The sequence below is a fragment of the Paenibacillus sp. J22R56 genome (assembly GCF_056269375.1).
Map to the genome: position 1 here is coordinate 57,672 of NZ_JBWDNV010000007.1, position 57,671 is coordinate 115,342.

The following is a 57,671-nucleotide window of genomic DNA, read 5'->3' on the forward strand; positions in this document are numbered from 1 at the left end:
AAGATCGGAATGAAGATCAGCAGCACGAGCACGATGACGAAAAACCGCTTCTTCTTCCAGATCTTGAGCGTCTCGTTTTGTATGAGCGGGAGCAGTCTATTCAATGCTTTCACCCTCAGTCATCCGTAAAAATAACTGTTCCAGCGTGGGCGCGATGCTGTGCACCGACACGATGCCGATGCCGGCGCGCACCGCCTTCTCGACAAGAGCCGAGATCCGATCCGGGTTCATCGCCGTGATGAGCGCCTCCCTCATCCCAGCGAGCAAGCTCTCGTCGATCCGGTGCTCGTGCTCCAGCACGAGTTCGACGTCGCCCTCGCCTGCGAGCAAGCGACGCCCCGCCTCCGGCTGCTCGAATTGCCAGACAACGTAATTGTCCGCGCCATGGATCAGCTCGTCCACCGTACCGACGGCCAGCACCTTGCCGCGACTAATGATCGCGACGCGGTCGCACATCATCTGGATCTCGCTCAGCAGGTGGCTCGAGATGAACAAACTCATACCCTGATTCGCCAGCATGCGGACGAATTCCCGCAGTTCCTTGATGCCTTTCGGATCGAGCCCGTTCGTAGGTTCGTCCAGGATGAGCAGCTTCGGCCGGCCGAGCAGTGCCTGCGCGATGCCGAGCCGCTGACGCATGCCGAGCGAATAAGTTCTTACCTTATCGTGGATGCGCGCGTCGAGGCCAACGATGGCTGCGACTTCGCGAATGCGTGCATTATCGATGCCGCGCTGCATGCGCGCGAAATGCTCGAGATTTTCCCAGCCCGTTAGGTAGGAATAGGCTTCAGGATTTTCGACGATGCACCCGACGTGACGCAGCGCGGCTTCGGGATGGCGGCCGATGTCTTCGCCGCAGATCAGAATCTCGCCCGAAGACGGCTTAATCAGATCGACGAGCATACGAATCGTTGTCGTTTTTCCGGCGCCGTTCGGACCGAGAAACCCGAAGATTTCGCCGGCGCGGACCTCGAACGTGATGTCGTTGATGATCGTCTTGCCGCTGATTTGCTTCCTGATATTGCGCACGAACAGCACGACGTCCTGTTGGGCTGACTGCCCTGCCTCCTGTCTTTCGTATTGCATGCGCGTTCCCTCCTATTCCAAAGACTGCACGATACGGGCGGCGATTTGTGCGTACCCGTCGTGATTGGGATGAAAATGATCCGACGACAGGTACCGTCCGATCGCGTTCTCGAACAGATCGAACGTCGGGACCATCGTCATGTTGGGGTATTGGTGAAGCAGCTCGTACGCCCGTTCGTTCCACTGCTGGATCTGAAGCGAGCCGCTTCGATATTCCGGGATATCGTAGAACGGATTGTACAAGCCGACGTACACGACCTGCACATTGGGATTGATCGCATGCAGCCGCTTCAAGACATGCGCCAGCCGTTTTAGACCCTGTGGCAGCTCGGCCTTCAGCTTATTCAGGTTTAATTCGCCCGCTACCTTGACCGGACTCGTGCCCGAGGCGATCTGGAACAGATCATTTCCGCCGATGGTACAGACGATTACATTCGCCTGCCTGAGCGCGAAGCTGTAGCCCTTATCGGTTTCCAGCAGTTGCTCCAGCCGATCGGCTTTCAAGCCGTTGACGGCCAAATTGTTATTGAGCCGGACGGACGTGTCCGGATATTTCTGCTTCAGCAGCGCGACGACCTGCTTGACGTAACCCTCGCCAGACGCGTCGCCGGTTCCTTTCGTCAGCGAGTCGCCGATGGCCGTGATCGCAATGTCCTTGCCTTCACTCAGCTTTCCTCCCGCCGGCAGCGCCGGCACGTTCGCTCTCCCCGCGAACGCCTCGCCTTTCGGATAAAGCATGTCCTTGACTGCGAATCCAAACCCCGCGAGCAGCAGCAGGGTCGACAAAACGGCGAAAATGCCGATGATTTTCCATAAGTTTTCAGAGGATAACGGTCTCATCTGGGTGGTCTCTCCTCGATTGTTTGAAATCAATGGCTTTCACAAATGCTTAGTCTTTTTAAAGTAATGCTTTCTAAGTTAATTTGCAAATTTCACCCATCTATAGAAACGATAGGTATCGTCAACCGGCGAATAAAAATCCCCGTGAACGCCAGCGGCCGATCACCCGGGAATTCCGGGATACGGCCGAATCATGAATGCTCGTATAAAATCAAATGGTTAAAGGAAAGCTTGTTTTGTTATTTTTCTTTTCAATTAATGCTAGTAGCCTCTATTGTCATACATCTTCATAAAAAATAGAGCTCGGACAAAAAATGTCCAACGCTCTATATGTTCAAACTCTTCGATCTGAATTGCCAAACAATAAGATAACATCATTCCTTTAACCTTATCTTAGTCCACTAATCACCTTTCATTTACTATTAAGTCGCTGTTCAGTTATTTATTGCAAGTAATGTAAGGAAATGTTGATCTTCATAGAAGAATTATAAAGTAACATGCACCATCTCCATCAGTTCTCCTACCTTCTGAAACAGTGATGCATTATGCCCAATGGACATTGCACAATGATGCGTCGGAGCTTCGGCAAACCATTTACTCATGTATTCATCCGGATGCTGATTAAATTTGACTGGAGTCTGTGTATTTCCGATCCGCATAATTGGGCCATTCGTGGATTGGCCTTCGCTAATAATCAACTTTAGTCTCCCATCCCCAGTCTGTGTCAGGTTGAGAGCTGTAATTGGTCCAGTCCTAACCTTGGCTTCCACAGAAACACCTGTCCCTTGTTTACCATGGTACAGTCCCATTCCTCGCAATATTGGTTTTCCATCCGAGATCGCCACATGGAAAGGTCCATCATGACCAAGAAGGATCGTCTCATCAACATAATCTACAACTACGATTTCTGAGAAGCTGCCGCCAGTGCCCAGAATATCACATATTTTCATTGCAATATTCGTCTTGAGATCCCCTTCTCCAGCACACGGTATACCTTTAGCCGTTAAGAGGGAGTGACCAACGATAAAGCCTCCTTGCAGCTTCTCATACTCACCACCAGGTGCACCATGATAATAATAAGTGACTGCATCAAGATCATACTCTAGAACCAGTTTCTCCTGTGCTGCGGCTACTTTACATGACCATTCCAGCTGCTCTTTCGTCGGACGTTTTGCAATTGGATCGCTCGGTGAATCGCCGCTAATTTGAAACATATGATGGACTTCTTCTAATTTGGTCTTCACTTCCTCAGCTGTCACCGACCGTAACATCCTATCCAGATCACACATCTCCAATACTTCGAGATGAAGCCCCGTTTGAGCTTGAACCATGGTAAAGTCACTATACATATCCAACATGCCGCTGTACGTGTTGCCTAAGAAACCGAACCTGCCATGCTGCAGCGTACGCGGTACGGCTGCTGCACGAACCCACTCTTCAATTTCCTTCCAGGCACGCTGCGCTTCCTTACTTTCATTTGTCGTTTCGTTTGTCATTGAAATGGCTGGGGTATAATCGAGTCCGAGTAGACCATTGACCACACGAAAAGGAATAGACGCTCGGTTAAAAGCATTCGCAAACTCAGGAACCGGACATGCTCCACAATGAGCTAACCATTCTCCAGTCGTAGACTTCTCATAGTTAATTCGTTCCGTAGGCTGCAAATTCAAGAAGATGACAGGTGCTTTATTGATCTGGTGAACAGGCAGCACGGTCGAGCTAGTCGAATAGGTTGCGGCGTGACAAAAAACAAGATCCACCTGACGTTCGTTCAACCATTCGCCAGCCCGACGTCCTTCACCCTCTGAATCAACCAATCCAAAGTTGTATACCTCTCCCCAGGCTGACATCCGATTCTCTATAAATTGTCCGTATTCGATTAAACGTTCGCGAAGCCCAGGAAACTGATCCCAGTAGGCGCGAAGCCCTGTTGAATAAAGACCAATTCGTGGTTTCTTCGCCGATTTCAATGCCGGATATAAAGACATGTTTACCCCTCCCGTTACCTATGCAATAATAGAATATATTTGTATAGTAAGGGCTTTCAAACAATTATTCATCCAATAATGTTGGTTAATTATCATAGAATATTGGGAGGTTATTCAGCATGGGAATATATCAAGAAAGAGCTTCTTATGCATGGACAGAAGATTCTATTCGAATCATTAATACCCCATCGGATTTTGCAAAATCCTCTCTCTTCTATATACAGGAAGTTGGCCATTTCTTTACTCAATCCTCTTATTTCACCGAACGAGAGCATTTGGATTCTTTTCTAATCGTGTATACCCTATCAGGAAAGGGCACTCTCCATTATGCCTCCAAAACGTATACTCTTCTACCTGGACAACTTTTCTTCATCGACTGCAAGGTTTATCAATATTACGCCACTGAAATGGAGCAGAGTTGGGAGATATTGTGGGCTCACCTGAATGGTGTTTCTGTACGTGCTTATTATGAACAGTTTGCCGATCGGGCGAACCCTATTCATATTTGCTCTGAAGATTCCACTATCCCATCAATCATCCATGAATTGATTCAACTTCACCGTGTTAAAAGTGTCCGAAACGAAATTTGGGCTTCACAACGAATAGTTGAGCTATTAACCGAGTTGGTCCTATCTGATTCTGTATTCGAATCGGAAGATAAGGATATCCCCTTATACATTACGGAGATTCTCCAGCTCATTGAAAATCGTTACTTCGAGAAAATAACATTGGATGCGTTATCCAAACAATTCGCTGTCAACAAATATCATCTGATTAAAGTATTTAAGAAATATACAGGCTTCTCTCCTGGTGATTTCATGATTAATACACGTATAACCAAAGCAAAGGAACTGCTCAAATACTCCGATCATACGATTTTGGAAATCTCGCATCTGGTCGGTATTGATAACGTCAGCCATTTCATCAATTTGTTTAAAGATCGAACTGGACTTACTCCGCTTTCGTTTCGCAAAAGTTGGCAAGCGCCAAAATGATAGGCTTATGCATTAAAGTAATCTGTCCATTAGCTACCCCATCTTTGTGTTTCCCTATTCTTAATATTTGCTTAGGATTTTGGTTAATAGTTGCTACTGGAGAAATTAGGAAATATAATCTAACCTGAAGTCTTATTGAGGCTTACAAAAAAATCTCGGAGGTGGAGATGAATCTACGGTCGATCTTAACAGTTGTTGCCTTAATCGTTTTCCTTGCTGGCTGCAGCAATGAACCGGCAAAGAATATCCCGATAAACCAAAGTTCATCAAATTCAAATCAAAATAATGCAGCTTCAGCAACACTCTCCCCAACAAATGCAGATCAAGATGGACCCAACTCAGACACCCTAGCCCCAGCAGATACCGATCAGAACGAACCACAGACGTCCTTAACAGCGGAAGAACAATTAATGAAAGCTCCAGGAAAGTTTGCCGGTGCGAACTACAACGAACAGAACGTCGAGGCGGCTCTGGATCAATTGCCAAGCGATTTGACAGCTGATCAATATGCAGAAGAACTGCTGCTCCTTCTGGCTGAAGACTATCGCCCTTATGTGACCACGTTCATCAATTTTGAAACTGAAATTAGCGTTAATAATGAACGACCAAATGGCAATATGACATTACCCGAAAGCAAAAAGCTGCATATTTCAATCTTGCTTGATGCCAGCGGCAGCATGCAGGCAAAGATCAACGGAATTTCGAAAATGGATTCCGCAAAAGAAGCGATTCAGAGCTTTGCGGAAAAAATGCCTAATAATGCTGAAGTATCTTTGCGGGTTTACGGACAAAAAGGAACGGGAAGTCAGGAAGATAAAGAGGTATCATGCAACAGTACGGAAGAAATTTTCCATGGTCAAGGCGAGCGGGCGGATCAAATCGGCAAGGTTCTTGAACCAATACAACCAGCCGGATGGACGCCGATTGCTAATGCGCTGAAATCCGTCAAACAAGATATTAATCCGGAAACAACTAATTCTCTTGTCTATGTAGTAAGCGATGGAATTGAAACATGCGGGGGCGATCCGGCGCAAATTGCCAAAGAACTCAATCAAGCCAAAGTGAAGACCATCGTGAATATTATTGGTTTTGACGTGGATACCGAAGGCCAGAAACTGCTTAAGCAGGTTGCTGCAGCCGGCGGCGGAGAATTTACTTTCGTCGATAACGACGAATCACTCAAAAATTATCTAGATAAAGCCTATGATAAGTTACGCGGCGAGTGGATCAGATGGAAAGAACAAGGAGAAGGCCAGGCAAACATACAAAAGGAGCAGAAGCAAGGGGAAATCAATGTAGCCCAAGAAACGATGCAAGGTCTAATCGTTACAGAAAATACGAATCTGCTTGCAGCTTTGAGATATCTGGAGACCAAAAATGAAATAAACGTCCCCCATAGCGAGCTCTTACAAATGATTACCGAGCGTAAAAATTTCGCCATGAACTATGCTCGCGACACCGGAAAGCGCCTGTATAATGAAGTTACAAAAAACGGAAATAACGTATATGACGATATTAAGGATGAGGGAGATAAACAAATCGAAGACCTGACAACTAAGAAAACAAAATGAATGCCAGGAAGCATCCGCACTTAGAATTCTAAGTGTGTATGCTTCTTTTTTACTTATATAACGGGTAAGAGCTTGTGTTTACGATTTCCAAGCCCCTGCAAAAAAAAGCAACTACCCACCAGAAAGGTTGAGTAGCTGCTTACATTTTGCTTCATTTAGTTAACCGTTACACTATCCACCGTTAACGTCGCTTTATCTGCATACCATACTCTAAACTCAAGATTCTTGTTTTGATTATGGTCAAAGGACAAGCTGAAATCTTGGTATTGGTTCGCTGACGCGAACTGCTGCCTTGTAATCTTCGCTTGTTTCACAACGGTTTTAGAAGTCGGATCCCAAGCATCAATAACAGCCACTACGTCTTTGTCGGAAGTGTTGTTATCGATCTTCATTCGATAAGTAATTGTATGCTTCCCAATCGAAATATTCGCATCATCAGGGCTGATCAGCATATACCCCGTACCATCAAGCGATGGCGTTGCTTGCCAGCCGTCCCCGCTCGCACGTCCCTGTTCATGTCCTACGACGGAACCTTCGGCCTCATACTTGTCCGCCCTTTTTGTTACCGTCACATTATCAATACTGATTGTTGCTTTATCCAGGTAATTAGCCTTGAATTCCAGGCTGCTTCCGGAAGGATTGTTAATGGCCAAACTGAAGTTCTGATACGTATTGTTTGCCTTGAACTGATTGCGGTACACATCAACCGAAGCAAGGGTCTTCTTAGACACATGATCCCGAACGGAAAGCGTAACAACATTATCATTAGTACCTGTGTTGGAATCAATCTTCATCTTGAAAGTGACTGTATTGCTGCCAGCCGGAATGGTATTGACTAAATTGCCGGACAGCATGTTGCCCGCGTTGTTATCGTTTACGTTTGCCGACCAGTCACTGCCGCTTGCAGCACCTGTTTCATGCGAAAAATCCGTTTCCGCTTCATATTGCTGTACGACTGTAGACGGATCGATAGGCAGTTGATTATTTTCGCGCATTAATTGGAAATAAGTATCCGGTCTGACAAACACGATATCGCTGTTGCTGCTGAAGTTATTGACCGCATTTTCGATCATCTGATAGTTAACATCCCACGGATTAGATTGAATGCTCACAAAACGAGGAGCTGTTCCATCCCAGCCGGCAATCGCGTGATTGATTTCGGAAATAATCGTAGCTTCGGAGTAACAATACGTTGCGCTTAATCCCTGCGTTGGCAGCGAGTTGCCGTAGACTTTAATTGGGCTGCCGGCGTTTTGACCCGTTAAGCCTAATAAAGACGGCGCATATTGCGCAAAGCTTCCACCTACGTTTGGATTAATGCCGCCGGTAATGGTATTCCAGATCGTAGCAACCTTCAAGCCTGCACGATCCATATAATCATTCGATATAGATACGAATTTATCCAGATAGGCTTGATTCGCCCATGCATTCGGATAAGTATAACCAAACCCGGATGGCCCCGCAATAAGCGCGTCATTAGGCGTAGCGGTCTCATACAAATAATTCAATACACCAGGCATCGCATCAAGCATAGCCGGCGACACTGTCCAGCCAAGCGGTACTGTTCCGCGATTAGGCGAGTCCCAAATTTTCTTGAAGCGATGTTCCATATATTGCAGGTTATCGCCATCGCTCAAGATGAGCGAGACATAAATTTTGTTCTTAAGCGGCGGTTTATCCGGCACCGGCTTCACGTTAACCTCTCTTGAAGCACCGCCAAATACCGTCAAATTGGAAGACCAGTCGCTCGCGATCGTAGAAATCCCATATTCGGAAGCGGCTTGAACGCCGATCGCTTCATCCGGCCACCAGCCCATGTATACGCCGTTGCCGGCAGGCATATCGGAGAAGAAGCTTTGCAGCAGGGTTTTCTCTGCCGGGACAGAAGGATTCAGCCAGATGACTGCTGCGCCGGTTGCCGTAGCATAATCGCGAAGAGCGCCTTTAATTCCTGGACTTAATCCAATAATAAGATTATGGGAAAGCGAGGACCAATAATGATCATGCAAATATTGATACACTTCAAGCTTCGTGCTGAAATCCCCGCGCAAATCATCCAGAATCGGCAGATTGTACGGCGCGGAAGTCAGTTTGCTGACCAGACTTGGCGGTGCAACTACAGCACCGGATTGGGCAGCAATTGTTGTAGCCAGGTTGACCGTGTCCTGTAAGGCATCGTCATAAACGACAATCCCGTTAATCTCGCTGGCATATTTGGTAAGCAGCGACCAGTTGTCCGCCACATCCACATGTCCCAATCCCAGGTCATTCAACCATTTATCTTTGCCGTCTTCGTTTCTGACGTTATCATCATACGTGTAGATTCTTGGCTGCGTTTTGTTAACGAGCCCTTTGAGTGTAGTAAATAAAACATTTTCATCCGATTTGCCTTGCTGAATAGAGCCAACAGCGTCTATTTTGGTGTAAGCCCGTCCGTACCAGTAGACTCTGAATTCTAACTCATGACCGGTGGTCGGATTATTGTAATCAAGCGTAAATCGCTCGTAAGAGCCCACCTTCGTCCATTGCTTCCGGGTAATGTCGCGGCTTGCCAATACCTCCCCCGTCGTATTGTCTCGGACATCAACCGTAACAATGAGATCATTGTTAGCCGTATTATTGTCGGTGGTCAGATCAAAATACGCCTGATTTGCTCCTGCTGGGATATCCTTAGCATAAGGCCCGGTCACCATGTACTTATTTGGAGCATCGATCGATGTTTGCGCCAACCAGCCGTTACCTTCTAAACGTCCGGTTTCATGTGCGACCTGTTTTCCTTCGGCATCATAGCGATACTCTGCCACCAAATTCATAACGTCAAGCGTAGAAGCAGGCTCCGAGAATGTAGGCAGGATTTGCTCTGCCGGCCAGCTTACTCCGGCACCGGATGCCTCTGCTTTAGGAAGCCCTGCGAATGGAGAGGAAGCAGCAATTACAACTGCCCCAAGCAAGGCTGCACCTATTTTCTTATTCCATTTCATTTTAAATCTCCTTTTCTCTTATCATTTAAACAAACGCCCACATATCATGCCAAATAAGCCTGAAGATGTAAGCGCTTATTTCATTGAAGATTATATCGTTCATATTATATATATTCAATATATCTAATTTACTAATTTTTCCGTTTCTTTTCGACATGGCAGATTCGTGTTTAAATTTGAAAAGGCGCCGCTATTAGCGCATGTCATTAAGTTAAACAATGACATTGCTATAGCGGCGCCTTTTGTGTTTATTCCCTCTTAGGCTATTTCGATTTCTGGTACCATTCATTAACTTCCTTCGTAATATCTTCACCGGAGACTTTATTCCACTCGACAATGATTTATTGAATTCGTCAATCGGTTTCTACCATAGATTACAACCGTGATCCCTCGTCCAGATAATAATGTAAGTATAAAAAAAATGACCGTGCGTTTTCCTCGCAAGGTCATTTTCAAAATTGCACTTTCTGCTCACTTTTAGAGGACCATTACGGGTTCGTCGACCAAAGTCCGGCATGCTTCAATACAACTCGAGGATGAAGTTTCAACTGCAGGACGATTAAATCCGCCAAGTCTTCCGGCTGCATGACCTTCTCAGGGTTGCCGTCCGTCAGCTTGAGTTCCAATGCCATATCGGTTGCGACCGTGCTCGGAGTCAACGTGGTTACTCGAATGTTTTTCTTACGAACCTCAAGCATTAAGGACTCGCTTAAACCGATAACAGCGGCTTTGGATGCGGTATATGCACTCGTGAGGGGAGCACCTCTTTGACCAGCCGTGGACGCAATATTAATAATATCGCCCGCGTTGCGCTCCATCATTTCCGGCAATACCGCGCGGGTGGTGTAATACACGCCTTTAACGTTGACGTCGATAATATTCGTCCATTCTTCGGGCGTTAACTCCATAAAGCCGCCGAATTTGCTAATTCCGGCATTGTTGACGAGAATGTCAATTGCACCCAGTTCCCCCCGAATGGACTCGACCGCCGCTGTAATGGAAGCAAGATCCGCCACGTCGGCTGTTGAAATGGCTACCTTCACGTCATACGGCTTGAGTTCTTCCGCTACCTTCTGCAAGTTTTCAAGCGAACGTCCCACAAGACCAACGTGAATGCCCTCTTGAGCAAACGCAATGGCTGTTGCGCGCCCGATACCGCGTCCCGCTCCAGTAATTAATGCTACTTTCCCTACTACTGATTGCATAATTTTCCACTCCTTAATCTCGATGATATGTATAGCATGATACAACAATGTTTTAGCACAAACAAGAATCAGACTAGAATCGACCAATATAAACGGCAGCCGAATGGCTGCCGTTTCGCTAAAGTAGTCTTTCAGTTAACCATAAACCACCTAATAAGAAAGCTATCGCTGAACATATATTGACTACTCGAACTGAATATCTCCATTTCTGAATTAAGAGGAGAAGCGGCAACAAGATTGCAAGAATTCCCAGCTGAGCAATCTCAATTCCTAAATTGAAACTGAATATATTAAACGCTAAATAGTTTTTCGCCAAGTGCATCCCTTTTAATAAATCGGCAAATCCCATCCCGTGAATTAACCCGAATACAAAAGTAATCATCCAGCGCTTCTTCACGTTTTTTTTGAAAATATTCTCAATTGCAACATAGCAGATACTAAGGGCAATCGCGGGTTCGACGATAATAGCCGGTACGTTAATAATATCGAGCACTGTTAACGTCAAGGTTAAGCAGTGCGCGACGGTAAATGCGGTAATAACCGCCGCATATTGTTTAATCGTTTGCCTTGCAATTAACAAAGAGAAGATAAATAACAAATGATCATAGCCGGTTAATATATGCTCCATGCCTAGTCTTAAAAATGGAAAGAAAGATGAAATCACCTTATGAACCCTCCTGATGAGCCAATAATTTTTTGGAAAAGACAAAACTGGAGCTAGCATTAATGATCAAAACCGCAATAACAGAACCCCACATTAACCATTTGAATAGCGTTGTCAGCGGATCGGCATAAATTTCTATTAACGCGTTAATGCTTGTCTGCCTTCCGCTGTAAATCGTCAAGTAATAAGCCATGAACGAAGCGGCCGCCATATGCAAGACACTCATGCCAATATAAGCCACTCGGCCTGATTTCACAAAGAACGGGGCAAACAGTCTTGTAACGATCACGAAAAAGACAGCTAAGCCAAACAGCCAACAAAAAAACCGAATGTTCGTGTCCGGTTCTCTCGTGATAATCAAGGTTAACATAGGACCAAACGTAACGAGGGCAAGCAGCTGCAACGGCCTGGTAAGCTGCCTTGCATAGCTGTATAAATGAAAATACCGCCAAAATCGAAAAGAAATCAACGATACAACCACCGTTAGAGCATACAGAAGAGAACTAATAAAGGCATACAGCATGTTCCGCTGCTTAATAATCCCGCTTTTTTTCAACGCATTATTAAAATCTTCACCCGGTCCGTTCAACGCAATTGCCTGATCGACAGCCCGAATGGCCTTGCCGAAACGATGCTGCTTAAGGAGGATGTCAGCATACAACTGAAATGCTGAGGCCTTGTCCTCACTTGACATACTGGACTTGCCGAAGCTGTCCATGTATTTTTCCACATGTTCTTCCGCCTCCTGGTATTCGGCAGTTTCAAAATACTTGTTAGCCAAGTAGAGTTGCATGTCGGGCGCAATCTCTGAATCTCCATGCTGCGAAAGAATGGTCTCTACTTCTTCCAATCTTTCTTGCACGGTCCTATCGTCTTCTTCTAACTGAACGCTTCTAAAACTTCGCAATACCGGCCATTCGGAATGTCTATCCTGTAAATAAGCTATTCTGTCCCGAAAGTCATTTGAAAAGATTCCTTTGGGGAAGTGGTTGAGATACTTCTTATAGAAGATCATCGCCTTTTCGAAATCAAATAAGTAATCGTCGTAGATATGGGTCAACTGCTTGTACACCATTTCATTATTCAGATCCGGTTCCTTAGCTAGCAGCTCTTCCAGCGTCTTTGCCGCCTGCTCGTAATTTTTGGCAGCAAAAAATTGGTTCGCTTTATTGCTGTACTCCCGTGCGATGTCATCGGAGCTGCCTTGAGCCATGCCGGTGCCGGAAAATGTAAGGAAGGCCATGACGGTCATCAGAATTGAAGTAATTAGCACTCTTTTCTTCATGAGGTTCTCTCTTCCTGTTCTTAGAATGGTACAAGCTGCAAATTGAACATCCGGTCGACGAACCAAAGGAATCCAATAATAAAAATGGCTGCGGATGATACAACGGTTATTCTTCGAAGAGAGAATTTTTTCTTCATTACAAATAAAAGCGGGAGCGTGATTAACAGAATCAACAGCTGTCCAAATTCTACGCCTACATTAAATGAAACGACGGATCGAACAAGATTCGATTTGTCCGCGACATATTCCTGAAGAATGCTGGCAAATCCAAATCCATGCACCAACCCGAACATAAAGGTAACCAGCCATCGATAATTGATCTGCTTCATGAATAGGTTTTCCACCGCGATATAACAGATGGATAGAGCAATGACGCTCTCGACAAACCTGGAGTTGAGATTGACGATATGCAAGGCTGCCAGCAGCAAAGTAATGCTGTGCGCCACCGTAAACGCCGTAATAATTTTCAAGGCCTCTTTCGCAGATAGTCCGATCACAATCAAAGCAAGCAAGAATGCGATATGATCATATCCGGTTAAGATATGCTTGATTCCAAGCATGAAATAGGTAGAGATCTCAGACAAAAATGCGGCGGATTTGTCGGAGAATTCCCATACGGTATGGTTGGAATCGAATATATACTGCAAATCCGGCTGGGTCTTATCGAAGACCCCCTGAACCGAATCGTCATCCGCATCGGTATAATAGATATAGCTAATATTCACATGCATACCTTTGGTTTCTTCATTTAATAGATGGTACTTAATTTTTACGTTGTTATCTGTCCAATCAAAATGGACATCATTGATTCTCAGCCAAATAACCCAAAATGTTCCTTCTCTCTTTAAGTGGTCCACCTTTATCGGATATTCTCGGTCATTGATGGAAACAGATAGCTTCTCGTCGATATAAGGTTGAAGAATGTCGTTTGTTATAACGCGAAGCTGGTCATCGTTCAGATTCTCAAGGTCATATCCAAGCTCCTTAATCCCCTTCAATTGTTGGAATATAGCGGGGTCGAGCTCTATCGTGGACAAGATTCGATCCTTGCCAAAGGCCCATTTCGATGCTCCAAGGTACATGTCGTGAGCAAAAACGGGAGCACCTCCGACAAGTAATAAGGCGATTCCCAGGATCAATGCCGCTAGTTTTCTGAATCCTTTAGTAAACATCACGATGCACTCATTTCTTCATTATGTTAGGATGCGGCCCATAACCACTTGCCAATAGGCAAATCAGGCTAAAACCAATATCTTTGTACCTACTTATTAATACTATTAAATATATGTGTGCCGAACGTTAATTTCATATTAAGGTCTCGTAAATTCCTAAGGCAGCAAATTCAAAACATACAATGGCGGCGAAAGGATAGACACCCTAACGCCGCCAATTAGATTAATTATGCTTCTGGTTTAATTTTTCAGGCTGCCTTACTTCTGCAGCAGCAGATAGAGACGATAGATCATTTGCGCGGTTTCCGCCCGTGTTGCCTGACCGGTCGGATTGAGCGCCGAAGCGTTGCCCTGTACGATGCCCGCTTCCACCATATCGGCAGCCGCATCGAGCGCGTAAGGCGCAATCTTCGACTTGTCCTTGAAGCCGTTAAGCTCTGCCGACGTACCGTTTAATGTCAGCTTGCCGGTCACTTCCATCGCGCGGCTCATGAGAACCATCATATCCTGACGCGAGATGTATTCGCGCGGATTGAACTCGTTGTCTCCTGTTCCGTTCGCGATGCCGAGTGCCTTAACGACACCAAGCGCATGATAATAATAGTCGCTCGATTTCACGTCACTGAAGTTGGACGTCACGTCAGCCTTCAAGTCCAGCATGCGAACGAGCATTTCCATGAAGTCGGCTCGCGTAATTTGCTTGCCGGGAGCGAAGGTTGTGGACGTCGTGCCGTTAATAATGCCTTTATCGGCAAGCACTGCAATTGCGTCTTTCGCCCAATCGTAATGCGAGTCGACGTCTTTGAACGGGTTAGCCGGAATGACAGGAGTTCCGCTGCCGCCGTCTGGAGTTCCGCTGCCGCCGTCTGGAGTTCCACTGCCGCCGCCCGGAGTTCCGCTGCCGCCGCCCGGAGTTCCGCTGCCGCCGCCCGGAGTTCCGCTGCCGCCGCCTGGAGTTCCGCTGCCGCCGCCCGGAGTTCCGCCGCCGTCGCCCGTTCCCTCTGTTGTATAAACAACATAGAGATGTGCGACTTGATCCGCGTTGCTGCCTGCGCCTTCAAAAGACTCAGCGGTTCTTGTACCTTTACCGGTGAGAAGGAATGTCATGGCATTCCCTTCCTTCCAGTCATCCATATTTACGATTTGCTGAACCAAGGATGCCAGGTTAGGAGTTTGTTGATTTGGACCGGATTCATGCTCCACTGTCCACTGCGGGATATCCTTCCAGCTTACAAAATTGTCCGACTTCACACGCGATGAAATATTGCCAGGTTTATCCGAAAGCGAATTGGCAACTGCCTCCGCATAAATGTTCACGTCAAACGGATCGCTGTTTTTACCTGGCTCGTCAACGGAAAACTGAACATAGGCATCAGCAATCTTTGCCCCTTTAGGAAGATTCAGGCCGGCAAACCGAAGTCCGATCTGTTGCACGCTGTCTTCCACTACAATTTCCAAGTCGGAACTATCCATATCGAGCGTACCGTCTGCACGTTCTTCCATATCGTCATATGGGCTTTTGATTGACGATACGAGCAAATGGGAATCTCCATTCGGCAACGAACCGACAAGGATGGATACCTTATTACTATTAACGGTTTTTCCTTGCACGGTTACTTCCGCCTCAATCGATACGGACATAGCGCGAAGAGGTTTATTTTTCACCGTAACAATGCCGTCAGCAGAGATAGCTACGATATCATCGGCGCTGGAAGTGTATTTGACCTCGGCCGAAGAAAGATCCATGGCCGCTCCCAAATTGTCCTTCGCCGTTAAGCTCAGCTTAGCGGAAGAATTCGCGTCGCCAGTCAACGTATCATGATCCGATGCTAGCGTTACTTCAGCCAGCCCGTCCGGATTTTTGACATTGATCGTTACCGTATTGGATTTCACAATCTCGCCTGCGTTATAGATCTCAGCCCAAACCTGAACCGATTCATTAAACACAGGTTTCTTCTTAACGGTCACTGTTCCGTCTGAAGTAATGGAAACCAAATCCGGTTTATCCGTTTTGTAGCTCAGATTGGCATTTGACAGATCCACATTGGCATCATGGCTGTCAACAGCCGTCAGACCAAGCTTAACGCTGCTGTCCGAAACGTCCGTTTGCAGCGTATCTTTATCCGCGGTAAGCGTTGCCTTGGCAATATCCAGAGCTGCCTGCGGTGTGTTGTGAACCGTGATCGTCTCGATTTCCGTACCGTCAATCCGCTTGGAAGTCACTTTCATGGTATCCCCTTGAACATCGAACAAAGTCAAGAAGTACGACTTATCGGCCTTGACGATATTCGGCCAGCTTGGGTCTACATCGTACGATGGAGCGCCGCCGCCGCCGGAAGTAAGGTACTCGATCCCGTCAACCTCAGCGCGGGCATAGTTATGATTGTGTCCGTTAAGATACAACGGCACCCCGAACTTCTTCAAGATAGGGTGAATGTATTTTTGAACATCAGTATTGTTCTCGTGCGTACCGGCACCCCAGGCAGGCTGATGGCCCATTACGATTTTCCATGGCTTGTCCGTAGTGGCAAGATCGTTTTCCAGCCAGTTATACTGCGCCGAGCCTTCCTTAAAGTCCGCATATTCGTCGATTACCGAAACATGGACCGGACCATAATCGAAGGACCAATAGAAATCATTCACGTACGGATATGGGTAGTACTTCTCATAAATGGAACCAACGCCCTCATGATTACCCCTTGCCGCCATCATTGGCACCTCTGTTTGAAGAGCGTGCATTTGCGGATAGGCAGATTCAGGCACGAAATATTGAGCGGTCCAGTTGCTTTCGGAGTCGCTTGAAGCAATATCCCCGCTGTTCAAGAGAATGGATTGGTAGGCTGGGTCTTCGGCATACGCCTTCCGAGCCAGGTCGGCTACCTGATCCTGAAAAGCCGGTTGGGTACGGCTGTCGCCGTAAGAGAGAAACTTCACGGAAGTAGCGTCATCCGCGGGAGCGGCGACGAATGAGCCAGCTTGACCTTCCACCTCATAGTAATACTTCGTACCAGGCTGCAGCCCGGTGATGGTGTACTTGTGCTGGTTGTCCGTACCATAGGTTTCGACGGACTGTTCCCCTAATGAATAAGAGGTATCCGTCCCCCACTTGATCGTATTCGATTGATTATCGCTTGTCTGCCACATGACGCTCATCGAGCTGTTCTGTCCTTCAAACAGCAAATAAGGTCCCTTGATAATCGTGCTGTCAGCCGACACGTTGTAAGCACCTATAGTAAACACAACCGTACATACAAATAGAGCCAATGTTAAACCTTTCCACTTGGCTTTTAAATTAACCTTCACTTTGTCATCCCCTTCTCTGTCATTAGCAGTCAGAACGATGGAACCCTGCTCGGTTTCTTCCATGCTCAATCCAAAACCAATATTATCTTCCTCCTTACCCCGCTGACTTCCGACACACCACCAAATCTGTTGTTATGCTCACTCTCCTGTGTAACACGAAAGGATTGCGGAATTCACAGATAATCCTGTTGTCCAACTGCCAAAATCATTATACTAGTAAAGCATTATTTTTGAAGTTAAGAGAATGTAAATTTTTAAGAAACCCAATTTTAACCATTAATCTCATCGAGCCTGCATTAAAAACATAGCAATGACAAAAAAAACGCTACATATAATACTCCGATCCATGACTCTACATTTACAATTTCACAATATAGCATTAACATTCCTCTGATAAAACTTTTCTACAATAATCGACATCATCATCCCAATATGAAAGAGTTGAACAACCGATGAAATCCATGTTCACTGCAAGAGATTTGGCGGTTACGCAAGCGAGCGTAGCCGCGCTGCTTTTTTTATCGATCCCTTTGTTTAATATTATCGGGCTCAGCAACCACAAGCTCGAGGCCGTCCTGCACGGACTAGGCGCAACCGTCACCGTGATCATGAGCTGCCAAGCGCTTCACTTGACCTACCCCATGCTGCGGGGCAAGAAAGGGGCCGCGGCCAATCTGGAATGGGTGCTCTGGCTCACTAGCCTATTGGTTCTGGTAACCATCGCGCTTGGCAATTGGCTTTATATTCCTTACCGCGGACCGGACGGTCCCCAGCAGTGGCTGATGTACCATAGCCCCGAGGTGCATTTAATCGTGATGGAATACAAGGAATTCGTGTCGTTGTACCCGCTTCCCTTGGGAATCGCGGCGGCCTTTTTATTGCGCCGGTTCCGGCATAATCTAGAGGCAGGCTCGACGCTATCCGGAATCATTGCTTTGCTGGTCACGCTATTCTGGATATGTTTATTAATCGGATTTGCGTGCGGAATCGGCATGACCAAACTGAAAATGGTGTGATTTCAATATAGTCGTTAGGCGATAGGAGAGAAAAATGTGAAAGAATCAAAACAACGAAAAACAGGCGAAGTCGCCGCCATTCTGATGTCCGTATGGCTTGGCATCGTGGCGACAACGGTCACTCATTTATGGAGCTATTACAATCCGCTGCAGGCTAATCCTATTTTGCTGAAGATGGGTTCCTGGATCCCCTCTTGGTGGGCCATCGGTCCCTACACCGGAAAAGAAACGGCGGGGCTCGTCGTTTGGCTATGCACTTGGGCGATACTCCATTGGACGCTCGGACGGAAAGAGGTCAATCTGAAGCCTTGGACACTCGGATTTGTGATTGCCTTTATTGCCAATATGATCATTCTTTGGCCAACCGTTTACCACGCTATCATGTGGTGGCCCGCCCTGCCGAACACATTACCTGGAGGAGAGGGTTAGGCTTATGGCGTCCTTATATAAATTCAAGCTTTCATTATCGATTCTCGTGCTGATTGGGGTTCTGTTTTGCTCGTTCTATTGGACAAGGGTACCCATGGAGGGCTCCAAGTCAAGCGCCGCGGCCGCGGCATCGTTTCGGTTTGGCTATTTCAGCCAGCAGGAAGGAGAAATCGGGGATTGGGTTAAGCAATTCCGGGACGTTTCGTATTTTGCCGCATCCAACCAATTGCTGCAGCAGCATCCGGAAGAGCAGTCGTTCCGGCTTTACCCGATCTATGACGGTTCCGCAACGGAAAAGAGCTTTAACCAGTCTTACCCTCATGTACCCACCGAATCTCTTTCGGGCTATGGGAAATCGGTCTACTCGATTACGCAAGGAACCGCAAGACTCTTCTTCCTCAATGCCGATCGGCTGCAAGCTGCCGGAGACGGACAATTGGAATGGATCCGCAAGACGATTAATGGAAATAAGCAAACGTTTGCCCTCGCTTGGCTAAGCGAAGATCCGAAGCTTCCCGAGGTTTGGACCGCGCTCAGACAAGCCGGAATAAGCGCGGTATTCATCCGCAATTCCGTGTACGTGCTTGATTTGGGGGTTTCACAAGAGCCGTCCAAATATCAATCTACCGGATATGAGCACTGGAAAATATGGGACTTGTCCGAGCTTGATGAAAAGCCATTAATTACTGTACTGGAGGCGCACGGTAACGCGCTGACCATGATGGCCGAAAAGGAACCAGGGAAGGTCCTGGATCAATTGGAGCTTAATGCGGATAACCTTGCTTCGTGGGACTTGACCACATTGCGGGAAAAACAAGACATCTCCCTCGTGGGCATTCAATCCTTATGGCATTATCATCTGGGTGACGATTCTATTCAATCGACCATTCCGGAAGGGGTGGACCCGGTGGGAGAAGGTCCGATTATCGAAACCTCCCACACGGAGCCGGTTCCCCTGCCGTCATCCGATTGGCGCAGTCCGGAATACGATGATTCCGGCTGGAAGACCGGCAGATCTCCTTTGGGGTATACGTCCAGCAAAGAGCTGCAGAGTTATATTCAGACCAAATTGGAGTCCGGCTCGTCTCCAACCTATTATTTCCGCAGGACGTTTGACTTGAATGGCGATCCGAAGAAGTTGTCCGGTTTATTTTTGCATATCGCCTACGAGGACGGTTACGTTGTTTATTTGAACGGCCAGGAAGTCTCGAGAGACGCCATTATATCGGGGGTTTTAACCGACTCCTCGCTCGCGTTCCCGAACGAATTCACCTCCTATCGAAGAGTCGATCTAAAGGCCCATTTGAACAAGCTTGTCGAGGGAACGAATGTCATTGCCGTTGAAGTGCACCGCGGCCACCCCGGAGCGCCTAATTTATTGTTTGACCTCGGCCTGTCTGTCGAATCCAATGGGGAGGTGTCCAGATAATGCGGACCGTTCTGTACAGTTCTATCAGAAAGTCAACAAAGAGTAACGTTGCATTATGCTTGGCAATTGTTTCTCTTGTCTTGTTAATGACCGGATGCGTCTCCGCTCCAAAAAGCTCGATCCCGATTGCCGACATCGGTCTTACGAATAACAATCTGCTTATCCAAAACGAAACCGGATTCGTATGGTATAACGCGAAAATTACGATTGACCACAAATACACCTATGTAGCGGCCATGATGACTTCCGGCAAATCCAGCGTGCCGCTTTCAAAATTCATTGACGATCAAGGCAATAGCTACAAGCGCGGACGGTGGAGCATGCGCAATCTGACGATTGACGTTACCGACACGTTAGGCGTTAAAAGACATCTTAGTTGGTAAAATTAGAATATTTATAGATCCGGAGCCGCTTGGGGGCTACCGCAGCATGTATGAATCTTCCTCGGCACACCGGATGAGAATAATATATTGCTTCAAGCGCTCCGATTGATCCTGCCGTGAAACGATTACGAATAGACAGAAACAGCCCAGACAGCTTGTCTGGGCTGTTTCCTTATTGGTTTATGCTAGCTTTCATTAAGGTCCGCATTAACAGTACACTTTCATTCCATAATTGAATAGAATCTTCATGAAATAAAAGCAGGCATCCAAGCTGCATGGGGGATTGGCCCCTCCCATGACCGGACTTTAACCGGCTAGAAGATACGATACGTGCCTCTGGGCACGCCTTCAACAAAAAACGCCATCGAGGGAATCACTCCCGCCCCGATGACGTCTTTACTTATGGATACGAATCCGATCAAATTTTGGCCAAATACTCGATCGAGGTCACTTGATCATTTTCGATGACGAACCGCAATTGGGACTTGCCTTGGTCATAGACGTACAAATTCAAGTTGTTGGTGAACTTGTCGCCGTAGGCTTTGATCACGTCGCTTTTCTTGTTGAACAAGGTGACGCCTTCCTTGGTGGCCACCGTATCGTCGAACAGAATGACGGACGCGATATAATCGACGCCGTCCTTCTCGTAGGCATACACGTCGAAACTGCTGTATTGGTAAATTTTATTGAGTCCCGGGAAAGCGCAGGCTTGCGATTCGAAATAACTTTGCGGTTTTCCCAGCTGCTTCAAGATCGGCGCCGCTTCGGCATGCATCGGAATCGGGATGCCGCTTGCCTCAAACACGAAGCCGTCTCCGCTTGCTTGTTCAGGCGTCTCGGAAGCCGGGGTCGAAGCAGCCGGCGAAGTAGCGGCTCCTTCCGTCTGCGTCAATGCGCTAGGCGACGTGGATCCCTCCTCCGTCGGTCTGTTCCCACAACCGGATAGCACTAATAGGAGGGCGATCAGCCCTATACTTGCTTTTTTCAACGTAAACACTCCTTCATCCATTCGTTATCACGTTTCGGCTTTATAGCGTTTCAGGTATCCGTATTTCTCTAGCTCGTCCAATTGATCCTGCTTCATCCAATCGTAAAAGTCGATTTTCTTTTGCCAGATCCCACTCCAAGTTTCGTCGGTACGATGATCTTGCAGACGGTACGTATCCGCCAGGAATGCACCGAAGTACGTAGCCAGCTTTTCCGCTCCGTATACGTTCAAGTGCAGGCCTGCGTCATAGGTATCCGTCTGCAGGTGGATTCCGGCATCCTCCATGTGCTTGAGAAAATTGATGTAGGTTAAATCGTGGGCTGCGGCGTACTGCTCCATCTGGGTATCCCACTCGTCGTACCAATGCGGGTAGATCGTCGGCGCTTTGACCAATACGAGTTTGATTCCGTTTTCCTTGCACAATTCCGTCAATCGATCCAAGTAACTATAAGCGTTAGAACCGAAACGGTAATCGGGCAGCCTCGGCGCTCTCGGAACTCTCCCCGCCGGCTTCACGTCTACCCGCATATAATACCCATTGTGGAACAACTTCTCCTTGCCGAACAACAAGTTCGTGAAGTCGTCTTCGCTTAATTGATCCCATCTGGAATGAAAACGCAATAAGGGCGCAAGGTAATCGACGAGATGCTCGTTGTTCATCATGGACGCTTGAATGCTTTTCAGCTTAATTGCCGAGAGTTCCATCCCATCCAGCGTCATACGGTTATACTCTTCTTTTTGCGGTTCATTGTACTGCATGGCGAGAACGTTAAAGACGACGACTTTCGGCTTCTTGTATTTCAGCGTCTCTTCCAGCAAATAGTACGACTGCCAGATCAACTGTTGCGCGCTTCCGCGGATATAGCTCGTAATCCCGTATTTCTCCCACAGCGTAACCGGCGAGAAATTCTCGTACACTTCGCAGTCCCCGAGGAATATAACGTCGAAATCCTTGCGGTCTTCTTTGTAATATTCGCCGACGAGCGAACCCTCGACGATGCCGGATACGTATTTGGGCATCAGCAGGCGTTGCAGTACATACAACGAGCCGAGCAGCAAAACGATCGCGACCGCTCCGATTATAAGCTTCTTTCGTACCAATGTCCCATCTCCCTCCTTAGAAATCAGAACTGATTATAGATGAATTGCTTCGCGTCATAGCCGACGCCGTAAGCGCCGAAGACGAGGATCGAGAGGATCAGCATGCCGTAAAGCGAATACCTTACGCCGATCGGCTGCGCCGCTATCTTCTCCCTCACGCTTCCGCTTCTTTGAAGCAAGCTGACGATTCCGACGACCGTTAGGCTCGACAGGATCAAGACGTAGTGACTTAAAGAGATGCCCAGATGAAGCAACGAACCGTCGAATAAGACTTGATAATTGAAGGTCGTGAACATGGAACCGAACATCCTGAACGTCAGCGGTACGTCCATGTAACAGTCGAACAGCCGGATCGAGCTCATCAGCAGCAGCGTCCGCACGACTTGGAAAGCGCGGAATCCGAACATATGCTTCACTTTGAACTTCCCATGGAACCAATCGTAGAACGGTTCCAGTTCTTGCGAGATAAGAATGATGACGCCGTTGGCCAGTCCCCAAGCGATGAAGTTCCAACTAGAGCCGTGCCAGATGCCGGTGGCGAACCAGGTCGTTAAAGTCGCGAGATACACAGGCGCTCGTTTGCCGATCGCGTTGCCAAACCGCCGGCGGGAGAACTTCGACAGGGCAAGCATCGGCTTCGAGACGGACATCGGGAAGAAAACGTAATCCCGGAACCAAGCGCCCATCGAAATATGCCATCTGCGCCAGTAATCCGTGATCGACTTGGCGAAATACGGTCTGCGGAAATTTTCCTGAACCGTGACGCCGAGCACCTGGGCAATCCCGATCGTAATATCGATACCGCCGGAAAAGTCGGCCAACAGTTGAAACGCGTATAACAGCATGCCAACCAACACGTACGCACCGTTATAGTGATCGGGATCGTCGATAATCGTCCGAACGGCGACCATCAGTTGATCGGCGATGACCAGCTTTTTGAAAAATCCCCATGCGATTCGCTGCAAGCCGAACTTTACGTTGCGGCTGTCGAAGGCGTGCGGGCCGTACAACGTCTTGCCCAATTGATCGAATCGGCTAATCGGTCCTTGTATGACTTCGGGGAAAAAGGAAACAAACAACGCGAACTTGAACAAATTGCGCTCCGGCGGAAATTTGCCCCTGTAGACGTCGATCAGGTAAGCCGCGCTCTTGAACGTATAGAAGGAAATACCGAGCGGAACGGCGATCGTCCAGAAGGAAATGCCGCCTTCGCTTCCGAAAGCCCGGGCGATGAGATTGATGTTCGCGATAGCGAAATCGGCGTATTTGACGAAAGCAAGAATGCCCAAGGCCACGAACAAGGCGAGTAGCATCGGGATCCGTTTTCTTGCTTTCATCTTGGATTTGTATTCGTTGATCTGGGGCTTGGCCAGTTCGTGCTTATGTTCCAGCAAATACGCGGATTCGGTCTGCACCAAGTCGCCGATTCGGCGTCCGGCATAATAAACGCAAACCGTCGTCGCCGCGATATAAGCAAGAAATTGAAGCCCGGATAGCGCATAGAACAAATAGCTGGCGCCCAGAAGCAATACCCACTGGTATTTTCTCGGAATGATGTAATAAACGACGAACAAGGCAACGAGAAAGAGAATGAAACCGTATGAGGTGAAAAGCATGGTCTCCCCCTATAAATCGTCGGATAGTCTGATGATTAAGGCGTACAACGACTGGGCGGAATTGAAGTTATCTGGCGTGATTTCCTCCACGGGAATCGTCACGCCGAATTCGCCGTCGATCTCCGCAAGCAGCGTGACGATGTCGAAAGAATCCAACACTTTATCCTTGATTAACGTATCGCATTGACGAAAATCGACGTCAGGGTGCATATCTTCTAATATTTTCAATAACTCATCCATGTGCTTAACTCCCTTTCTTGACGCAAGCTTCTTTGAGGTAAACGCGATCGATTTTTCCGTTTGTCGTGAGCGGCATTGCGTCTAACGGCTCAATCCGATTGGGAATCATATACTTCGGCAGCAGCAGCTTCAGTTCCTTGACGATCGATCTGGCGTCCGTTTCGCCTACGAAGAATAAGACGATCTTCTCCGTGGTTTTGTCGTAAACGCAGCAAGCGCTCTTGATGCCTTCCAGCCGACTGACGTTCGCCTCGATTTCTCCGAGCTCGATGCGATACCCCATATGCTTGATCTGGTAATCTTTGCGCGAGACGAACATCAGCTCGCCGTGCTCGTTGTATTTGCCCAAATCCCCTGTCCGGTAGATCAGTTCGGGATACAGTGCGTTCAACGGATTTTGTACGAAGACTTCGTTCGTCTTGGCGAAATCCCCGTAATAACCTAGCGTCAGGCAAGTGCCCCGAATGCAAATTTCTCCGGCTTCCCCGGGAGAGGCTTCGCGATCGTCCGAACCAAGCAAGAGGATCTCGGTATTCCGAAACGGCCTGCCGATTGGTAAAATCTCGTGTTCCTCGAACGCCCGTTCCACCTTGTAGTAACACGACATGCCGGTCGCTTCGGTAGGCCCGTATAAGTTAACGAACTTCGCGTTAGGCAACGCGCTTTTCCACAGATTGAATTGTTTCACCGGGAATACTTCGCTGCCGAACGCAACGGTATGCAGAAATTCCGGAACCAGCTTGTCCAGCACTTTGAAGGAAGAGATCATCGTTAACGCCGATACGACCCAGCAAACGGTGTTTATGCGATACTCGTTCAGGAACTCCACCAATTTGAGCGGGAACATAAACAGGCTCTTCGGGATAATGTACGTCGTCGCTCCGAACTTCAGGGTCGGGAATAGTTCTTTAAAGCAAGCATCGAGATACAGCGGCGTCTGGTTCCCGAATATCGTGTCTTCGCTTAGCGAAAGCACGTCGGATAAGTTTTCGATATAATCGATGACCGATCGATGGTTGGCGATGACGCCCTTCGGTACCCCCGTTGAGCCGGACGTGAAGACGACGTACAAAGGATCCGTGTCCAAGGCGGAAAGGCGTATTCGGGTTAATGCCTCATCGTCGACAGGACCTTGAATGAGGTCGTCGAACAGATGAACGTTCCCTTGAAAATCGCTGGCATCGGCGGTTTCCTTCGTCGACTCATCGCAGATGATCGCGCTGGGATTTATCTTCCGAACGATTGTCTCGATGCGGGTGTGGGGCATCTCGTCGTCGAGAGGCACGTAGAAATTGCCGCTGTAGATGACGCCGTAATAAGCCGCGATCGCTTTCGGACTCCTGTTCATGAATACGACGATCGGTTGCTTTTGCAAATGGTGCCTGTTCAGAAATGTGCCGATCGCTCTGGACTGCCCGTACACATCCTGGAATGTAAGGCCGAATTCGTCGTTCGCGTAAGCGATTTTGTCCGGTACTCTTCGTACCGTATGCTCTAAATATTCCATGACGTTGAACTGCATTGGCAACCCTCCTTATTTAAGATACTTGCTTCTTTCTTTGAGCGGTTTGGTCGGCGTTGCCGGATGTTTGGTCTTATCGAATAGGTAGTAGTTCTTAAATTGCTTATTGAATAACGCCAGCTCTGCGTCCGTAAGTAGGAAAGTCGTATTCTTCTTGATCGTGGGAGTGGTATCGAAGTGATACCAGGCGTCTTCGACTTTGACTAAGCTCCAGAAATGTTTCGTTTTTCTGCCCTTGTCCCGGATCACGGTTTGCGTTTCGAAGCCGCTTCTCTCCATCAGCATCCTTGCGGTGGCATAGTAGACGAAGCAGTCGCCCGTACCTTGTTTAAACCCTTGAAGCGCGCCTTTTCGCCAATCGGTGTGGCTGGAACTGTCGACATAGCCGACGTTGTACTTCGTCCATTTGAAGATTGCCCATAATTTGTCGACCTCCGTCATGTCTTTCGTCACGATCTTGGCGAGTACGGTATCCGCCAGTTTATTCAGTTCGTCTTCGTTGACCGGGCTCGCAGGCTTTACCTTGACCGTTACCGAAGCCTCCGCTTGGGCAACGTTGCCTCCGGCGTCCTTTGCCTTATACGTAATGTTGTAAACGCCGACTTTCTTTAGGTTGACGCCGCTCGTGTCTACGACCAAAGTGACGTTCGCATCGTGATCATCCTTAACGGTTACGCCGGTTTTGTAGGAAACGCGGTCTCCGATAAAGACAGTTACATTTTTGACTCCCGTGATTTTGGGCGGCACCGTATCAGCCTTGGTGTCCGGCGTGGCAGCAGACGTTGTAATCGGTGTGGCGGTCGGCGTGCCTGTGGGCTTGGTTTCCGTCTTTGTATCCGCCGATATCTTGTCGATCGAAGTCCAAATAACCAACGCGGCAATAAGAACGAAGGCTACTCCTAAGATAATCTTGCTACGTTTAGTGCCTCTAGTTCGTCTAGTGCGCATGCGGCAACCCCATTCCTGTGGAAACTTTACGAATAATTGCAATTCATTTTCAATATACTATGGCCAAAACCGGATTTTGGGATTCAAGAATTTTCATTTAATTGAAAAATTCGGATAGGATTTTAGTTTAAATTTAGCTTAATTTTCAATTGTTTCGTCTCGCTATGCTTCCCGAATCCTCATAGCATAAGTACATGAAAAAAGATTAAAATACAAAATAAGGTAGATATGATGAAACAATCCAAATTAGGCGTGATCGGCGGGATGGGACCGAAGGCGACATCCGTTTTTTTCGACAGAGTTATTAAATTCACCGATGCGGAAGCGGATCAGGAGCATATCGACATGATTATTTTGAATCATGCGTCATTGCCGGACCGAACGAGCTCGATCCTTGAGCGGAAAGATCAGCAATTCCTTCGGCTGATCCAAGCGGACATCGCGCTGCTCGAGCATGCGGAAGTGTCGAACATCGTGATGCCTTGCAATACGGCGCACCGTTTCTTCGACGACATTCAAGCCATGACGGCTATTCCGATCGTCAACATGGTAAGAGAAACGGTCGAACAACTGCTCGCGAAACATAAAGCGAATCGTAAAATCGGCATACTCGCGACCGACGCTACTCTTCAAACCGACATCTATTCGGATGTCCTGCGGCAATACGGCCTTGAGCCGTTCATTCCGAGCCCGAGCATGCAACAAAGCATTATGAGCATCATCTATGAAGATATCAAAAAGACCGGATATTCGGATGCTCGTGTGCTCGAAGGTATTGTGAAGGAGATGCTCCAGCGGGAGAAATGCGACGGCGTCGTTCTCGCGTGCACGGAATTATCTTGCATAGAATTAGGCGAATCCGTGCGGCCTTACTTTATCGACGCCTTGGACGTGCTCGTGCACCGGTCCATTACGTTGTCCGGCGGTATGACCAAGCCCATGCGCGCCGAACGGCTGTTCATAGAAAAATCTTCCTAGCTTATCCCCCCGACGCGTCCTTCCCTTCGAGCCTATACGCCAAATAGTCTTTCTCAATGAGCATCGTCTTGAGCCGTATCTCCAATTACGGTAGGATGTTCGATGCTCTTCTTCCCCCTACTTTTTTGTAAAATTTATCCTTCGGTACAGTGCCTTTACTCGGGCCAGCACCTCCATGATATCAAAGGGTTTGGTCATATAATCATCCGCACCTAATTCCAGGCCACGTACCTTGTCTACAATATCGTTTTTCGCGGTCAACAAAAGCACTCCCGGCCGTTCTTTCTGAAGATTAAGCTTACGGAAAACCTCATATCCGTTCATTTTAGGCATCATAATATCAAGAATAATTACGTCGGGTTTAAATACTATTGTTTTTTCTAGAGCTTCCTCCCCGTCAGCAGCGGCTCTGACCGTGTAGCCTTCTCTCTCAAGCGCAAAAGTTATGGCACTAGAAATGCTGAAGTCATCCTCTACAACAAGTACTTTCATCCTACTTAAACCCCTTTTGAACAAACTCTTGACTCCATTAAATGATTGAAGAATGATATCTTGCCGTAATGCCTGTATTATGCAAAATCAGAAGCTTTAACTCTTTTGCCCGAACGAAGAATGGATTGCTCCACGAGTACATCCATAGCATCAATGCAATATCTTTTAATATTCTGCCGCAATGGTATACTTGATAATTCCGTGCAAGCAATTACGACACAGTCACAACCGAAGTCGCCCAGCAGCAGCTCTATTATATCTTCGATTTCTGCTGGTTTAACTTGTTGATTCTGCTTCAGATTCTTATAAATGATACTCATAATACGTTTCTGTATTTCTTCATTCGGCTTGTATAGTTCAAGATTGAAATTTTCACATTCTTTGCTATATATTCCGTTATGCAAGGTTCCATCGGTCGCCAAAATCCCCACTCTACTTCCTGGTCCAAACTTATCCGCCACAAGCTTAAGTGTCTCGTTGACCATATTTATAATCGGAATCGTGGTCATTTCCTGCATCTCATTATAAAAGCAATGTGCTGTGTTACATGGTATTGCAATATTGGACACACCGGCATTATGTAGGAGAGCCATATCTTTAGATATTTTATCTAAGAATAGAGCTTCTTCCTTCTTCCGAAGAACATCGGTCCGGTCAGGAAGACTTGTATGATTGAGAATAATGATGTTAATGTGATTCTGATCCATATCCGCATTCGTTTTGTTTATTATTCTTTCAAAAAAAACCGAGGTAGCTTTGGGACCCATTCCCCCAATAATACCTAAGCTCCCATGTTCCATCTTCGTTCACCAACTTAGCCGCATATGCGGTAATATTCTATTATCTTTTTAATAAGGAGCAGTAAGATTTCCGGCAGTGTCGCCAGTACAGCTCGAGTTAATTGCGAACTTAATCGCATCCTTGCGATCCACTACAACATGATAAGGATGAATCGGCGTATTACGAAGCCTACTTCGCCATCCTTTTCACTATGCTTTCCCCCTCTTCACTGTCATCTGCATGAAAGCCAAACACAAGAATGATGCGCCCCGTTGTAAGAGGTCTGAGGAGTAGTGTTAATATTGCTGATCGTTTTTCACCAATACCGCCCCCAGCTCTTAGTTCTGTATGCCATATCACTTTAGTTCAGCTAATAGGACTAGACTAATCATGCAAAAAACATATCTCAAAAGTGTATACAGAATGTAACTTTTTTGTAACATTTAAATTAATGTGATCAATGCTTTCAAAATCAAAACAACCTTAGTCCGGCGAACCGCCGAGCTAAGGTTGTTTTTCAATTCTATATTTACTGCTTTGCTTTACTACGATGCTCCACGGCGAGAAAGAACCTGTTTCACATGCTCGCTACCTGCTGCTTGATTTGGAAGTTTAGCCCCTGCTTGGACGAAGCTTTCCGCTACCTCGGCATAATTCCCGTCAGGGTTTTGAATATGAAGCGATCCCCAGATACAACTGTTCAACGAGTTCCCCCCGAATTCATTTAGGACATCCACAGAGGCACCATGATCTAGGAGCAGCTGGACGATCTTACCATTACCTTGTCCCGCGGCATGATGAAGGGCTGTAAAGAAGCATTTCGGAAAAAGTAACTAGCATGGAATAGTAAACAATGAAATATATTCCTGTTCCAAAGGACGGTTATTTGTCATACCTTTTTTCAGTATATCATCTCTAGAAACGGCTATTAACATTTAGATATTGACAAGCTATTAGCTGGAATAGCGAAAAGAAACTGCCGCTCATGTCCGGCAGCCTCTTCCCGGTCGTTATTGAAATATCGTCCCTCGATAGTTCAATCGGTCTTTTTCTTTATCTCATTAAAAATATGCGTACTATGGCGTCAATCTGCATGCGGCGTCGACTTATTCCCGGGAAAGCGCATCCATACCGGCCGAGAGGACCTCAAGGATTCTGTCCACATCATATACGCAGCCCTTCCAGGTGCCTCCGCTTACAGCCTGAAGCGCAGCCCACAGCCGGGTATCGTCCGGCAGCGCAGGATCCTCAGCCAATTCGGGATGCTGCGGCCTAGAGGCCAGTATCCCGGTTCCTACCAGCTCGGTCTCCGGATAGTCGCCGCAGCCGACCATATGGATGGTGCCGTCCAGCCGGCGCGTATCGATCCGGATGTCGATCCAGTCTCCCGTGCGCAGCCGACCTACTGGTCCTCCAGCCAGCGCCTCCGGTCCGATATGACCGATACAGGCGCCAGTGGATACGCCCGAGAACCTAGCATCGGTTAGAAGGGATACCTGCTTGCCGTGAGGCAGATGTTTCAGTGCCGATGTCAGCTGGTAAGTTTCTTCCATGCCCGTTCCGGACGGTCCGCGGCCGATCAGCACCAGCACGTCGCCCGCTACGATTCCGCCCATCTTGATAGCGCGAATCGCCGAACGCTCGGTTGTGAACACTTTGGCTCGCCCAACATGTCGGAAAATGCCGTTCCCGTCGATGACGGCCGGGTCAATGGCAGTCGATTTGATGACCGCCCCTTCCGGTGCCAGATTGCCGGTCGGGAAAGTCACCGTTGAGGTCAGTCCTGCCTTTTTGGCCAATTCCGGGCTGTAGATGACACTGTCCGGATCGATTCCGTCCTGCTCCAGCAGATAGCTGCGCATCCGACTGCGGCGCTCCGAGCCTTCCCACCAATCGAGCACTTCGCCCAGTGTTGATCCCGTCACAGTGAGTACCCGATCGTCAATGACACCGAGACGCCTCAGATGAAGCATGACTTCCGGAACACCGCCTGCTAGAAAGACGCGGACGGTCGGATGGGGTATCGGCCCATTCGGCAACACGCTGACAAGTCGCGGAACGCTGCGGTTGATCGCGGTCCAGTCACCTGCGTCTGGAATCGACAGGCCTGCGGCGTGCGCGATCGCAGGGATATGGAGTAGCAGATTCGTGGAACCGCCGAATGCGGCGTGGACCGCCATAGCATTTCTGATAGCGGCATCGGTCAGCACATGGGCAGACGTGATGCCCTGCTCCGCCATGGCCGCCGCGGCGCGAGCGGATTGGCGCGCCATCTCTTCCCAGACAGGTTGGCCGGAAGGAGCGAGTGCCGCGTGGGGCACCGTCAAGCCCAGCGCCTCGGCCACCACCTGCGCCGTTCCCGCGGTTCCAAGGAATTGGCAGCCGCCGCCCGGTGTAGCACAGGCGCGGCAGCCGAGGTCCGCCGCTTCCTCCAAGCTGATTTCCCCATGGGCATACCGGGCACCGATCGTCTGGATCTTACCCGCATCCTCCCCTGATGTCGGCGGCAGCGTTACGCCGCCTGGTACGATGATAACGGGGAGATCGCGCATGCTGGCCAGAGCCTGCATCATGGCCGGCAGTCCCTTGTCGCAGGTCGCCACTCCGATAACGGCGGAACGGGTAGGCAACGAGCGCACCAACCTCCGAACCACGATCGCCGCATCGTTACGGTATGGCAGCGAGTCAAACATCCCCGTTGTCCCCTGGCTCCGCCCATCACAGGGATCACTGACATAACCGGCGAAAGGAATATGGCCTGCACGGGTCAGTTCGTCCGCGGCGGCCTTCATGAGCATCCCTATTTCCCAATGACCGGTATGATAGCCCAGAGCCGCGGGACTCCCATCCTCGTTCCGAATGCCTCCCATCGTTCCCATGATCAATACCTGTTTCCCGCCGAGACGGCTTGGGCTCCAGCCCATGCCGACATTTTGTGTCAATCCGAAGAGATCGCCACTCGGCGCATGAAGCAATAGGTCTGACGTCAGCGGGAGCTTGCCTTCCGGCCCAGGCGCATGTGTTTTCACGGAGAAGAAGGTCCCTTCGTCTCCGCCCATTATGGTTCTTATCTGCTCGTTCATCCCGAATTGCCCCTCTCGAAGGCTATGGCTTAATGAATACGGTCTTGATGGAGGTGAAGAATTCAATTGCAGCCTGCCCCTGCTCGCGTGAATGCGAGCTGGACTGCTTCATCCCGCCGAACGGTGCCTGAAGCTCCACGCCAGCCGTTTCGGCATTGACCCTGACCAGCCCAGCTTCCATATCCTGAACGAAAGTCAGTAAATTGCCGATATTACGTGTATAGATAGAAGCGCTGAGACCGAATTCGGTATCGTTGGCGACCCGGATGGCTTCTTCCAGACTACCCACCCGGATGAGCGATAGTACGGGGCCAAAGATTTCGTCTTTTGCAATCGCCATATCCGGCTTCACCTCGTCGAATACGGCAGGCGTTACATAGAAGCCGTCAGCGAGCTCCGGCTGGCTCGGCCGTTCACCACCGATAAGAAGCCGAGCTCCTTCCTCTTTCCCTTTGCCGATATAGGACATGACGGTATCGAGCTGGTTCTCGTTAGCGCATGGGCCGAGCCAGGTGCCTTCCTCAAGTCCGTCGCCGACCCGCAGCTCCGCTACCTTGGCCACCAGCTTTTCCCTGAAAGCTTCATAAACGTCGCTAACGACAATGACCCGGCTGGTCGCCGTGCACTTCTGGCCGGTGGAGCGAAGCCCGCCGCTGATCGTGGCTTCCGCGGCAAGCTCAAGGTCGGCATCCGCAGCCACGATGACAGGGTTCTTCCCCCCCATCTCTAGCTGGTATTTCGCCCCACGCGCGAGCGCTGCCTGCCCGACCCGCTTGCCAACCGCATTGGAGCCGGTGAATGTGACGCCGTGAACGCCATTGTGCGACGCGATACCGCTGCCGATTACGCTGCCGCTGCCAACAATCATGTTCACCACCCCGGCCGGGAATCCAGCATCATGGAAGCATTGCATAATAAGTGATGCCGTAACAGCGGTTTCTGTAGCCGGCTTCCAGACCACCGTGTTGCCGAAAATAAGCGCGGGAGCCATTTTCCAGACGGGAATGGCAACCGGAAAGTTCCAAGGCGAGATGACGCCTACGACGCCAAGCGGCACCCGTGTCGTGAACATGAGCGCCTCGGTGTCGGTTGAAGGGATGACGTCTCCAATTTTGCGCATGCCTTCGCCAGCATAATAGCGCAAGATCGCTGCGCCGCGCACCGTTTCGCCTTTGGCTTCAGGCAACGTCTTCCCCATCTCGCGCGTCATCATTCTTCCGATCTCCTCCTGCCTGGCCTCGAACAGGTCCGCCGCCTTGAACAGCATAGCTCCCCGTTGCGCTCCGGTCAGCTTCCGCCAGGAAGCACGAGCCGCTTCGGCAGCGGCTACGGTATTGTCCAGATCGGCCTCAATCGAATCGGACACATGGCCCACCACTTCTTGTTTCTTTGCGGGGTTGATGCTCGGAATCCGTTTGCCGGACAGTGGAGCCGTCCATTCTCCGTTAATATAATTGTCAATTGTTCTGGATTGTTCGCTCATGAACACTCTCCCTTTCCTAATTGGTTTGATAGGACTGCTGCGTCAGCTCATGCTTATAGACAGCCGTATTAGCCAGAATGCCGATACCCTCGATTTCGATCTCAATGTGGTCGCCCGAATCGAGGGTAAATTGATTAGGCGGAACAAGGCAGGTACCGGTAAGAAGTACGGTTCCATCATAGAGCTCGTTGTCGCGTTTCAGGAACGATACCAATTCCTCAAGCCTGCGCTTCAGCAAGCCCGTGCTTGCCCGCTCGTCAACGAGCTTCTCGCCGTTGCGGTAAATCCGGCACACGATCTGCAGCGCATAGGGATCCGTCACCGTTTCGGCCAGTCTGACCGTTGGTCCAATCGAGCAGGATCGGCTCCATACCTTGGCCTGTGGCAAGTACAGCGGATTCTCGCCCTCAATGTCTCTGCAGCTCATGTCGTTGCCGGCTGTATAACCGATGATCATCCCTTCTCGATCCAGCACAAGACCCAGCTCGGCCTCAGGAACCTGCCAATTCGAATCGCTACGGAGACATACTTGCTGTCCTGGTCCTACGGTACGCGCAAGGGTCGATTTGAGGAACAACTCCGGCCGCTCTGCGTCATAAACTTTGTCGTAGAACGTCGTGGCATCCAGCTTTCCTCCCGTTGCCTCATAATTCCGCGCTTCTTTGCTTCGCAAATAAGTAACGCCTGCCGCCCATATCTCCGGCGCGTCAACGGGCGTCAGCAGTTCGAGTTCTTCGAGCGAGAAAGCGATTGCCGTCTTCCCAGCAATCTGGTTGGATACATGCTCGGCGGGAGACAAGCCCTTAGCTCTTGCTTCGGCAACCAATTCCATGAGGTTCGACGTTTCCAGTCGATAGACGGCCCCTTCATCTGTCAAAGCGCCTAATCGGGATAACGATGATTCCATGTAACGAACGATACGCATACATTTCAACTCCATCATTGTTTTATATTATAAAACTACGTTCTCATATTAGGACAAAAATCCGCACATGCCATGCACATGTGCGTGAGAACGCGGTCTTACAATCGGCCAAGCGATTTGGAAATACTGTTCGCGGTTCGTACGACAAGCGCGGCGAACTCGGCGAATTCCTCATCGTTTACAGTGGATACCATTGTGGAGATGCTGACGGCTGCGGATACTTGACCGCTGTGATCATACACCGGGGCGGCCGTGCAGCGCACTCCCGGCTCGTTCTCCTCGCAGTCGTATGAAACACCCTTATATCGCACGAGCTCAAGCTCGGCGCGCAAATCGGCTTCGTTCGTAATCGTATGCGGTGTCTGGACTTGGTAGTGATAAGAGGCAAGTATACGATCTAGTTCGGGCTCAGGCAAATAGGAAGCAAGTACTTTGCCGACCGCACTGCTGTGGAGAGGGACACGTCCGCCGATTCGGGAATAACGAATGGCGGCTTTCGCCCCTTCTACCTTATCGATATATACGCCTTCCGAGCCGTCCAGGACGACAAGATGCGCGGTTTGCCCCGTCTCCTGCGACAGCTGCATCAGATGTGGGCGCGCAATCTCACGGATGTCGAAGCTCTGAAGCAGCAGCTGCCCCTTTTCCAGTAGACGCATGCCCAGCCTATATTTGCCCGACTCTGCAGCCTGCTCGATATACCGGTGTAGTTGAAGGGTCTTGAGCAGCGAATGAACAGTGCTCTTGTGAAGCTGCATTTTTGCGCTGATTTCGGTGATTTTCAACTCTCTGTTTCGCTCGTCGAACAGGTCCAGAATGGACAGCGCCCGATCGAGCGACTGGATGATCGGCATGAGTTCTGTCTTCCTTCGAGTTTGATATTATAGAACCATATTCTATAATATCAATTTTACCTTTTTTTTCTTGGTGCTGTCTATTACTTTGTTTGACGACTCTCTCCACCACAAATTAAATAGCAAATTAGTGTTCATATATCTTTTTGTCAAGATGTCTACTCAAAATAATTCGCTAGAATGAACGGGGCGGGAAGGGTGCCATAAACTAAGGACGACTAACTCAAGTAACGATCTCGGATGATCCCCATGTGATGAAGCTCGTGTCCTGCGATGCCGTAAGCGAGGGCGCGCGCCGTAATGCTTACGTTGTTGGCTGTGCCCTTGCTCGACCACGCCTCGGTCGGCAACCCGTGTAGCAGTGTGATCGTCGATTGCCGTACGGCCCGGTAGTCTTCGGCCAATTGCGCGGTTGTCCAGCTTCCGAAAGGAGGAATGAACAATTCCTGGTCGAAACCGGGCAGAGGTGTCTGATCCCCTCTTGCAAATCGGAGCAGGCGGTAGGTCATGACGCGTTCACTGTCTGCGATGTGGCCCACGACTTCTTTCAGCGTCCATTTTCCTTCCTCATATCGATAGGCGCTCTGACTTTCGGTCAACGATGCCAGCAGCCGGGTCATTTGCTTTTCCTGGGCGAGCAGAATGTCGATGATGTTGCCTTCCGGCACCAACCGGATATACTCGCCGACGTCCCCGGCATATTCTTCTTCAGACGGTCTTTGGTTCATGCGTAATCACCTTTCTATGAAGATATAGAAAACTAAAATGCTCTTTCCAATGCTCTACCGCGATTTTTTTGCGAAATTCCTAACTTCGGCATGTCTAATGAATTCGCGTAAGAATAGTTCGCCGATAGCTTAATGAGATTCCTATCGTACAATGATTCCGGAAGTTATCTTCATATTTGCTGCATACGTCAGAAAGACAGAATATACTTCGTGCCATAGATACGGCGATTAGCTCACTTAACCCTCAACACGTTTGAATCTCTATATTCTTGCGGTGAGCAGCCTGTTGAGCTTTTGAAGAACCTTGTAAAGGAGGTGGCTGATTCATAACCTACTTGTCTGGCAATCTCATGTATTTTAATGTTTTCATTCACTAACAATTCTTTGGCTCTTTGAATTCTGGCTGCATCAATGAATTCCGTTAAGTTTTTTTTCGTTTCTTGCTTAAATATTCTTGATAAATAAGATGGGTTTAAATACACTTGCTCAGATAATCTAACAAGAGACAAATCCTCACCGAGATGTGAAACTATAAAATTTTGAATAAACGAGATTACATTATCAGCCCTTCTTTTTTGCTCTAGCTTTTGAAGCTCAAAAACACATACGGAAAGCTTTCTTATATAAGTAACTGCATCGCCCCAACGACAAAAATTAGCCGTATTGACAACCTGGATTTCACCTATCTTGCTGATAACCTTATCACGCAATCCCCAACGATTCATATAGGACAATAAGCACATCGAAATGGAACAATACACTTGCTGGGCAACCAGATTATTTTTATTTTTTATCAAGCTTAAAGGCAGCAAAATTTGCTCCAGCTCTTCAAAATACTTATCCTTTTGCCCCGATTCTAAATATTGCTCTATGAAAGTAATCAAATTTGTAGTTGTAAGTGACAGTAATGTTTGCTCTGCTTCAAATTCCTCATCGTTAGAGCATTCCGCTTTATTCTCCGCTGCACCAGTAGAGGGCACTTCATTATCCACTAACAATATCGTATTCTCTGTTCCAATTCGGTAATTCAATAAGGAGTGCAAAGCATTATATTGTTGCGAGATATCATTCCATGTCGTCGGCTTACTGCCAACGGTAAAGCTGATAGAATGATTGAGCTTATCCTGACAGCTTTGCTGGACGGACTCAAGCATTCCCTTTATGTAGTGTAAAGTATGGACGTAATCCTCTGTAGCCGGACTTACCTTTTCCTTCGGTTGTATAAGTATCGTAAATCTGAAATGATCGTCTAAAATAATGACGCATTTCAAATTAGAGGTTAGATATCGCTTAATCATTTGTCGAACAGAGTAAATTTGCTGTATTTTCTCTAAATAGTTATCGTCTTTGAGTGATAGATCATCTAATTTACCTACAACTAGGATAACCGGAGCTTCATCCGTAATAGGCAGAGAAAGCTGGTCAAATTGTTCCTTCGTTGCCTTTACCATGGAGCTCCCCTTTAATAAGTTAAGCAGATAACCTTCCTGAAACAGCTCCAATGCTATGTGAATTTTTTCTTTGGCTTCTCTAATTAGATCACCCGTTTTGATTTCCTTACGGATTTTGAACACCGTCTCCTCAACAACTTGTATCACCTTATCTATATCTTCCAGCTTCAGAATATAGCTTACATCGGGATGTTGGATCGCTTTATAGATATAGCTAAATTCGCTGTGTCCCGTTAAAAAGATGATTTTGCATTGCGGCCACTGTTTAAATATTTCATCCATGAGTTGCAGCCCGTTAATATTCGGCATATCGATATCCGTTAACACAATATCCATGCGTGTGCGATGCAGCCATTCTATCGCTTCTTCGCCGCTATATGCCTTATACACGTCAAGCGATAAGTGGTCCATCCCTCTAAATACCTCAAATAAATGATTAACTATAATTTCCTCGTTATCTACAATCAAAAGTCTTAACATGGCTACTCCCTCAGCTTAGCATTAATTTGCAATCTGACTAATAATCCGCCCAGCTCACTTCTTGCTACCTGCAGCCCATGCTCCTCACCATAGATCAGTTGCAATCTTCGATGAATATTGTTCAGCCCCGACGATTCGCTGCTGTGTGCTTCCATGAATTGTTTTTCTAGATCTAGCAATTTTCCATCGGTTAATTGCTTTCCATTATCCTCGACAAAAATCGATAGCTTATCATCTGTCGTTTGAAAATAAACCCGAATGGTGACGGGGCCCTTTGAATGCTCTACCGCATATTTAAACGCATTTTCGATAATTGGCTGCACGATTAATCTAGGGACGCTGATTTCCTTAAATGACGGCGGACAGTCTTCAAATTCAATCGTCAGCTTGCTTGGATAACGCATTAACTGAATATCGGCATAGGTTCTTGCGTGCTCAATTTCCTCATACAAAGAAATAAAGTCGGAATCATTTTTCGTAATAAACTGAAAATACTCCCCTAATAGCTTGGTGAAAGGAATCAAATTCTCATCCTTTACTTTCGCCATCATGTTCATTAAGAAAAAGCTATTGTATAAGAAGTGGGGGCTAATTTGAGATTGAAGGTGCTTTAACTCCGCTTTTTGTTCAAGAATTTTGTGCTTATACACTTGATCAATGAGATTCGACACGTTCTGAACCATAGAGTTAAACCCTTTGTTTAAGTAATCAAATTCATTGTTTTGATTCACTTCCACTTTGACATTGAAATTACCCTTTTCAACGCTGCGGAACGATTTCACAAGCTCCTTCATCGGACGTTGAATTAACTTGTAGGTATAAGCGTAGATAAAAATGACAAGGACGAGTACAACCCCCGTAAATACCCATAACCACACGTAAAATCCTTTTGTCGGAATCAGTACAGCATCTTTAGGTATGAATCGAAACAGAACCATATTTAAGTATTCGGATTTCTCCGCGATGATGAACGTGTCGCCGTGACTAATCACTTCGCCAATTTTGAATTCGCTTTCATTTCTTGCGAACGAATGAACGACATCGTCGAACATGTGATCCTCGTCGCTATATATCGTTAACCCGTTTGTTAGATCCAGCAAAATGGACCGGCTGTCGGGATAAGTATCGAACTGCTTTAATGCTTCCCGGAATACTTCCGTATTTAATTCGATTTCGATCATAAACAAGGGGCTTAACCCCATGTTGCCCGACAGAAATGTACTGAGATGAAGGTTCCCATTATACATTAATAATTGAGCGCCCTTCATCCCTTCCGGAATTCTTAATGCTTCAAATTTCTCCCTATTCAAAGCGCCCACCGATTTCTTGGAGGAAATGGTCTTTTGTATAGGGTAAATATGAGCGCTAACATTCGAAATATAAGCATTACTATTTTGTATGGATACCAGGCGATGATGCAGCTTTCTCATACTCTCCATCTTTTCGTAATCGTCCATAATCGTATATCGTATCGCAAGTTTATTTAAATCCTCATCATTTAAAACATCGTATTGCAATATTTTTATACGATCAATTTCTGCCTCCAGCCCCTCTAAATAAAAGGTAACCTGAGCCGTCGTTGATTTGTAAATTTCATCTTTAACCGTCTTTAAGCTCCAGTTGTACATATAGATCCCTAAAGCGACTATGACCACGATGGCTGCTAAGAATGTAGCAATTAATCTAACAAAAATGCTAGATTTAATTGTACCCCCCTCCTTTTAGTTCTTTTACTACATATTAACAAAAAAACCGAGCATAAAACATGACTATTTGTTTCATCGCAAGCGGCGTGTTAGAAGGCTCGCCCTCAGCCCTTAACACTGCCCAAAACCATGCCCTTTACAAAATATTTCTGTAAAAAAGGATACACGCAGATGATCGGTAGAGCACCTAAAAAGATTTGTGCGGACTTTAACGTTTTATCGGAAATTTTAGCCATTACTTTCGCTTCTTCAGGCGTTAATGTCGTAAATGATTTTTGCACTACAACCGTTTGCATATAGCTTTGCAGCGGATAATTGCTTGGATTATTCATATAAATCAATCCATCAAACCAGCTATTCCAATGACCGACCAATGAAAACAATAAAATCGTTGCAATAGCCGGCATAGATACCGGAATATAGATGCTCCATAACGTTCTCCAATGGCCAGCTCCGTCAATAAATGCGGATTCGCTTAATTCCTTTGGTGTTTGTCTAAAGAAATTCAAAAGGACGATAACACTAAATACAGGTACAGCGCCAGGCAATATTAAAGCCCAAACCGAATCGATAAGCCCTAATTCCTTGACCAGCATGTAGGTTGGGATTAAACCGGCACTAAAAATCATCGTGATGAAAAAGGTCCATGCGTAGAAGGCTCGTAGACTAAAGTCTTTCTTTTCCTTGGATAACGGGTAGGCAATCGTCGTGGCTAACAATACATTAATTGCGCCGCCAAGAGCGATACGCTGCAGGGATATAAGCATGGAGTCCCAAAATGCTTTACGCTGAGCAACAAATTCATAAGAGGTTAATGAGAACTCTTTTGGCCAAAAGGTTACCGTACCGGTAGACGCAATTGCACTTGATGATAAGGATATCGCTAAAATATGAATCATCGGAAGCACGCAAACCGCGGCGACCAAAATGAGAAAGATATTGTTAATGACTATAAACCAGTCTAGCTTTTTTTTGATTTGCATTCCCATACCTCCTAAAAGATTCGATAATCGGCAAATTTATAAGCAAAAAAATACGAGGTCGAGACAAGGATCAATGCAATGACGGATTTAAACAAACCGACTGCTGTAGCTACGCCAAACTGCGCATCCAATAAACCAATCCGATAGACGAACGTATCGAGTATATCTCCACTCTCATAGACCATCGGGCTGTACATATTGAAGATTTGATCAAAGCCTGCATTCAGAAGATTCCCTAAGCTCAAGACCATCAATAATACGATAACCATCTGGATGCCGGGTAAGCTAATGTGTATCGTCTGCTTCCAACGATTCGCCCCATCCATTTGAGCCGCCTCGTACAGATTCGGATTAATCCCGGTTAACGCAGCAAGATAAATAATCGTTCCGTAACCAAAATCTTTCCACGTATCCGTTACGATCATCGTATACGGGAACCACTTATTGTCACCCAAAAAGAATATGGAATCCAAGCCAAGCTTATTAATCAACGTATTAATAAGTCCATTTGTTGGGGACAGGATATCGATAAAGATGCCGCCTAATACAACCCATGAGAGGAAGTGCGGCAGGTATATCGCCGTTTGAATGCTGCGCTTCATTAGTACATGCTTCATTTCGTTTAACAGCAACGCAATTACGATGGGAACAATTAAGCCCAATATGACCTTCAAAGACGCAATATAAAAGGTATTCCACAAAATATTGTCGAAATTGGGCAGGCTCATCACATATTTAAAATTCTTTAAACCGACCCATTGTTGATCGCCAAAGAGCCTTTTAGCCGGAATAAAGCGTTGAAACGCTATAATAATGCCAGCCATAGGAACATAGCTAAATAGGATGATGAATAGAAACCCTGGCAAGATCATGAGATTTAACGGCAATTCTCTTTTTAACTTTTTTATATTCAGCTCAATCACCTTCTCCTATGGATTAAGAAAATGGAAAGCAAGGATGCTCCTTGCTTTCCATAACGTGTTATTTGTTTGATGCGTACCACTCATTGACTTCTTTCGTGATGTCTGTTCCGCCAACTTTATACCAGTTGTCTACGAATTTATCAAAATCATCCAAAGGCACCGCACCCATAATAATTTTGACGAATGTTTCTTTTTCCAATGCCTCTAATGTGGATTTTCTTTCAGCCATCGTTTCTGTCGGTGGACCGGCAAACGCTTCATACTTGAATCGTTCATTATCCATATAATTAACCCCATGCCTGTAAACGCCTTCTGCTCCGTAGATCTTAGGCCAGCCCCATTGAGAAGCATCCCCATCTTCGAAAGCTTTAATATTGCGATAAATAGCTAATGCTTCACCCGTTAAGCTGTCAAAACTATTATTTTTTCTAGCCTTTTCGATTTCTTGGAAAGCTCGAATGTTTTTAAATGCTGACGCCGGCTGTACTGGGGAATACTTCCATACCCCTACACTATCATTTGCTGCCGGCATGTAATAGTAGTCAAAATCTCCTGTTTCACCCCAGTTAAGCTCCACGTGTAAATTGAACATTTTGATAAGCGCCTCGGGATTAGAGAATCCCTTTCTTACTACCCAATAGCTGTCGGCTTGGAATCTTTGCGGAGAAAGGGCCGGTTTGCCGTCTACAGAAACAAGAGCATAACCTACCCAGTTGGCATTTGGATCATTTTGATAATTGCTGATGAGCGGATACATGGGATTCCATTGAGCGCCAAAATCAATGCCGATTTTACCGGCTGCAATACTCTCGGCTACTTTACCACCGTCTTTAACCCCGAACTCTTTATCAAGCTGACCTGCCTTATACATCTCAGAAAGCGCTTTCAATGATTCCTTAACTTCAGGTAGCGTGCTGCCCCAAACTAATTTTCCTGAGCCGTCATCAATCCACATATTCGGATACGCATGATAGCCCCCAAAAAATCCTTCCAAGCCCATTGCACCGCCGTATAAATCTTTTGTTAGTGCTAAGCCATACGTATCATTTACCTTGTTACCGTCCGGATCCTGTGTTGTAAACGCTTCAGATATTTTCAGCACATCCTGCAGGGAGGTTGGCTCAGGAAGCTGTAATTTGTCTAACCAATCCTTGCGGATCCATAAATAAACACCATCACCGTAAACGTCAGCCTTACCAAGCCCCACAATCTTTCCGTTAACTGCAGCAGAATTAAGCACAGCCGGTCCTTGTTCAGCGTAAAGTTCCTTTAGATCATCCGATGCGTACTGCTCCCAATATGGCGTTAAGTCCTCGATTAAATCCGCTTCGGCTAGCTGCTTCATTTGCGCTGGCGTTACGCGAAGCATATCTGGCAAGTCACCCGACGTTAGCGTAACGTTCATTTTTTGGGTGTAAGCATCGCCGGTGCTAACCGTCCAGTCATACTTAACATTAATGCCCAGCTTCTCAGAGAATGCTTTCAACCATCTGTTGTTTTCAATCGTTTCTCCGGGAGTTTTAGGAATGATATTATCTTGCGTGTCATTGTCAACATCTCGAGTAAAGCGAATCGTAAGCGGCGTTTCATACTTGCCGAACGGATCAGTATCTCCGGAAACCGCTTCCTTCGGTTCATTGTTGCCCGTACTACTGTTGTTTGCAGGGCTTTGAGCTCCAGTATTCGTTTGTTTCTCGGGTGAATTGGAGCTGCATGCTGAAATAAAGCCAGTTGTGAGCATCAGCGATATCAGAAGAAGTATTGCTTTTGAAGACGGTTGATTTTTCTTCACCTTAAATCCCCTCTCATATAGTGTTTAATACTTAACACATTTTAAATTCTATGTTACTTTTTACTAATCGTATATTTTCAATTTGTTACTTCATTATCATCTCTTTACTCCATGCCATTTCCCTATGCTTTCACTTTTTTAGATCGTTATCATTTTTTTACCTTCTTTCGTCTAACGCACGCATGCCCGTTTCACGTGTGCGAACAATACGCTTCGTATCTATCTTCTGCACATCCCTTCCACGTTCCTCCACTCACCATGCCTGGTTTCGAAAGATGGGGTAATCGCTAGTCTAGCGTTTCCACATGCATACACAGGTAAATGCAATAAGACCCCGTGCAGAATAAGTAATAGTTGAAAAATAAATATTCTTTTTCACATAATTATTGAACGTTGTTATTCCATTTATTGAATAGTTTTGTTTCTTTATCGCTTCTTTACGCTTTTATCTGATAACCAGTTGGACAGGTTAAACCAGTAGCGCCCGGTTGGTTCCATGCCAATAATGAGCTTCTTTAATCGATGTTTCTGCTGTAATTCACTCATCCATCGACTCAGTTTTTCAAACGCTTCAATACTGTTGGAAAATGAGAGATGGAAGTACAGTCTGGCGTTTGAGAATTTCGCGCGTCGTTGTAGCTTAATTTTCCTTTCGTTGGATTTGATCCAACGAAAGCGTTCTTGAGCGTATAGGTGCTGAGTGTATGTTGGATTCCCTCCAGTAACTTTCACTCATCATGAGCTGTATTCCGCCTATGCGCTGGATTCTGCTGGATAGAATCCAATGCAGCTAGGTTACTTGGTACGGATGCACCATTCTGTTGGATAAAGTACAGTCTGGCGTTTGAGAATTTTGCGCATCTGTTGTAGCTGGAGGTTCATGAAATAGCTGCGTTTAAGACGGTTTGCGTAACTAAAGCCAAAACCATGCAAGCTCTGGTAACCGACCCGGAACTCATGCAAATTTTGCAGAAATATGTGCAATTATCACAGCAGCAGCTTCAGGAGCTCGGTGGAGTGCTGTCTAAAGTAACCCAATAGGAGATAAAAACATGAACATAATATTAGAACACATGACAGGGCTTCATACGCTGACCGATGACGTGATCGCAATGGATTTTTTTATGAATGCCAAGAGCGGTGTCAGAAACTACGCCATGGCCGTGACCGAATGTACCACACCCGAAATCAAGCAAATGTTGATGAAACAGCTCGACGAAGCCATAGACTCCCATGAAAAGATAACAGCCTACATGATGCAGCGAGGCCTATACCATCCCTACCATATTTCAGAGCAAATTCAGCTCGATTTGAAAAACATTCAGACCGCTATGAACATTCCGTCCTGACACGATATTTAGTCCCGGCAAAACGCGCAAAACCACTAAGGTTCAGGCGCGTTTTTGTTTAATTAGACTTCAGAAAAAATGTTCCCGGTGTCAAGAATACAACAATACAATAAGTGCGGATACGGTTCGCATTTATTGAGGCTGGCGCCTTTCACCAAAAATGGCAACTGATCATTCGGATCAGCTGCCATTTTGTTGTTCTCAACCAACGTTTCCCGTTAGCTACAACGACCCTTTGCTCTTCTCCAAAATGTTTAAAAGGATAATTCATCCAAATACCTTTACTAAGGCTCTATGAACGTCTTGGTCATAATAAAATCTATTTGTTCTTCATCTCCCATATAAAAGGAGTGAGCTCCCGTTTGAACAAACCCCATTTTCTTATAAAAGTCAATAGCATCTACATTCTTTTCCCAAACGCCTAGCCAGATCTTCTTTTTGTTTTGTCTAATGGCTATTTCCATTGCTTTATTAAAGAGATTTTTGCCAAGCCCTTTTCTCTGATATTTGCTGCTTATATAAATCCTCTCTATTTCTAGTGTCTCATCACCCATCTTTTCAGATTGAGCATCGTTCCTATTCACCTTCAGATAGCCAGCAAGTTCTTCATTGAAGAGAATGAAATAGAATTCAGAAGAGATATTTGATAACTCCTTCTTTAGCTGTTTAGTGTTAAAGGCTTTTTCCAAATAGGCTTTCATATTCTCGGGTGAATTCTGATCTTTAAAGGTATCGTTGAATGTTTCAACACTTATTTGTTGGAGTTGCTGCAGATCTTCACGAGTACATTCTTTTATTATTACAGTCATTTTTATATCAAGCTCCTTATATAAAATCAATAATCCCTCTTGTTTCCCTTCTTAACAAATTCCCAGTCAATTTCAATATTTTTTCTTACTCTTTGAAGAAGATGAAAAATGGTTTCTTCTTCGCTTTCGGAAAAACCCGCTAATGCAACACCGTTAGAGTGGTCATTTTCTCTTTTAATAAAAGAAAATACCGTCTCCCCTTTCTTTGTTGGGAAGAGTTTTTTTATTTTTTTGTTATATTTATCATCTTTCTTTTCAATAAAGCCATTAAGCTCAATCTTTTGAATAGCACGAGCTGCAGTTGTACGGTCTACCTTAATCATTTCGGCCAGCTTTTCTTGAATGATTCCAGGGTTTTCACATATACGGACAAGGTATAAGTATTGTCCTTTTGTAAGGTCAAATTCTTTAAACTCTATATTGCTTATAGAATCTAACGCCCTGGCAATCATCCCAATTTCACGCAGGATTTCCTTCATATATTCAACTCCATCATACTCTTACTAGCTATCTTCATTAACCAATATTAATTTAATTTTGTTGCATTTGCAACAAAATTGCAGCAAATGAAAAGGCCTTGGCGCCAGCCAAGACCTCTCTTTCCTTAAAGTGCCATTAATCTAAAATAATATTTGCCGCTTCCTACTGTGAGTACAACACGGCCCTCGACATATCGTGCATCTGGAAATTCGTTTGCTACTTTCTTCAACTCTTCCTGGCAGCCTGGGAGCATAATGGTCGCTGTCGTATTCACCGGCACTTCAAACCGATAAGTTACCTGTCCGTCCGACTTCTCCCAGTTGGAGCGAATGGTACCGTACGGTGACTCGTATGTTGCGTTTGCCTGTGACAGCGTTCCGCCAACAATCGGCATTAGCTCAACATGCTTGTATCCCGGGTTCTCCCAAACCGGACGTATTCCGGCGATACCTGCAAAGAGGAAATCACACACAGCTCCATAAGAATAATGATTCAGAGAGCCCGATAATTCGCCATCTGGTTTCATTCCTCTCCAGCTCTCCCAAATCGTTGTTGCTCCTTTGCTCACGGCATATAGCCACGAAGGACAAGTATCCTGCTCCAGCAAACGGAACGCTGTATCAACATGTCCGTTAGCTGCTAAAGCATGGAGAATAAAGGGCGTTGAGAGGAATCCGGTACTCAAATGATAATCTTGCTCCATAACCAGCTCCGCAAGTCTGTCCGCAACGGCTTGTTTTTTATCTTCATCTGCTAATCCAAAAGCAAGTGTCCGAACGTTTGGCGCCTGCCGGTCTTCCAGAATAATGCCATTTTCTTTAATGAGGTATTGGTTATAGACTCGTTTAATCTTCTCGTAGAGTACTCGGTACTTCGACGTTTCCTCTGCTTTGCCGAGCACCGATGCCATCTCCGCCAAAAGTCGGGTTGAATAGGCGTAATAAGCCATCGCAACATCCGGATAACAGCCTTGAGATTTACTCATTGCCGCTGCCAAGTCGTTAAATTCCGAATCTGCCTCGAGCCATTCTCCCCAATGGAACCTTGTATCCCAAATATAATTCGCGTCAAGTTCCCCATCCGTATAGTTCTGATAAGCTGGAGTATCTTTAAAACGTTCGTTCTCATTTCTCGCACAGGCTGCCATGTAGTCCACCCATGCCTTCGCTGATTCGAACTGGTTCTCCAGAATTACCTTGTCTCCATAACAAAGATACATGGTCCAAGGTATGATTACAGCCGCATCTCCCCATCCAGAAGAACCGTCAAGCATACCGGCCATTCCAGGTTTAGGTCTGCGCATAGCCATCATCGGATTCGTTATTTGTTTGGATACCCGTTCCCATTCCTCTATGCTGTGATGACCCAATACAGTCGGTACCGTACTCCCAACCGAACCGTCCTGGAATTGCTCCGCTGCTAAGTCAGCCATCCATTTTTCAAAGAAAGGATATACATTCATGAAGTCTGTAGCTGTTCTGCTGAACACCTGTGCATCCCCTGTCCAGGCTGCCCGCTCTCTGGTCGGGCAATCGGTTGGCACTTCCATGAAGTTACCCTTCTGACTCCATCTGGAATTTGATACTAACTGGTTAATCAACGGATTGGAGCAGAAAAAGTCCCCTGTCTCTTCCAGGTCAGAGTAAATCGCCACCGCCGTAAAACTCTTAGGTTTTATCTCCCCCGGATAATTTTTCACTAAGACATAACGAAAACCAAAGATTGAGAACTGCGGATGGTAGCTTTCTATCCCATTACCTGCAAGGATATAATGAACCTCTTGGAAATCATCCACGGTCTCATGCTCAGAAAGATGCTGCAGGGTAAAGTTTCCGTTCCGGTCTAACGCTTCCCCATGAACCAGCACTACTTCCGTACCCGCTTCACCTTGAACCTTCATTTCCACCCAACCGGCAATATTTTGTCCGAAGTCCAGCACAGTTTCCCCATTTGGAGTAAGCAGCACCTTCGGCGTAAATCTTTCTTTTTGTTTGACCGGCACGCTTCGCGAACCAATCAACTTATCGAATCCACCCTCTTGAATCTGGACTGACTCCCATAATGAATCATCGAAACCAGACTGGTTCCAGCCTTGAATCGTAATTCTGGCGTCATAGAGATCTCCAGCTTTCATGTCAGATTTCAGAAGAGGACCAGATGAAGTTCTAAAAGAAGAATCACTGCCAATAATCTCGCGGCTGCCATCCTCATAGTCCAACATCAACTGCCCAAGGAAAGCCACTTTATAGCCAAAATTGTTCTTCAGACTGGCTCCTCCTGTAGCTCCCCTCCACCAGCCGTCTCCAAGCTGGACTCCCAGTGTATTCGTCCCTTCTTGCAGAAGCTTCGTAACGTCATACACTTGATACTGGTGTCGATTATAGTAGGAGGTGAAACCTGGCGTGAACAAATGGTCCGTTCCTTCGACCCCGTTCACGAAGAAGCTGTACAACCCTTTCGCAGTCAGGCAAGCTCTCGCCGAGACAAGCCCCTTCTTAACCATGAATTCCTTACGGATATACGGTGCGGGCTTATAAGCGAGAATGTCGACTTCCTTCTCCGGCTCGATCCATCTAGCACTCCATTCCGATGAATGCAGCAGCCCAGTTTCGAAGAAAGCCGGCTCGCTGAAGACCGACTCCTCCCCCAGATTGCTCCATACCTTCACCCGCCAATAGACACGCTGGATCGATGTCAATTCAGGTCCGGCATAGCGGATGCCTTGCGAATTGCCTGAGTCTATTTTGCCGCTGTCCCACAGAAAGTTAGTAAAACTCTTTTCCGAAGAGGCTTGTACCTGGTAGGCGCTCTGCATGACATTCCTGGCGTCGCAGAGGAGCTTCCAACCGAGACGCGGCTGTTTCGCATCCAGTCCCAACGGATTATTCATATATTCAGTCCGCAACGATAATACTTCCAACATTTAGGTATCCTCCCAGGCTATGATTTGTGATGGGTATCTGGACTCCGTATCGGCGCTCACTTCAGACACACGGCGTGTATTGGAACCAGTCGAAAGCGGCCGGCGCCGACGAAGGTTTTCCGTTTCCAGTTGCGTACAGTCCAAAGAATACGCCGGTGAAGCCGCCTGCAACCTCGGTCGACAGCAGCGCACACTCTCCGGAACCGAACTGGATACGCTCTCCATACAGCGAAGTGTAGTAGAACGAATATTGCGATGAATCGGCATCCAAGCCAAGGACAATGTCATTACCTTCATAGTTCGCTTCGTGCTCCACCTTCCACAGCGACCCGACCCGACGGCGAAGGATTACTTTATTCACTCCGTCTATCCCGCATGTGAGCGCAATCTCGTAATGGAACCGATTGTTCATGTAAACGGTAAGCCCAGCTTCCTCCCCCTCTTCTGTTGGCGCAAAGGACAAGCCAGTCATCACGTTGCAGCGGAAGTGCTGCTGTCTCCGGCCGACAAAAGCAGGAGAAGCGGTATCATTCAACGTTACGGATGAGCCGCGAAGCGTCAAACAGCCCGGCTGCTCTGTCAAGGACCAGTCCTCGTCTCGCGGATTACGGAGGAAGTTCCATTCTGGCCGCAGACAGCCGGTATCGAATTCATCCCTTTCCACAAACGATGCTTCTGGAGCTTCAAGAGGAAGATTTCTTGCATCCATCTTCTCCGCCACCTTGCCTCCATCTCCGACAACTGGCCAGCCGTCCGCGGACCAGTTGACGGGAGCGAGGCATGTCTCGCGGCCAAGATGATGGTGCCTCCCACTGAACGGAACAGATACTGGGCGAATACCGAGGAAAACGGCCCACCAGCTGCCATCCTCGAGCTGAACGAGATCCGCATGTCCTGTCGCCTGAATGGAACTACCCGAACTTCGATGCGTTAGAATCGGATTGGCGGGATTGCTCTCGAACGGACCGTATGGCGATTCACTCCTCGCGATCGTGACCATATGACCATATTCAGTCCCGCCCTCCGCGATCATCAAGTAATACTGGCCGTTGATGCGATACAGATGCGGGCCTTCCGGCGCTTTGGCACCCGTGCCCTGCCAGATTAAACGACGCTTGGTCAAGAGCTTTCCGCTAACTATGTCGATCTCCGCCTGATAAATGCCCTTTGGCTCGTCCCCAAAAAATCCGCCGGTGCCTGTAATATAAACACGGCCGTCATCATCGAAGGTCAAGGATGGGTCTATACCCGGCCATTCCGGCCAGATTGGCTCGGACCATGGCCCCTCCGGATGCTCCGCCCAAACGTAGAAGTTGCGGAACATTTTGACATTCGTCGTAATCATATAGAAGCGTCCGTTATGATGACGGAGGGTTGGGGCGTAAATGCCCACCGAGCTGATTACTCCTTCCAAATCTAGCTGGCTCTGGCGGGTAAGCACATGTCCGAGCTGCTTCCAATGAACGAGATCGTTGCTGTGGAAGATCGGCACGCCAGGGAAATATTCAAAAGAACTGGTAACCAAATAAAAATCTGAGCCAACGCGGCAAATGCTCGGATCGGGATGAAAACCGGAAATGACCGGGTTCGAAAATTGCGTAAGTACTTCTGTCATTGATATCTTCCTTTCGTCTTGGTTGCTTACGCTAATCATACGGGGAATTTTTTTCAGTCACTAACAATCTCACGACTAATCGATGACGTTTTGCCGACCTCCCTGAGGTGTTAGATTACAGACTCAAAGACCAACAACAAAGAAACCTGCCAGATCCTTATCCAGCAGGTCTCTCATGACCGACACCTTCACCTAACTGGTCGTTTAACCAGTAGAATTTAATCGGTTATGTCGATTTTTTTATTGTTGTAAGTTCTTTATTTAGCGCATATAGGAGCTTGTCATTAAAGTATTCTGGTGCCATGTCCGCCAGAATATCGATCGTAAATCCTTGCGTCATGCTATATGTAGGCTTCTCCCGGTAGTCTGGTCCAAAATACTTATTCAGGACTGCCTCCGCGCCTTTATGCTCAAACAGCTCCTTGAACGTGCAGCGTGTGGAATACACATCATCCGTAATCTGCAGTTCCCCAATTTCATCATTTAACTCCGGAGCCTGGAACCAGTTGTTGACCTCCTCGCCCTTATCAGCAACCGGGGCTTCGTAGCTTGAGCTAGGTGTTTTTACTTTATTAAATCTGGCTGTGTCCACATATTGCACGTTATCTTCTACAGATACGGCACGTATTTCATTGATCCCCTCATCTAGAGATATGTTCTCAAAGACAAAAATTTTATCATCACTGATGGTAGACTGAAACTTCCCACCATTCACATAAAGCGTTACTTCCTTGCAGTTCGAATAGACCTTCAACTGAATGCTGTCATCTGGTCGGTCCACATAGCGCTTGCTCGTAATATGGACAAATTTCTCGTCCGACCAGTGAGCTTTATACATATAGAAAGCGTCCTTCCTGATTCTGCGGTCATAAGTGACAAGACCTTTGTTATTCCGACCCTTGACACCGCCTTCATCTCGAATATTGGCGCCGAAATCGAACATGTTCCACACATAAGTCGCCCAAAGGAAATGTCTCTTCTCGAAAATCTTCCACACAATCTCATGGTAGAGCGCATGATATTCTTCAGTGTAATCTTTTACCTTCGGAGAGGCACTGTGATACTGTACGATTCCTTCTACGCCATATTCAGAAATACATAACGGTACATCCGGATTGATCGTATGGAATTTCTCGACCCAAGGCTCGAAATCCTCAGCCTTACCATGATACCAGCCGTAATACTTGTTGTAGCCAATGATGTCCGTCATACGATTGTATTCGTCTTCTTCTTTGACAAACAGCACATTTGCCATCGTTGTCAGTCTGGTAGGGTCTTCTTGTTTCGTTAGTTCGTTCAGCTCTTTAACGAGCCTTCTGACCTCTGGCCGCTCGCCGCCGATCTGAATTTCATTTTGCAGTCCCCAAAACAGAATAGAAGGGTGATTAAAATTCTGTTTGATCAATTCGAGCATTTGCTGCTTGGCATTGATTCCTTCCAGCTCGTGCTGCGACATAACTGAAATAAACGGAATCTCCGCCCAGATCACCATGCCTTCCTTGTCGCACAAATCATAGAAATTCTGGCTGTGCTGGTAATGGGCCAATCGAATCGAGTTCGCGCCGATCTCCTTGATGAAGGCCATATCCTCAGCTTGCTCTTGTTCCGTGATAGCCCAGCCTTTGTCCTTCCTGTCCTGGTGCCGCGAAACGCCGCGTAACGGCAGATGCTCTCCGTTCAGGAAGAAACCCTTTTCGGCATCAACATAATAGTACCTCACGCCGAACGGAATCGTTACTTCGTCGACAGTATCATTAAAGCTAACCATTGAAATGTTGGCAGTGTACATATAGGGATTTTTACGGCCATGCCAAAGGTTCGGATTGTCAATGACGCAAGTCATCTCTTCGGTTTTGGTTTCCCCTGCAGCTAAGGTAACTTCTTTGGCAGCGTAGGTTACCGTGCAAAGATCGGCATCAATGATATCCGCCCAAAGCCTGACTTTTTTCTCCTCGTTGCTGTCATTGACAAGTCTGGATCGAATCGTCAGCCGGGCTTTGTCCTCGGATACTTCCTCCTGAACGATATACACCCCACTCGAACCGTAGTCCATCAGATCGAAATGAACAGGATTCGTAACGATCAAATTCACGTCGCGGTAGATTCCACCGTAGAAAGTAAAGTCCGCCTTCTGGGGATATACGTCATCGACGACCGAGTTGTCGACTTTAACCGCAAGCACGTTAGTAGCTTCATCGTTTACGGCGTCCGTAATATCAAACCTGAAGGTCGAATATCCGCCTCTGTGCTGTCCGATATGATGCCCATTGACGTATACATCCGTGATGCTGTTCGAACCGGTGAACTCAATAAACACTTTGCCGTCTTTATAAGAAGGCTCGACCTTAAACGTCTTTCTATACCAGCACGCGCCTTGATAGTACTGATACCCATTCGCGCCATCAATCGCGTTCCAGGTATGGGGAATATGGACAACCGACCATTCAGTGTCATTCAAATTCACCTGTTCCGCGTGTGCGACGTTTTGACGAATAAATCGCCAACCCTCATTCATCCCGATACGCTTATTCATTGTGCAACTACTCCCCCTATCTAGAACCTATGAATCCTTGAAACCTTTCTTCTATCATATAAGCAATTATGTTCGCTCACTAACAATCTCACGACTTCTCAATGACGTTTTGCCGACATCGTATATGTCACGATAAAAGAAAACAAAAAAACCAGGTCCATAAAAATGGAAACCTGGTTTCGCTCATTCCACTATTTCACGTTTGCTGCCCATGCATCAAGCTGCTTTTGTTTTTCTGCAATGACCTTATCGATGCCCGCAGCCTTCAATTTAGCTCTGAACTCTGGCAGCTTATCAGCCGGATCAAATGTCCCTGTTTCCAGGCCTTTTATATATTGATCGGTTACATTCTTAAGAGCTGTAATCTCATTTTTTACTGGTTCCGAGTTGAAAGCGAAGCCTAGTGCTTTCGATTTGATAGCATTCTGATTCGCTTCTGCTGTCCTTTTCCACATATCCTGCAGGTCTGACTTCATGAGATAAGCGATGGACGGATTCGCATACATCCAGCTTTGGAAGCTATAGCCGACTGACTTCGAGTCAACCCCTTCCGGGTAATCGATCGAGGTGTCAGAGACTTTAACATAGTCTTTTCCCTCAATGCCAAATATGAATAAATTCGCGATATCCTTGTCCGTGTACATCAGATTCATAAACATCATCACTCGCTCAGGATTAGAGGAGTTGCTGGAGATGGTCCACAATCCTCCAAGGGTATCGGAAGTTGTGGCATAAATGTCCGACATTAAAGGTGCGAAGACAAGCTCTTTGCCTGCAGCTCTCGTTTCCGATTCCAAGTTGCCTGGTTTAAGACCAAGAAAATAAGAAAAGGCCTTATCCGCTTTCAGCAGTTCAAATCCTCCAACTTGACTCGTTGCCGCATCCTTATTAAAGTATCCTGCCTTAGCCCAGCTGTGCATCTTATTCAGATAGTCCTCATACTCTTTGGTCTCAAACAGGTTGACAACCTTAAGACCATTGTCATAACCAGGCAATACCCCATAACGATCTCCCAGTTTATCGTACCAAACATATTTATCAGAAGGCAGGGTTAATCCGGCACCGAGCGGAACGATTGTCGGCTCGTTCTTTTTAATCGTCTCATAGACTTGATCCAGGTCATCGATCGTCTTGATGGACGCTACATCAATATGATATTTATCTACCAGATCCTTACGCATAAGCACCCCGGGAACCCCTGTCGTATAATCCTTGTAAACAGGTGCTCCGTAGATTTTCCCATTAATCTTGGCGCTATTCAGATACTCGGGAGCAATCTGGTTTTTGATTCCCTCTCCATATTGATTCAGGAGATCATCCAGTGGGATAATCTTTCCTGCAGCTACATCGGCACTGTACCCTTGACCAAAATCGAAGAACAAATCCAGCTTCTCACGGCCAGAAGTCATCAGATTCATTTGCTGTGCCCACGCTCCGATGCTGACAGGAATGATCTTCACCGTAGTATTAATTTTAGCTTTCGCGATTTTGCTAATTTCATCTTGTACCTCTGGCAAATCTTTCGGGACAGCACCAAATACGGGTACGGCAATAGCAATCTCATACGGATCTTTTGTAGCATTGGCTGGACTTGCACTTGCACTCGAAGCTGGCTCTGCGGAAGTACCATTATTTTCTTCGTTCTTGGATGACGAGCATCCGGCCAACACTCCAGTCAGCATAACAGTGGCAAGCGTTAACGTGGCTAGTCTGGCTTTTTTATTCATCGAATGTCCCCCTAAAATATAATGAATGAACATCTTCATCATATCGCTGTGCTGATTGACCGACTAACAATCTAACGACCGTATAATAGCGTTTTCACGACTTGTTATTAGCCGAGAATTGATTTCTATATTCCATTGGCCCGATCCCGGCATGCTTTTTGAACAGCTTTGTGAAATAGGAAAAATTAGTATAGCCCAAAGTTGATGCAATAGAGCTTACGGGGCGGTCAGTTTGAGATAATAATTCCCTCGCAACCTTTATTTTCTCCAATACAATATAATCGGATAAAGCATAGCCCGTTTCTTTCTTGAAAATTCTTGTTAAATAATCCGGATGCAGAAAAACCTGATCAGCGATCATTTCACGTGTCATATCCTGGTCTAAATGAAGGGAGATATAGCTTTTGACACTTCGAACAACCTTTTCGGTCTCTTTTATCACTTCAGCATGGTTCATTGCTTTACTCACCGCATGATGAACCCATGCCATCATATCTGTGATAGATAGGATTGCCGCCTCCGAGATGTGTCTTGACTCTTCATCTCCGAATAATTGATTAGCTTCAATGCCTCTTAAGTTGAGAAAGGAAAATACGACTTGCGTAAAATTTTGATTGAACTGATGTAAAGTTCCCGCATCTATTCCCTGATTATTAACAAGGCTGTTTACGATCGCTTCCACTTCATGAACGACAGCATCCTTTGTACCTGTCTTCAGCAGAGAAGCCACTACTCCAAGTGCTGGAAGCTTTACAGGCAGCATAGTGCTCCAATTATCATCATGTAAGAACAACTGGTTTACGAATACCACGTTGTTCCGGTCTCGACGCCGTAATTCCGCAACCATAGCTGCCATCTCATAAGCTTCTATCGTCTTTCCGAAATAACTGGAGAGATCACAGTAGAAATAATGGTTACATGAATCCATATATTGCTGAACAGCTTTAATCACGTATTCATAATCCCAGCTTGTCCCCCGATTTGTGACCAATATGATCAGAAGTATTCCCCGATCGAGAAGAAAGCATATTCCGTTTGAATTATCGCCGATTAGCATTTCTTCAGCGGATTTTCTAAGGGCGTATTCAAGAATCTTCTCGTCTCTACGATCAAGCCCTTTCTTCCATCTCTTAATGGAAATCAGAATGGGAAGGAAGACCGATTCATCACTAATCGGAATATGATGAAGTTCGACTTGATCTCGAATTGCTGCCGGCTTACTAGGTATAGAATGATTGATTAGATCTACCCAGAACCTCTCAATGATAAAGGTATGATTCTTAAGCCAAAATTGGTGAGATTGACTGTTTCTATTCATTTCGCTGCTTCGGTCAATAACAGCCTGCGCCTTTCGAATGGCATTCTCCAAGTCGATTGCACGAACCGGCTTGAGCAAATAATCCAAACTCCCAAGTTGCAGTGCTTCCTTGGCATATTTGAAATCAGCATGACTTGTGAAGAAGATTGTCGCCGTGTTTGGATAATGCTCTTGCACCCAAGACAAAAGATCGAAACCGCTTCCTTGAGGCATTTCGATATCGCACAGAAGAATATCGATTCTTTCGCTTTCGAACAACTCTTTCGCTTGTCTAATATTGATCGCAGTAAGTAGTTTGGTAATGCCTAATTTATTAAGATCCAAATCAGCCTTTACCCCTTCAATGGCAAGAACTTCGTCGTCTACAATAAGCAGATGGTAATTCATCTCGTTTCCTCCATTCCCGGATTTGTAGGCAATATTATCTCAATCGTCGCTCCGCCTTTCTCCTTATCGTTATCATATTGAATAGAGGCAGTTTCACCGTATAGCAGTCTAATTCGCCGTTCGACATTCCAGATGCCGATATGCTCACCAAGTTCATTTGCAACACACCTACCTGCCTGCAGCTCTGCAAGCAGTTCCCGATTGAATCCTTGCCCCGAATCTCTAATGCTTATTTTCATTCTGGAGCCGCGCTCTTCTGCCAAAAATTCTATATTCACGTCAATGGAAAGTAGCTCGTCCAGCGTGACAGCATGTTTTATCGCATTCTCAATAAAAGATTGGATAACAAGCGGCGGGATAGGAACATCCGATAAATATTCCGGCGAATGAATTACCCATTTCAGCTTCTCTGGAAACCGCAAGTTTTGGATTTTTAAATAATTCCGGGTATGACTAAGCTCATCATTGAGCGATACGTAGGAGGTATTGCTTCTAAACATATAACGGAAATATTCGATTAGAGACATCGTCATCTCGAGAATCAAATCATAATTCTTGATCTTTGCCAGATTATAAATAATATTAAGCGTATTCAGGAAGAAATGCGGATTGACCTGCAGTTGCAGCCGCTGGAGTTCTTCCTTTTGCTTGTTTAGCTGCTCCTCATAAACATTGATGCGAAGTCGTTCTAGCTCAGACATCATGGCATTAAACGCTCCGCCCATCAATTGAAACTCACCTGAAGTATGACTCAGCTCTACCCTGCTGCTCCAGTCGCCTTCCCTTACCTTCTTCATCGTTTTCAGCAATCGATATAAAGGAAGCAGAATCGATCTTCTCATGGAATAAAGTCCAATAGGGACAAATAGAGCGGCTGCTATCGTAATAAACCAAATAATGTATTGCAGATAGGGGAGCTTTGCTAATATATCTTTATCGGGCACTAACGCAACCATATTGAATTCTCCACGGTTTGAAGGTGCACCAATAACGAGAAATTTCTTTTTCGTACCCGAGATATAATACTCGCTTACATCTTGCTTAAGCTGAATCCCATATTTATTTACTAGAGTAGAATTGGAGATAGGTTCGCTTTGCATATTAGCTAAT

At 46.7% G+C, this 57,671-nt stretch carries 44 protein-coding genes and 2 pseudogenes (2 of these 46 cut by a window edge); 8 read left to right on the plus strand and 38 right to left on the minus strand.

Translation table 11 applies throughout. From position 1 onward, the window contains the following. From AC0YNT_RS17395 to AC0YNT_RS17410, 4 genes are all read right to left on the minus strand, one after another. Nucleotides 1–104: the 5' end (the start) of an ABC transporter permease gene (locus tag AC0YNT_RS17395; protein WP_475806059.1), read on the minus strand. It extends 883 nt beyond the left edge of the window; the window shows 104 of its 987 coding nt (coding positions 1–104); the start codon lies at nt 102–104; its stop codon lies beyond the left edge, outside the window. Continuing rightward, a complete protein-coding gene (locus AC0YNT_RS17400) occupies nt 97–1,086 on the minus strand; it encodes an ABC transporter ATP-binding protein (protein ID WP_475805782.1) in 990 nt (329 codons plus the stop codon). Before AC0YNT_RS17400 ends, AC0YNT_RS17395 begins: the two co-directional genes overlap by 8 nt. A 12-nt stretch (nt 1,087–1,098) precedes the next feature. Beyond that, complete coding sequence (locus tag AC0YNT_RS17405) at nt 1,099–1,926, minus strand: GDSL-type esterase/lipase family protein (protein ID WP_475805783.1); 828 nt, start codon at nt 1,924–1,926, stop codon at nt 1,099–1,101. A 485-nt stretch (nt 1,927–2,411) separates the two neighbouring features. Continuing rightward, nucleotides 2,412–3,914, minus strand: a complete 1,503-nt coding sequence (locus AC0YNT_RS17410; protein ID WP_475805784.1) for a hypothetical protein — start codon at nt 3,912–3,914, stop codon at nt 2,412–2,414. A gap of 119 nt (nt 3,915–4,033) precedes the next feature. Between AC0YNT_RS17410 and AC0YNT_RS17415 the strand changes: the two genes are divergently transcribed. Then, complete coding sequence (locus tag AC0YNT_RS17415) at nt 4,034–4,909, plus strand: helix-turn-helix domain-containing protein (protein WP_475805785.1); 876 nt, start codon at nt 4,034–4,036, stop codon at nt 4,907–4,909. Between the two features lie 167 nt (nt 4,910–5,076). Further along, nucleotides 5,077–6,480, plus strand: coding sequence for a vWA domain-containing protein (locus tag AC0YNT_RS17420; protein WP_475806060.1), 1,404 nt, complete (start codon nt 5,077–5,079; stop codon nt 6,478–6,480). A 155-nt stretch (nt 6,481–6,635) separates the two neighbouring features. Here the strand turns inward: AC0YNT_RS17420 and AC0YNT_RS17425 are convergent, their stop codons facing one another. The 6 genes from AC0YNT_RS17425 to AC0YNT_RS17450 form a co-directional block, all read right to left on the minus strand. Next, nucleotides 6,636–9,461, minus strand: a complete 2,826-nt coding sequence (locus AC0YNT_RS17425) for a GxGYxYP domain-containing protein (protein WP_475805786.1) — start codon at nt 9,459–9,461, stop codon at nt 6,636–6,638. A 488-nt stretch (nt 9,462–9,949) separates the two neighbouring features. Next, nucleotides 9,950–10,666: a 3-ketoacyl-ACP reductase gene (locus tag AC0YNT_RS17430; protein ID WP_475805787.1), complete on the minus strand. Its 717-nt coding sequence runs from the start codon at nt 10,664–10,666 to the stop codon at nt 9,950–9,952. 118 nt (nt 10,667–10,784) lie between these two features. Then, on the minus strand, nt 10,785–11,330 hold the full coding sequence (locus AC0YNT_RS17435; protein WP_475805788.1) for a HupE/UreJ family protein: 546 nt from the start codon (nt 11,328–11,330) through the stop codon (nt 10,785–10,787). A 1-nt stretch (nt 11,331) separates the two neighbouring features. Continuing rightward, the gene (locus AC0YNT_RS17440; RefSeq protein ID WP_475805789.1) at nt 11,332–12,615 is read right to left on the minus strand and encodes a tetratricopeptide repeat protein; all 1,284 of its coding nucleotides are present in this window, start codon (nt 12,613–12,615) and stop codon (nt 11,332–11,334) included. A gap of 20 nt (nt 12,616–12,635) precedes the next feature. Then, nucleotides 12,636–13,787, minus strand: coding sequence for a HupE/UreJ family protein (locus tag AC0YNT_RS17445; RefSeq protein WP_475805790.1), 1,152 nt, complete (start codon nt 13,785–13,787; stop codon nt 12,636–12,638). Between the two features lie 258 nt (nt 13,788–14,045). Next, complete coding sequence (locus AC0YNT_RS17450; protein ID WP_475805791.1) at nt 14,046–17,153, minus strand: S-layer homology domain-containing protein; 3,108 nt, start codon at nt 17,151–17,153, stop codon at nt 14,046–14,048. Nucleotides 17,154–17,542: 389 nt separating this feature from the next. Between AC0YNT_RS17450 and AC0YNT_RS17455 the strand changes: the two genes are divergently transcribed. From AC0YNT_RS17455 to AC0YNT_RS17470, 4 genes are read left to right on the plus strand one after another with little or no spacing between them, the layout of a single operon-like run. After that, complete coding sequence (locus AC0YNT_RS17455) at nt 17,543–18,106, plus strand: hypothetical protein (RefSeq protein WP_475805792.1); 564 nt, start codon at nt 17,543–17,545, stop codon at nt 18,104–18,106. 36 nt (nt 18,107–18,142) lie between these two features. Continuing rightward, nucleotides 18,143–18,535 carry a hypothetical protein gene (locus AC0YNT_RS17460; RefSeq protein WP_475805793.1) on the plus strand — a complete coding sequence of 131 codons (393 nt, stop codon included), beginning with the start codon at nt 18,143–18,145 and terminating at the stop codon, nt 18,533–18,535. Between the two features lie 4 nt (nt 18,536–18,539). Continuing rightward, nucleotides 18,540–19,964 carry a hypothetical protein gene (locus tag AC0YNT_RS17465; RefSeq protein WP_475805794.1) on the plus strand — a complete coding sequence of 475 codons (1,425 nt, stop codon included), beginning with the start codon at nt 18,540–18,542 and terminating at the stop codon, nt 19,962–19,964. Then, entirely contained in the window at nt 19,964–20,347 is a 384-nt protein-coding gene (locus AC0YNT_RS17470; RefSeq protein WP_475805795.1) for a hypothetical protein, read from the plus strand. The genes AC0YNT_RS17465 and AC0YNT_RS17470 overlap by 1 nt, the downstream gene beginning before the upstream one ends. A gap of 418 nt (nt 20,348–20,765) precedes the next feature. On the opposite strand, the gene AC0YNT_RS17475 is transcribed toward AC0YNT_RS17470, so the two are convergent. Genes AC0YNT_RS17475 through AC0YNT_RS17500 form a run of 6 tightly spaced genes read right to left on the minus strand, consistent with a single transcriptional unit; the run spans nt 20,766 to nt 26,561 of the window. Further along, nucleotides 20,766–21,335 (minus strand): hypothetical protein, encoded by a 570-nt coding sequence (locus tag AC0YNT_RS17475; RefSeq protein ID WP_475805796.1) that lies wholly within the window; start codon nt 21,333–21,335, stop codon nt 20,766–20,768. Between the two features lie 27 nt (nt 21,336–21,362). After that, entirely contained in the window at nt 21,363–22,436 is a 1,074-nt protein-coding gene (locus AC0YNT_RS17480) for an SGNH/GDSL hydrolase family protein (protein WP_475805797.1), read from the minus strand. 23 nt (nt 22,437–22,459) lie between these two features. Next, nucleotides 22,460–24,052: an MBOAT family O-acyltransferase gene (locus AC0YNT_RS17485; RefSeq protein ID WP_475805798.1), complete on the minus strand. Its 1,593-nt coding sequence runs from the start codon at nt 24,050–24,052 to the stop codon at nt 22,460–22,462. Between the two features lie 9 nt (nt 24,053–24,061). Continuing rightward, entirely contained in the window at nt 24,062–24,292 is a 231-nt protein-coding gene (locus AC0YNT_RS17490; RefSeq protein ID WP_475805799.1) for a phosphopantetheine-binding protein, read from the minus strand. 4 nt (nt 24,293–24,296) lie between these two features. Continuing rightward, on the minus strand, nt 24,297–25,814 hold the full coding sequence (locus AC0YNT_RS17495) for an amino acid adenylation domain-containing protein (RefSeq protein WP_475805800.1): 1,518 nt from the start codon (nt 25,812–25,814) through the stop codon (nt 24,297–24,299). Between the two features lie 12 nt (nt 25,815–25,826). Next, nucleotides 25,827–26,561 carry a transglutaminase domain-containing protein gene (locus AC0YNT_RS17500; RefSeq protein ID WP_475805801.1) on the minus strand — a complete coding sequence of 245 codons (735 nt, stop codon included), beginning with the start codon at nt 26,559–26,561 and terminating at the stop codon, nt 25,827–25,829. Between the two features lie 429 nt (nt 26,562–26,990). Here AC0YNT_RS17500 and cuyB point away from each other — a divergent pair, with 429 nt between their 5' ends. Continuing rightward, a complete protein-coding gene (cuyB, locus tag AC0YNT_RS17505) occupies nt 26,991–27,740 on the plus strand; it encodes a cysteate racemase (protein ID WP_475805802.1) in 750 nt (249 codons plus the stop codon). A gap of 135 nt (nt 27,741–27,875) precedes the next feature. Here the strand turns inward: cuyB and AC0YNT_RS17510 are convergent. From AC0YNT_RS17510 to AC0YNT_RS17575, 14 genes and pseudogenes are all read right to left on the minus strand, one after another. Next, nucleotides 27,876–28,232, minus strand: a pseudogene (locus tag AC0YNT_RS17510) (response regulator transcription factor); the annotation flags it as partial. 77 nt (nt 28,233–28,309) lie between these two features. After that, the gene (locus AC0YNT_RS17515; RefSeq protein ID WP_475805803.1) at nt 28,310–29,032 is read right to left on the minus strand and encodes an aspartate/glutamate racemase family protein; all 723 of its coding nucleotides are present in this window, start codon (nt 29,030–29,032) and stop codon (nt 28,310–28,312) included. Between the two features lie 525 nt (nt 29,033–29,557). Continuing rightward, nucleotides 29,558–29,716, minus strand: a complete 159-nt coding sequence (locus AC0YNT_RS17520) for a hypothetical protein (RefSeq protein WP_475805804.1) — start codon at nt 29,714–29,716, stop codon at nt 29,558–29,560. A gap of 30 nt (nt 29,717–29,746) precedes the next feature. Continuing rightward, nucleotides 29,747–29,812 (minus strand): annotated as a pseudogene (locus tag AC0YNT_RS17525) (hypothetical protein); the annotation flags it as partial. Nucleotides 29,813–30,118: 306 nt separating this feature from the next. Then, on the minus strand, nt 30,119–32,095 hold the full coding sequence (locus AC0YNT_RS17530) for a YjhG/YagF family D-xylonate dehydratase (RefSeq protein WP_475805805.1): 1,977 nt from the start codon (nt 32,093–32,095) through the stop codon (nt 30,119–30,121). A 22-nt stretch (nt 32,096–32,117) separates the two neighbouring features. Beyond that, on the minus strand, nt 32,118–33,578 hold the full coding sequence (gucD, locus tag AC0YNT_RS17535; RefSeq protein WP_475805806.1) for an alpha-ketoglutaric semialdehyde dehydrogenase GucD: 1,461 nt from the start codon (nt 33,576–33,578) through the stop codon (nt 32,118–32,120). A 16-nt stretch (nt 33,579–33,594) separates the two neighbouring features. Next, the gene (locus AC0YNT_RS17540; RefSeq protein WP_475805807.1) at nt 33,595–34,503 is read right to left on the minus strand and encodes a fumarylacetoacetate hydrolase family protein; all 909 of its coding nucleotides are present in this window, start codon (nt 34,501–34,503) and stop codon (nt 33,595–33,597) included. Between the two features lie 98 nt (nt 34,504–34,601). Then, nucleotides 34,602–35,357, minus strand: a complete 756-nt coding sequence (locus tag AC0YNT_RS17545) for an IclR family transcriptional regulator (protein ID WP_475805808.1) — start codon at nt 35,355–35,357, stop codon at nt 34,602–34,604. 218 nt (nt 35,358–35,575) lie between these two features. Further along, nucleotides 35,576–36,085, minus strand: a complete 510-nt coding sequence (locus tag AC0YNT_RS17550; protein ID WP_475805809.1) for a DinB family protein — start codon at nt 36,083–36,085, stop codon at nt 35,576–35,578. Between the two features lie 233 nt (nt 36,086–36,318). Beyond that, entirely contained in the window at nt 36,319–38,016 is a 1,698-nt protein-coding gene (locus AC0YNT_RS17555; protein WP_475805810.1) for a response regulator transcription factor, read from the minus strand. Nucleotides 38,017–38,018: 2 nt separating this feature from the next. After that, the gene (locus tag AC0YNT_RS17560; RefSeq protein ID WP_475805811.1) at nt 38,019–39,671 is read right to left on the minus strand and encodes a sensor histidine kinase; all 1,653 of its coding nucleotides are present in this window, start codon (nt 39,669–39,671) and stop codon (nt 38,019–38,021) included. Between the two features lie 155 nt (nt 39,672–39,826). Next, the gene (locus AC0YNT_RS17565; RefSeq protein ID WP_475805812.1) at nt 39,827–40,705 is read right to left on the minus strand and encodes a carbohydrate ABC transporter permease; all 879 of its coding nucleotides are present in this window, start codon (nt 40,703–40,705) and stop codon (nt 39,827–39,829) included. 11 nt (nt 40,706–40,716) lie between these two features. Then, a complete protein-coding gene (locus AC0YNT_RS17570) occupies nt 40,717–41,577 on the minus strand; it encodes an ABC transporter permease (RefSeq protein WP_475806061.1) in 861 nt (286 codons plus the stop codon). Nucleotides 41,578–41,686: 109 nt separating this feature from the next. Further along, on the minus strand, nt 41,687–43,420 hold the full coding sequence (locus AC0YNT_RS17575; RefSeq protein WP_475805813.1) for an extracellular solute-binding protein: 1,734 nt from the start codon (nt 43,418–43,420) through the stop codon (nt 41,687–41,689). A gap of 1,052 nt (nt 43,421–44,472) precedes the next feature. Here AC0YNT_RS17575 and AC0YNT_RS17580 point away from each other — a divergent pair. Beyond that, nucleotides 44,473–44,769, plus strand: coding sequence for a spore coat protein (locus tag AC0YNT_RS17580; RefSeq protein ID WP_475805814.1), 297 nt, complete (start codon nt 44,473–44,475; stop codon nt 44,767–44,769). Nucleotides 44,770–45,053: 284 nt separating this feature from the next. Here the strand turns inward: AC0YNT_RS17580 and paiA are convergent, their stop codons facing one another. The 8 genes from paiA to AC0YNT_RS17620 all read right to left on the minus strand — a co-directional run. Beyond that, nucleotides 45,054–45,578 carry a spermidine/spermine N(1)-acetyltransferase gene (paiA, locus tag AC0YNT_RS17585; RefSeq protein WP_475805815.1) on the minus strand — a complete coding sequence of 175 codons (525 nt, stop codon included), beginning with the start codon at nt 45,576–45,578 and terminating at the stop codon, nt 45,054–45,056. A 26-nt stretch (nt 45,579–45,604) separates the two neighbouring features. Further along, the gene (locus AC0YNT_RS17590; RefSeq protein WP_475805816.1) at nt 45,605–46,057 is read right to left on the minus strand and encodes a MarR family winged helix-turn-helix transcriptional regulator; all 453 of its coding nucleotides are present in this window, start codon (nt 46,055–46,057) and stop codon (nt 45,605–45,607) included. A gap of 125 nt (nt 46,058–46,182) precedes the next feature. Continuing rightward, on the minus strand, nt 46,183–48,981 hold the full coding sequence (locus tag AC0YNT_RS17595) for a family 78 glycoside hydrolase catalytic domain (protein ID WP_475805817.1): 2,799 nt from the start codon (nt 48,979–48,981) through the stop codon (nt 46,183–46,185). Nucleotides 48,982–49,042: 61 nt separating this feature from the next. After that, on the minus strand, nt 49,043–50,596 hold the full coding sequence (locus AC0YNT_RS17600) for a glycoside hydrolase family 43 protein (RefSeq protein WP_475805818.1): 1,554 nt from the start codon (nt 50,594–50,596) through the stop codon (nt 49,043–49,045). Between the two features lie 226 nt (nt 50,597–50,822). After that, the gene (locus AC0YNT_RS17605) at nt 50,823–53,129 is read right to left on the minus strand and encodes a glycoside hydrolase family 2 protein (RefSeq protein ID WP_475805819.1); all 2,307 of its coding nucleotides are present in this window, start codon (nt 53,127–53,129) and stop codon (nt 50,823–50,825) included. 191 nt (nt 53,130–53,320) lie between these two features. Then, on the minus strand, nt 53,321–54,856 hold the full coding sequence (locus tag AC0YNT_RS17610; protein WP_475805820.1) for an ABC transporter substrate-binding protein: 1,536 nt from the start codon (nt 54,854–54,856) through the stop codon (nt 53,321–53,323). A 94-nt stretch (nt 54,857–54,950) separates the two neighbouring features. Then, nucleotides 54,951–56,561 carry a response regulator transcription factor gene (locus AC0YNT_RS17615; protein WP_475805821.1) on the minus strand — a complete coding sequence of 537 codons (1,611 nt, stop codon included), beginning with the start codon at nt 56,559–56,561 and terminating at the stop codon, nt 54,951–54,953. Next, nucleotides 56,558–57,671, minus strand: the 3' portion of a protein-coding gene (locus AC0YNT_RS17620; RefSeq protein ID WP_475805822.1) for a sensor histidine kinase. Its footprint extends 644 nt past the window's final position; 1,114 of the gene's 1,758 nt are visible here — the last part of the coding sequence; its start codon lies beyond the right edge, outside the window — the gene reads right to left on this strand; it ends in the stop codon at nt 56,558–56,560. Before AC0YNT_RS17620 ends, AC0YNT_RS17615 begins: the two co-directional genes overlap by 4 nt.

Excerpts from the sequence above, each read along its gene's own strand:
- AC0YNT_RS17400 (WP_475805782.1), bottom strand. The coding sequence starts at position 1,086 with ATGCAATACGAAAGACAGGAGGCAGGGCAGTCAGCCCAACAGGACGTC.
- AC0YNT_RS17405 (WP_475805783.1), bottom strand. The coding sequence starts at position 1,926 with ATGAGACCGTTATCCTCTGAAAACTTATGGAAAATCATCGGCATTTTC.
- AC0YNT_RS17410 (WP_475805784.1), bottom strand. The coding sequence starts at position 3,914 with ATGTCTTTATATCCGGCATTGAAATCGGCGAAGAAACCACGAATTGGT.
- AC0YNT_RS17415 (WP_475805785.1), top strand. The coding sequence starts at position 4,034 with ATGGGAATATATCAAGAAAGAGCTTCTTATGCATGGACAGAAGATTCT.
- AC0YNT_RS17420 (WP_475806060.1), top strand. The coding sequence starts at position 5,077 with ATGAATCTACGGTCGATCTTAACAGTTGTTGCCTTAATCGTTTTCCTT.
- AC0YNT_RS17425 (WP_475805786.1), bottom strand. The coding sequence starts at position 9,461 with ATGAAATGGAATAAGAAAATAGGTGCAGCCTTGCTTGGGGCAGTTGTA.
- AC0YNT_RS17430 (WP_475805787.1), bottom strand. The coding sequence starts at position 10,666 with ATGCAATCAGTAGTAGGGAAAGTAGCATTAATTACTGGAGCGGGACGC.
- AC0YNT_RS17440 (WP_475805789.1), bottom strand. The coding sequence starts at position 12,615 with ATGAAGAAAAGAGTGCTAATTACTTCAATTCTGATGACCGTCATGGCC.
- AC0YNT_RS17445 (WP_475805790.1), bottom strand. The coding sequence starts at position 13,787 with ATGTTTACTAAAGGATTCAGAAAACTAGCGGCATTGATCCTGGGAATC.
- AC0YNT_RS17450 (WP_475805791.1), bottom strand. The coding sequence starts at position 17,153 with ATGGAAGAAACCGAGCAGGGTTCCATCGTTCTGACTGCTAATGACAGA.
- AC0YNT_RS17455 (WP_475805792.1), top strand. The coding sequence starts at position 17,543 with ATGAAATCCATGTTCACTGCAAGAGATTTGGCGGTTACGCAAGCGAGC.
- AC0YNT_RS17465 (WP_475805794.1), top strand. The coding sequence starts at position 18,540 with ATGGCGTCCTTATATAAATTCAAGCTTTCATTATCGATTCTCGTGCTG.
- AC0YNT_RS17470 (WP_475805795.1), top strand. The coding sequence starts at position 19,964 with ATGCGGACCGTTCTGTACAGTTCTATCAGAAAGTCAACAAAGAGTAAC.
- AC0YNT_RS17485 (WP_475805798.1), bottom strand. The coding sequence starts at position 24,052 with ATGCTTTTCACCTCATACGGTTTCATTCTCTTTCTCGTTGCCTTGTTC.
- AC0YNT_RS17490 (WP_475805799.1), bottom strand. The coding sequence starts at position 24,292 with ATGGATGAGTTATTGAAAATATTAGAAGATATGCACCCTGACGTCGAT.
- AC0YNT_RS17495 (WP_475805800.1), bottom strand. The coding sequence starts at position 25,814 with ATGCAGTTCAACGTCATGGAATATTTAGAGCATACGGTACGAAGAGTA.
- cuyB (WP_475805802.1), top strand. The coding sequence starts at position 26,991 with ATGATGAAACAATCCAAATTAGGCGTGATCGGCGGGATGGGACCGAAG.
- AC0YNT_RS17515 (WP_475805803.1), bottom strand. The coding sequence starts at position 29,032 with ATGGAACATGGGAGCTTAGGTATTATTGGGGGAATGGGTCCCAAAGCT.
- AC0YNT_RS17530 (WP_475805805.1), bottom strand. The coding sequence starts at position 32,095 with ATGAACGAGCAGATAAGAACCATAATGGGCGGAGACGAAGGGACCTTC.
- gucD (WP_475805806.1), bottom strand. The coding sequence starts at position 33,578 with ATGAGCGAACAATCCAGAACAATTGACAATTATATTAACGGAGAATGG.
- AC0YNT_RS17540 (WP_475805807.1), bottom strand. The coding sequence starts at position 34,503 with ATGCGTATCGTTCGTTACATGGAATCATCGTTATCCCGATTAGGCGCT.
- AC0YNT_RS17545 (WP_475805808.1), bottom strand. The coding sequence starts at position 35,357 with ATGCCGATCATCCAGTCGCTCGATCGGGCGCTGTCCATTCTGGACCTG.
- AC0YNT_RS17550 (WP_475805809.1), bottom strand. The coding sequence starts at position 36,085 with ATGAACCAAAGACCGTCTGAAGAAGAATATGCCGGGGACGTCGGCGAG.
- AC0YNT_RS17555 (WP_475805810.1), bottom strand. The coding sequence starts at position 38,016 with ATGTTAAGACTTTTGATTGTAGATAACGAGGAAATTATAGTTAATCAT.
- AC0YNT_RS17565 (WP_475805812.1), bottom strand. The coding sequence starts at position 40,705 with ATGCAAATCAAAAAAAAGCTAGACTGGTTTATAGTCATTAACAATATC.
- AC0YNT_RS17570 (WP_475806061.1), bottom strand. The coding sequence starts at position 41,577 with ATGATCTTGCCAGGGTTTCTATTCATCATCCTATTTAGCTATGTTCCT.
- AC0YNT_RS17580 (WP_475805814.1), top strand. The coding sequence starts at position 44,473 with ATGAACATAATATTAGAACACATGACAGGGCTTCATACGCTGACCGAT.
- paiA (WP_475805815.1), bottom strand. The coding sequence starts at position 45,578 with ATGACTGTAATAATAAAAGAATGTACTCGTGAAGATCTGCAGCAACTC.
- AC0YNT_RS17590 (WP_475805816.1), bottom strand. The coding sequence starts at position 46,057 with ATGAAGGAAATCCTGCGTGAAATTGGGATGATTGCCAGGGCGTTAGAT.
- AC0YNT_RS17595 (WP_475805817.1), bottom strand. The coding sequence starts at position 48,981 with ATGTTGGAAGTATTATCGTTGCGGACTGAATATATGAATAATCCGTTG.
- AC0YNT_RS17600 (WP_475805818.1), bottom strand. The coding sequence starts at position 50,596 with ATGACAGAAGTACTTACGCAATTTTCGAACCCGGTCATTTCCGGTTTT.
- AC0YNT_RS17605 (WP_475805819.1), bottom strand. The coding sequence starts at position 53,129 with ATGAATAAGCGTATCGGGATGAATGAGGGTTGGCGATTTATTCGTCAA.
- AC0YNT_RS17610 (WP_475805820.1), bottom strand. The coding sequence starts at position 54,856 with ATGAATAAAAAAGCCAGACTAGCCACGTTAACGCTTGCCACTGTTATG.
- AC0YNT_RS17615 (WP_475805821.1), bottom strand. The coding sequence starts at position 56,561 with ATGAATTACCATCTGCTTATTGTAGACGACGAAGTTCTTGCCATTGAA.